Annotated in this window: 54 protein-coding genes, 1 tRNA gene, 1 pseudogene and 1 riboswitch (1 of these 57 cut by a window edge); of the genes and pseudogenes, 22 read left to right on the forward strand and 34 right to left on the reverse strand. The window is 61.9% G+C overall.

Going from position 1 to position 56,653, the window contains the following annotated elements; all coding sequences use genetic code 11:
• The 4 genes and pseudogenes from GZH79_RS19045 to GZH79_RS11620 form a co-directional block, all read left to right on the forward strand.
• Window positions 1-589, forward strand: a pseudogene (locus GZH79_RS19045) (DNA polymerase III subunit delta'); the annotation flags it as partial.
• A gap of 9 nt (window positions 590-598) precedes the next feature.
• Window positions 599-1,378, forward strand: a complete 780-nt coding sequence (locus GZH79_RS11610; protein ID WP_211643948.1) for a TatD family hydrolase — start codon at window positions 599-601, stop codon at window positions 1,376-1,378.
• Complete coding sequence (locus GZH79_RS11615) at window positions 1,375-2,166, forward strand: MBL fold metallo-hydrolase (protein ID WP_211643949.1); 792 nt, start codon at window positions 1,375-1,377, stop codon at window positions 2,164-2,166. Before GZH79_RS11610 ends, GZH79_RS11615 begins: the two co-directional genes overlap by 4 nt.
• 66 nt (window positions 2,167-2,232) lie before the next feature.
• A complete protein-coding gene (locus GZH79_RS11620; RefSeq protein ID WP_211643950.1) occupies window positions 2,233-3,162 on the forward strand; it encodes an AEC family transporter in 930 nt (309 codons plus the stop codon).
• A gap of 19 nt (window positions 3,163-3,181) precedes the next feature.
• On the opposite strand, the gene GZH79_RS11625 is transcribed toward GZH79_RS11620, so the two are convergent.
• The 6 genes from GZH79_RS11625 to GZH79_RS11650 all read right to left on the reverse strand — a co-directional run bounded on the left by GZH79_RS11625 (window position 3,182) and on the right by GZH79_RS11650 (window position 9,087).
• On the reverse strand, window positions 3,182-4,408 hold the full coding sequence (locus tag GZH79_RS11625) for an ABC transporter permease (protein ID WP_211643951.1): 1,227 nt from the start codon (window positions 4,406-4,408) through the stop codon (window positions 3,182-3,184).
• Between the two features lie 4 nt (window positions 4,409-4,412).
• The gene (locus tag GZH79_RS11630; protein WP_211643952.1) at window positions 4,413-6,104 is read right to left on the reverse strand and encodes an ABC transporter permease; all 1,692 of its coding nucleotides are present in this window, start codon (window positions 6,102-6,104) and stop codon (window positions 4,413-4,415) included.
• Window positions 6,105-6,108: 4 nt separating this feature from the next.
• Window positions 6,109-6,396: a DUF1330 domain-containing protein gene (locus GZH79_RS11635; RefSeq protein WP_211643953.1), complete on the reverse strand. Its 288-nt coding sequence runs from the start codon at window positions 6,394-6,396 to the stop codon at window positions 6,109-6,111.
• 117 nt (window positions 6,397-6,513) lie between these two features.
• Complete coding sequence (locus tag GZH79_RS11640) at window positions 6,514-7,629, reverse strand: extracellular solute-binding protein (protein WP_211643954.1); 1,116 nt, start codon at window positions 7,627-7,629, stop codon at window positions 6,514-6,516.
• 77 nt (window positions 7,630-7,706) lie between these two features.
• Complete coding sequence (locus GZH79_RS11645) at window positions 7,707-8,807, reverse strand: ABC transporter ATP-binding protein (RefSeq protein WP_211643955.1); 1,101 nt, start codon at window positions 8,805-8,807, stop codon at window positions 7,707-7,709.
• Between the two features lie 193 nt (window positions 8,808-9,000).
• A tRNA-Leu gene (locus GZH79_RS11650) sits at window positions 9,001-9,087 on the reverse strand.
• 104 nt (window positions 9,088-9,191) lie between these two features.
• On the opposite strand from GZH79_RS11650, the gene lipB reads away from it, so the two are divergent.
• Window positions 9,192-9,905 carry a lipoyl(octanoyl) transferase LipB gene (lipB, locus tag GZH79_RS11655; RefSeq protein WP_283094806.1) on the forward strand — a complete coding sequence of 238 codons (714 nt, stop codon included), beginning with the start codon at window positions 9,192-9,194 and terminating at the stop codon, window positions 9,903-9,905.
• A gap of 56 nt (window positions 9,906-9,961) precedes the next feature.
• Here lipB and GZH79_RS11660 read toward each other — a convergent pair whose 3' ends face one another.
• Window positions 9,962-10,270 carry a transcriptional regulator gene (locus GZH79_RS11660; protein ID WP_211643957.1) on the reverse strand — a complete coding sequence of 103 codons (309 nt, stop codon included), beginning with the start codon at window positions 10,268-10,270 and terminating at the stop codon, window positions 9,962-9,964.
• Window position 10,271: 1 nt separating this feature from the next.
• Window positions 10,272-11,249, reverse strand: coding sequence for a sodium-dependent bicarbonate transport family permease (locus GZH79_RS11665; protein ID WP_211643958.1), 978 nt, complete (start codon window positions 11,247-11,249; stop codon window positions 10,272-10,274).
• A 255-nt stretch (window positions 11,250-11,504) separates the two neighbouring features.
• On the opposite strand from GZH79_RS11665, the gene ctaD reads away from it, so the two are divergent.
• Window positions 11,505-13,178, forward strand: a complete 1,674-nt coding sequence (gene ctaD, locus GZH79_RS11670) for a cytochrome c oxidase subunit I (protein ID WP_211643959.1) — start codon at window positions 11,505-11,507, stop codon at window positions 13,176-13,178.
• A gap of 64 nt (window positions 13,179-13,242) precedes the next feature.
• Here ctaD and GZH79_RS11675 read toward each other — a convergent pair whose 3' ends face one another.
• A complete protein-coding gene (locus tag GZH79_RS11675) occupies window positions 13,243-13,689 on the reverse strand; it encodes a GNAT family N-acetyltransferase (RefSeq protein ID WP_211643960.1) in 447 nt (148 codons plus the stop codon).
• A 75-nt stretch (window positions 13,690-13,764) separates the two neighbouring features.
• Between GZH79_RS11675 and GZH79_RS11680 the strand changes: the two genes are divergently transcribed.
• On the forward strand, window positions 13,765-14,253 hold the full coding sequence (locus tag GZH79_RS11680) for a DUF2244 domain-containing protein (protein WP_211643961.1): 489 nt from the start codon (window positions 13,765-13,767) through the stop codon (window positions 14,251-14,253).
• Between the two features lie 78 nt (window positions 14,254-14,331).
• Here the strand turns inward: GZH79_RS11680 and GZH79_RS11685 are convergent, their stop codons facing one another.
• Complete coding sequence (locus tag GZH79_RS11685) at window positions 14,332-14,796, reverse strand: GatB/YqeY domain-containing protein (protein WP_211643962.1); 465 nt, start codon at window positions 14,794-14,796, stop codon at window positions 14,332-14,334.
• A gap of 146 nt (window positions 14,797-14,942) precedes the next feature.
• Here GZH79_RS11685 and carA point away from each other — a divergent pair, with 146 nt between their 5' ends.
• Window positions 14,943-16,100, forward strand: coding sequence for a glutamine-hydrolyzing carbamoyl-phosphate synthase small subunit (gene carA / locus GZH79_RS11690; RefSeq protein WP_211643963.1), 1,158 nt, complete (start codon window positions 14,943-14,945; stop codon window positions 16,098-16,100).
• Window positions 16,101-16,164: 64 nt separating this feature from the next.
• Window positions 16,165-18,066 (forward strand): glycosyltransferase family 2 protein, encoded by a 1,902-nt coding sequence (locus GZH79_RS11695; protein ID WP_211643964.1) that lies wholly within the window; start codon window positions 16,165-16,167, stop codon window positions 18,064-18,066.
• On the opposite strand, the gene GZH79_RS11700 is transcribed toward GZH79_RS11695, so the two are convergent.
• On the reverse strand, window positions 18,020-18,673 hold the full coding sequence (locus tag GZH79_RS11700; RefSeq protein WP_211643965.1) for a GntR family transcriptional regulator: 654 nt from the start codon (window positions 18,671-18,673) through the stop codon (window positions 18,020-18,022). The two genes, GZH79_RS11695 and GZH79_RS11700, sit on opposite strands and share 47 nt — an antisense overlap.
• A 112-nt stretch (window positions 18,674-18,785) precedes the next feature.
• Here GZH79_RS11700 and GZH79_RS11705 point away from each other — a divergent pair, with 112 nt between their 5' ends.
• A complete protein-coding gene (locus GZH79_RS11705; RefSeq protein ID WP_211644022.1) occupies window positions 18,786-19,979 on the forward strand; it encodes an FAD-dependent monooxygenase in 1,194 nt (397 codons plus the stop codon).
• Here the strand turns inward: GZH79_RS11705 and GZH79_RS11710 are convergent.
• Genes GZH79_RS11710 through GZH79_RS11720 form a run of 3 tightly spaced genes read right to left on the reverse strand, consistent with a single transcriptional unit; the run spans window position 19,976 to window position 22,069 of the window.
• Window positions 19,976-21,112 (reverse strand): aminotransferase class V-fold PLP-dependent enzyme, encoded by a 1,137-nt coding sequence (locus GZH79_RS11710; protein ID WP_211643966.1) that lies wholly within the window; start codon window positions 21,110-21,112, stop codon window positions 19,976-19,978. The genes GZH79_RS11705 and GZH79_RS11710 overlap by 4 nt on opposite strands.
• A gap of 52 nt (window positions 21,113-21,164) precedes the next feature.
• Window positions 21,165-21,617 carry an Lrp/AsnC family transcriptional regulator gene (locus GZH79_RS11715; protein WP_349291193.1) on the reverse strand — a complete coding sequence of 151 codons (453 nt, stop codon included), beginning with the start codon at window positions 21,615-21,617 and terminating at the stop codon, window positions 21,165-21,167.
• A complete protein-coding gene (locus tag GZH79_RS11720) occupies window positions 21,614-22,069 on the reverse strand; it encodes an Lrp/AsnC family transcriptional regulator (RefSeq protein WP_211643967.1) in 456 nt (151 codons plus the stop codon). The genes GZH79_RS11715 and GZH79_RS11720 overlap by 4 nt, the downstream gene beginning before the upstream one ends.
• 134 nt (window positions 22,070-22,203) lie before the next feature.
• Here GZH79_RS11720 and ilvC point away from each other — a divergent pair, with 134 nt between their 5' ends.
• Complete coding sequence (gene ilvC / locus GZH79_RS11725; protein ID WP_211643968.1) at window positions 22,204-23,226, forward strand: ketol-acid reductoisomerase; 1,023 nt, start codon at window positions 22,204-22,206, stop codon at window positions 23,224-23,226.
• A gap of 54 nt (window positions 23,227-23,280) precedes the next feature.
• Here ilvC and GZH79_RS11730 read toward each other — a convergent pair whose 3' ends face one another.
• A complete protein-coding gene (locus GZH79_RS11730) occupies window positions 23,281-23,463 on the reverse strand; it encodes a hypothetical protein (RefSeq protein WP_211643969.1) in 183 nt (60 codons plus the stop codon).
• A 163-nt stretch (window positions 23,464-23,626) separates the two neighbouring features.
• Between GZH79_RS11730 and GZH79_RS11735 the strand changes: the two genes are divergently transcribed.
• Window positions 23,627-24,550, forward strand: coding sequence for a DMT family transporter (locus GZH79_RS11735; RefSeq protein ID WP_211643970.1), 924 nt, complete (start codon window positions 23,627-23,629; stop codon window positions 24,548-24,550).
• On the opposite strand, the gene glmM is transcribed toward GZH79_RS11735, so the two are convergent.
• The 8 genes from glmM to GZH79_RS11775 all read right to left on the reverse strand — a co-directional run bounded on the left by glmM (window position 24,547) and on the right by GZH79_RS11775 (window position 34,828).
• Window positions 24,547-25,893 carry a phosphoglucosamine mutase gene (glmM, locus tag GZH79_RS11740; protein WP_211643971.1) on the reverse strand — a complete coding sequence of 449 codons (1,347 nt, stop codon included), beginning with the start codon at window positions 25,891-25,893 and terminating at the stop codon, window positions 24,547-24,549. The genes GZH79_RS11735 and glmM overlap by 4 nt on opposite strands.
• On the reverse strand, window positions 25,883-26,893 hold the full coding sequence (folP, locus tag GZH79_RS11745) for a dihydropteroate synthase (RefSeq protein WP_349291194.1): 1,011 nt from the start codon (window positions 26,891-26,893) through the stop codon (window positions 25,883-25,885). Before folP ends, glmM begins: the two co-directional genes overlap by 11 nt.
• Window positions 26,890-27,792: a dihydroneopterin aldolase gene (locus GZH79_RS11750; protein WP_211643972.1), complete on the reverse strand. Its 903-nt coding sequence runs from the start codon at window positions 27,790-27,792 to the stop codon at window positions 26,890-26,892. The genes folP and GZH79_RS11750 overlap by 4 nt, the downstream gene beginning before the upstream one ends.
• Window positions 27,793-27,855: 63 nt before the next feature.
• Complete coding sequence (locus GZH79_RS11755) at window positions 27,856-28,527, reverse strand: cell wall hydrolase (RefSeq protein ID WP_211643973.1); 672 nt, start codon at window positions 28,525-28,527, stop codon at window positions 27,856-27,858.
• Window positions 28,528-28,681: 154 nt separating this feature from the next.
• A complete protein-coding gene (locus GZH79_RS11760) occupies window positions 28,682-31,192 on the reverse strand; it encodes a putative PEP-binding protein (protein ID WP_211644025.1) in 2,511 nt (836 codons plus the stop codon).
• A gap of 143 nt (window positions 31,193-31,335) precedes the next feature.
• Window positions 31,336-33,384, reverse strand: coding sequence for a glycine--tRNA ligase subunit beta (glyS, locus tag GZH79_RS11765; protein ID WP_211643974.1), 2,049 nt, complete (start codon window positions 33,382-33,384; stop codon window positions 31,336-31,338).
• Window positions 33,384-33,911 carry a DUF6446 family protein gene (locus GZH79_RS11770; RefSeq protein ID WP_211643975.1) on the reverse strand — a complete coding sequence of 176 codons (528 nt, stop codon included), beginning with the start codon at window positions 33,909-33,911 and terminating at the stop codon, window positions 33,384-33,386. The genes glyS and GZH79_RS11770 overlap by 1 nt, the downstream gene beginning before the upstream one ends.
• On the reverse strand, window positions 33,908-34,828 hold the full coding sequence (locus tag GZH79_RS11775) for a glycine--tRNA ligase subunit alpha (RefSeq protein ID WP_211643976.1): 921 nt from the start codon (window positions 34,826-34,828) through the stop codon (window positions 33,908-33,910). The genes GZH79_RS11770 and GZH79_RS11775 overlap by 4 nt, the downstream gene beginning before the upstream one ends.
• 169 nt (window positions 34,829-34,997) lie before the next feature.
• Here GZH79_RS11775 and GZH79_RS11780 point away from each other — a divergent pair, with 169 nt between their 5' ends.
• Complete coding sequence (locus GZH79_RS11780) at window positions 34,998-36,740, forward strand: trypsin-like peptidase domain-containing protein (RefSeq protein WP_211643977.1); 1,743 nt, start codon at window positions 34,998-35,000, stop codon at window positions 36,738-36,740.
• Between the two features lie 84 nt (window positions 36,741-36,824).
• On the opposite strand, the gene folE2 is transcribed toward GZH79_RS11780, so the two are convergent.
• The 3 genes from folE2 to GZH79_RS11795 form a co-directional block, all read right to left on the reverse strand.
• Window positions 36,825-37,925: a GTP cyclohydrolase FolE2 gene (gene folE2, locus GZH79_RS11785; RefSeq protein WP_211643978.1), complete on the reverse strand. Its 1,101-nt coding sequence runs from the start codon at window positions 37,923-37,925 to the stop codon at window positions 36,825-36,827.
• Window positions 37,926-38,004: 79 nt separating this feature from the next.
• Complete coding sequence (gene metZ, locus GZH79_RS11790; RefSeq protein WP_211643979.1) at window positions 38,005-39,186, reverse strand: O-succinylhomoserine sulfhydrylase; 1,182 nt, start codon at window positions 39,184-39,186, stop codon at window positions 38,005-38,007.
• A gap of 45 nt (window positions 39,187-39,231) precedes the next feature.
• A riboswitch (SAM riboswitch) is annotated at window positions 39,232-39,309 on the reverse strand.
• Between the two features lie 40 nt (window positions 39,310-39,349).
• Window positions 39,350-39,961 carry an inner membrane-spanning protein YciB gene (locus tag GZH79_RS11795; RefSeq protein WP_211643980.1) on the reverse strand — a complete coding sequence of 204 codons (612 nt, stop codon included), beginning with the start codon at window positions 39,959-39,961 and terminating at the stop codon, window positions 39,350-39,352.
• A gap of 106 nt (window positions 39,962-40,067) precedes the next feature.
• On the opposite strand from GZH79_RS11795, the gene GZH79_RS11800 reads away from it, so the two are divergent.
• Window positions 40,068-40,541: an MgtC/SapB family protein gene (locus tag GZH79_RS11800; protein ID WP_211643981.1), complete on the forward strand. Its 474-nt coding sequence runs from the start codon at window positions 40,068-40,070 to the stop codon at window positions 40,539-40,541.
• Here GZH79_RS11800 and ftsY read toward each other — a convergent pair.
• Window positions 40,538-41,647, reverse strand: coding sequence for a signal recognition particle-docking protein FtsY (ftsY, locus tag GZH79_RS11805; RefSeq protein ID WP_211643982.1), 1,110 nt, complete (start codon window positions 41,645-41,647; stop codon window positions 40,538-40,540). The two genes, GZH79_RS11800 and ftsY, sit on opposite strands and share 4 nt — an antisense overlap.
• Window positions 41,648-41,750: 103 nt before the next feature.
• Between ftsY and GZH79_RS11810 the strand changes: the two genes are divergently transcribed.
• Window positions 41,751-42,632 (forward strand): lytic transglycosylase domain-containing protein, encoded by an 882-nt coding sequence (locus tag GZH79_RS11810; protein ID WP_211643983.1) that lies wholly within the window; start codon window positions 41,751-41,753, stop codon window positions 42,630-42,632.
• Here the strand turns inward: GZH79_RS11810 and GZH79_RS11815 are convergent.
• Window positions 42,629-44,314: an NAD(P)H-dependent oxidoreductase subunit E gene (locus GZH79_RS11815; protein WP_211643984.1), complete on the reverse strand. Its 1,686-nt coding sequence runs from the start codon at window positions 44,312-44,314 to the stop codon at window positions 42,629-42,631. The two genes, GZH79_RS11810 and GZH79_RS11815, sit on opposite strands and share 4 nt — an antisense overlap.
• Window positions 44,315-44,492: 178 nt before the next feature.
• On the opposite strand from GZH79_RS11815, the gene GZH79_RS11820 reads away from it, so the two are divergent.
• Both GZH79_RS11820 and GZH79_RS11825 read left to right on the forward strand, forming a co-directional pair.
• A complete protein-coding gene (locus GZH79_RS11820; RefSeq protein ID WP_211643985.1) occupies window positions 44,493-45,509 on the forward strand; it encodes an alkane 1-monooxygenase in 1,017 nt (338 codons plus the stop codon).
• Window positions 45,506-45,886, forward strand: coding sequence for a hypothetical protein (locus GZH79_RS11825; RefSeq protein WP_211643986.1), 381 nt, complete (start codon window positions 45,506-45,508; stop codon window positions 45,884-45,886). Before GZH79_RS11820 ends, GZH79_RS11825 begins: the two co-directional genes overlap by 4 nt.
• Here the strand turns inward: GZH79_RS11825 and xseA are convergent.
• The gene (gene xseA, locus GZH79_RS11830; protein WP_211643987.1) at window positions 45,883-47,382 is read right to left on the reverse strand and encodes an exodeoxyribonuclease VII large subunit; all 1,500 of its coding nucleotides are present in this window, start codon (window positions 47,380-47,382) and stop codon (window positions 45,883-45,885) included. The genes GZH79_RS11825 and xseA overlap by 4 nt on opposite strands.
• A 71-nt stretch (window positions 47,383-47,453) precedes the next feature.
• On the opposite strand from xseA, the gene purD reads away from it, so the two are divergent.
• The gene (gene purD, locus GZH79_RS11835) at window positions 47,454-48,716 is read left to right on the forward strand and encodes a phosphoribosylamine--glycine ligase (RefSeq protein ID WP_211643988.1); all 1,263 of its coding nucleotides are present in this window, start codon (window positions 47,454-47,456) and stop codon (window positions 48,714-48,716) included.
• A gap of 132 nt (window positions 48,717-48,848) precedes the next feature.
• Here purD and GZH79_RS11840 read toward each other — a convergent pair whose 3' ends face one another.
• The 5 genes from GZH79_RS11840 to GZH79_RS11860 form a co-directional block, all read right to left on the reverse strand.
• Complete coding sequence (locus GZH79_RS11840; RefSeq protein WP_211643989.1) at window positions 48,849-49,355, reverse strand: CarD family transcriptional regulator; 507 nt, start codon at window positions 49,353-49,355, stop codon at window positions 48,849-48,851.
• Window positions 49,356-49,548: 193 nt separating this feature from the next.
• Window positions 49,549-49,884: a ferredoxin FdxA gene (gene fdxA, locus GZH79_RS11845; RefSeq protein WP_211643990.1), complete on the reverse strand. Its 336-nt coding sequence runs from the start codon at window positions 49,882-49,884 to the stop codon at window positions 49,549-49,551.
• Window positions 49,885-49,934: 50 nt separating this feature from the next.
• Window positions 49,935-50,294 (reverse strand): RNA-binding S4 domain-containing protein, encoded by a 360-nt coding sequence (locus tag GZH79_RS11850; protein WP_211644026.1) that lies wholly within the window; start codon window positions 50,292-50,294, stop codon window positions 49,935-49,937.
• 14 nt (window positions 50,295-50,308) lie between these two features.
• The gene (locus GZH79_RS11855) at window positions 50,309-53,182 is read right to left on the reverse strand and encodes a helicase-related protein (RefSeq protein ID WP_211643991.1); all 2,874 of its coding nucleotides are present in this window, start codon (window positions 53,180-53,182) and stop codon (window positions 50,309-50,311) included.
• Window positions 53,183-53,206: 24 nt separating this feature from the next.
• Complete coding sequence (locus GZH79_RS11860) at window positions 53,207-53,755, reverse strand: tetratricopeptide repeat protein (protein WP_249219137.1); 549 nt, start codon at window positions 53,753-53,755, stop codon at window positions 53,207-53,209.
• Window positions 53,756-53,832: 77 nt separating this feature from the next.
• Here GZH79_RS11860 and GZH79_RS11865 point away from each other — a divergent pair, with 77 nt between their 5' ends.
• The 4 genes in view from GZH79_RS11865 to GZH79_RS11880 are tightly spaced (at most 53 nt apart) and all read left to right on the forward strand, a layout consistent with a single transcriptional unit that may run on beyond the window.
• Window positions 53,833-54,129 carry an SCP2 sterol-binding domain-containing protein gene (locus GZH79_RS11865; RefSeq protein ID WP_211643992.1) on the forward strand — a complete coding sequence of 99 codons (297 nt, stop codon included), beginning with the start codon at window positions 53,833-53,835 and terminating at the stop codon, window positions 54,127-54,129.
• A 4-nt stretch (window positions 54,130-54,133) separates the two neighbouring features.
• Entirely contained in the window at window positions 54,134-55,069 is a 936-nt protein-coding gene (locus GZH79_RS11870; protein ID WP_211643993.1) for an alpha/beta hydrolase, read from the forward strand.
• 53 nt (window positions 55,070-55,122) lie between these two features.
• A complete protein-coding gene (locus GZH79_RS11875) occupies window positions 55,123-56,145 on the forward strand; it encodes a ligase-associated DNA damage response exonuclease (RefSeq protein ID WP_211643994.1) in 1,023 nt (340 codons plus the stop codon).
• Window positions 56,142-56,653: the 5' portion of an ATP-dependent DNA ligase gene (locus GZH79_RS11880; protein ID WP_211643995.1), read on the forward strand. It continues 1,078 nt past the right edge of the window; only the first 512 of its 1,590 coding nucleotides appear in the window; the start codon lies at window positions 56,142-56,144; its stop codon lies off the right edge, out of view. Before GZH79_RS11875 ends, GZH79_RS11880 begins: the two co-directional genes overlap by 4 nt.

Genomic DNA, 56,653 nt, shown 5'->3' on the forward strand with positions numbered 1-56,653 from the left:
TTTGCTGATCGCGCATCAACCGTCCCGCTTGCTGCCGACCATCAGGTCGCGTTGCCGGGTGCTGCGCTGTGCGCCATTGTCGGCCGGTGATCTGGGCGCCGTGCTCGACCAGTCTGGCCTGTCGGGCGACCAGTCGCAGGCATTGCAGGCGCTGTCGGGTGGATCGGCGGGCGACGCCGTGCGCCTGCTGACGCAGGACGGTCTGACGCTTTATGCCCAGATCGTCCAGTTGCTGGACGGCCTGCCGCATATCGACCGCCCTGCCGCACTAAAACTTGCCGAAAGCTGCGCAGGCAAACCCAACGCCAACCGTTTTGCACTGGTGCTGGACCTGTTTGATTTGTTCTTGTCGCGCGCCGCCCGTGCGGGGCTGGTCGGTGAACCCGCCATACAGGGCGCACCGCACGAGGCGCGTCTTTTGACCCGCATCAGCCCGCACGACCGCGCCGCCCGCGCATGGGCCGCCCTGTCGCAATCCGCAGGTGCGCGCGCCCGTCACGGCAAGGCGGTCAACCTTGACCCCGCCGCTCTCGTGCTGGATATGATCCTAAGCATAGAACGTACGGCCCAGACCGACGCCAGCCCCTAAAGGCCACCCATGACCCACCTTGTCGATAGCCACTGCCATCTGGATTTTCCCGATTTCGACGATTGCCGTGCGGACGTGGTCCAGCGCGCCGTTGACGCAGGCGTGACGCGGATGGTCACGATCTGCACCAAACTGGCCAATGCCGACCGTGTCGCGGCCATCGCGGATGCGCATGGTCCAGTCTTTTGGGCCGCAGGCACCCACCCGATGAGCGTAGCCGACGCCCCCATGGCCAGTGTCGATGACCTGATCGCACTGGCGGCACACCCGAAATTCGTCGGCATCGGCGAAACCGGGCTGGATTATCACTACACCGCCGACAGCAAAGCGGCCCAGCAGGAATCGCTGCGCGTCCATATCGCTGCCGCCCGCGCGACAAAGCTGCCGCTGATCATTCACGCGCGCGACGCAGACGACGACATGGCCCGCATCCTGACCGAAGAACACGCCGCTGGCGCGTTCACATGCGTGATGCATTGCTTTTCATCCTCGCGCGCGCTGGCAGAGGCGGCACTGGCATTGGGTTTCTACCTGTCGATGTCGGGCATCGCGGCCTTTCCCAAATCCAAAGAGCTGCGCGCGATTTTTGCCGATGCGCCGCTGGACCGGATTCTGGTCGAAACCGACAGCCCCTATCTGGCGCCACCACCCTATCGGGGCCGGACCAACGAACCCGCCTATACCGCGCATACCGCCCGCGTCGGGGCACAGGTGTTCGGCCTGTCCGACGACGCATTCGCCGCCCGCACGTCCGCCAATTTCGACCGTCTGTTCTGGAAAGCCGCGTGAGTTTGCGTTTCACCATTCTTGGCTGCGGGTCATCCGGCGGCGTGCCGCGTCTGGGTGGGCACTGGGGCGATTGCGACCCGGACAACCCGAAAAACCGCCGCCGCCGCTGTTCGTTGCTGGTGCAACGCGACGGCCCCGACGGCACGACAACCGTGCTGATCGACACCTCGCCCGACATGCGCAGCCAGCTGCTGGACGCCGGGATCGGTCGGCTGGATGCGGTTGTCTATACTCACCCGCACGCCGATCATGTCCACGGTATCGACGATCTGCGCATGATCGTCTTCAACATGCGTAAACGACTGGATGTCTGGGCGGATGAACCAACGTCAGAGGCTTTGATTGAACGGTTCGGCTACGCATTCGAGACGCCGCCGGGGTCCGCCTATCCGCCGATCCTTGATCTGCGCCGGATCAGGGGTGATGTGCATGTCGACGGACCCGGTGGCAGGATCATCCTGACACCGTTTCAGGTCGATCACGGAATGATCCCGGCATTGGGGTTCCGGATCGCGGATGTGGCTTACCTGCCTGACGTGTCGGGCATTCCCGAACCCGTCTGGCCGGAACTGGACGGCCTGCACACGTGGATTGTCGATGCCCTGCGCCGCGACCCGCATCCCAGCCACAGCCATCTGTCCCAGACGCTGGACTGGATCGCACGCGCGCGGCCAAAGAATGCGGTCATCACCAACATGCACGTCGATCTGGATTACGCGACGCTGGATGCCGAAACACCCGACGACATCCGCCCAGCCTATGACGGGCTTAGCTTTACACGCCCCTAGTCCCCCTGACCGACCGCCTTTGCCCGCCGCTGCAAAAGCCTCTCCAAACCAGAAAGTCCGCCTGTCATGTCCGCGCTGATCGAGGTCATCCTTCCCGTTTTTCTGGTCATCGGGTTCGGATACGTCGCCGTCTGGCGCGGCGTGTTCAGCGATGCGGGCGTCGACGGGCTGATGCGGTTTACCCAGACCTTTGCCCTGCCCTGCCTGCTGTTTCGCGCCATGTCGAATCTGGACCTGTCGCAGAATTTCAGCGTCGCCCTGCTGGGCAGCTTTTATGCGGGCGCGTTCATCTGCTTTGTCGTCGGAACATTGGGCGGTCGGTTCCTGTTCAAACGCGACTGGGAAGACGCAATCGCCATCGGGTTTTGCGCGTTGTTTTCCAACACCTTGCTGCTGGGCGTGCCGATTACGGAACGCGCATACGGCACCGACGCACTGGCTGGCAATTTCGCGATCATCGCGTTGCATGCCCCGTTTGGCTATTTTCTTGGGATCACCGCGATGGAAATCGTGCGCAATCAGGGTGGGTCCCGGCGGCATTTGCCGTGGAAAGTGCTGAACGCCATGTTCCACAACGGATTGATCATCGGGATCACGCTGGGCCTGCTGCTGAACCTGACCGGCCTGTCACTGCCGCTGGTGCTGTCGGATGCAGTGGACCTGATGGTGCGCGCCGCCCTGCCTGCCGCGCTTTTCGGGCTGGGCGGGGTGCTTTACCGTTACCGGCCAGAAGGCGACATGCGCGCGATCCTGTTCGTCTGCGCCATCAGCCTTGGACTGCACCCGCTGATCGTCTGGACGCTGGGCCGGAACACTGGGCTTAATGTGGACGAATTCCGCTCTGCCGTGGTGACCGCTGCCATGGCACCGGGGGTCAATGCCTATGTTTTTGCCAATATGTACGGCCGCGCGCGCCGGGTCGCCGCATCATCCGTGCTGATTGCCACGGGTGGCAGCGTGCTGACAGTCTGGGGCTGGCTGTATCTGCTGCCCTAAGGCAGCAGATTTTTAGATATCACCCCGGCGACATACCCCGCAGGCGTTCGGACCGACGGCGCAGCAGTTCGACCGTTGTCAGCAGGCAGATCGACACGAATACAAGTACGGTCGCAACCGCCAGGATCGTCGGGCTGATCTGTTCGCGCAAGCCCGTAAACATCTGCCACGGCAGCGTCTTTTGCGCAGCAGCACCCACAAACAGGACCACGACCACTTCGTCGAATGACGTGATAAAGGCGAACAATCCGCCCGAAATCACACCGGGCAGGATCAGCGGCATCTGTACCTTAAAGAATGTCTTGGCCGGTCCAGCGCCCATGTTTGCAGCCGCCCGCGTCAACGACCGGTCAAAGCCGACAAGCGTCGCCGTGACCGTAATGATGACGAACGGAATACCCAGCGCGGCATGCGCCAGAATGACCTTGATATAGCCGGTCAGATCCTTTGACATGCCCAGATATTGCTCCATCCACAGGCCAAGTTGGCTGTAGAAAAAGAACATGCCCGTCGCGGAAATAATCAGCGGCACGATCATCGGTGAAATCAGGATGGCCATGATCCCGCGCCGGAACGGGACGTGGGATTGCGACAGGCCAATCGCAGCCAGCGTACCAAGCGACACCGAAATAATCGTCGCAATCGGCGCGATGATCAAAGAGTTCTTCAGCGGCTGCAGCCAGTTTGGATTGGTAAAGAAGTCCTGATAATGCTTCACGCTATAGGCATCGGGGTCCAGCGCCAGCATCCCGGGGGTGAACGTAAAGAAGTTTTCGGCGTTAAACGACAGTGGAATCACGATCAGGATCGGCGCGATCAGGAAAAAGAAGATGAAACCGCAGATGAACTTGAACGCGTTGTGCCACAACGTCTGGCCAGAGGTCGAATAGACCGGCACACCGCGCCGATAATCACCCGTGGTCAGCCAATAGGCAGCCCAGCCCAGCAGTGCGCCGATGATCAGGCCCACCAGACCGCCCAGCGGACCGCCCAGAATGAACCCCAGCACGCCGACCAGCCCCAGTGACACCAACCGACCGGTTTTGCGGGGCAGATGGTGTGACAGCGCATAACCCAGCAACGCCGCCAGGACGGCCCCCGTGATCATGCCCAGACCCGGTCCCATGTCCCAGGTCTGCAGCAGCGCCCCCCCCAGGATCGCGCCGAACGCGATCATCAGCGGCAGCGAAAAACTGGCAAAGGGGCGCAGCGGCTTTGCGGCAGTCGGATTGAATGCGATGGCCATGACCTTAGCCCCCCAGTTTGACGTTATCGATGCCGACGATCCGGTCGTAGCACCAGTACAGCAGCAACACGACCGCCAGCAGGATCGACCCCAGTGCGGCCGCAAGGCCCCAGTTCAGCGAGGTCGAGATGTGATAGGCGATCCGGTTGGAAATAAAGACACCCTTTGTCCCGCCCACGATTTCCGGCGTGATGTAGTAGCCGATCGACAGGATGAAAACGAGGATCGAGCCCGCACCGATGCCCGGCACCGACTGCGGGAAATAGACCCGGCGGAACGCGGTCACATTGGTGGCCCCCAGCGATTTGGCGGCCCGCAGATAGCTGGGCGGGATGGTTTTCATCACCGAATACAGCGGCAGGATCATGAACGGCAGCAGGATATGCGTCATGGCGATCACCGTGCCGGTCGCATTGTTGATCAATGCCAGCCTGTTATCGTCAGCAACGATACCGATCCAGACCGCCAGATCGTTTATGACCCCCTGGTTCTGCAAAAGTGCCTTCCACGCCGAAGTTCGCACCAGCAAGGATGTCCAGAATGGCAGCAGGACAAGGATCATCAGCAGGTTCGCCTTGGATGCAGGCAGGTTCGCCAGCAGCCATGCCACCGGGTAGCCAAGCAGGATGCAGCTGACGGTAATGATCGTCGACATGATCATCGTCCGTATGAACAGGGTCACATAGATCTGTTCGTTTTCGGGCCGCCAGTCGACACCGTCGGGCGTTTTTTGCAGATCGACCGAATTCAGGAAATAGCCGGTGGTATAGGGGGCAGAATACTGCTGGATCGTCTGCCAGACACGGGTCTCTTCCCACCCCTCGTCGACGTCGACAAACGCCGCGCGCAGGTCTGCAGTTTCAAAATCAGCGACCGCACCGCGGGCCGTGGCCAGCATTTCGGCCTGCGGCAGGCCCGCAGGGATATCTGGCTGCACGCTCAGGTCTTCGTACAGTGCCAGATAGACGGAATTCCACACATCTTCTTCGGTCGGGCTGTCTTCGTCTTCGGTTTGCACCACGCGGGCGAAATCACGGTACATGCTGGCGGTCTGCGGCAGCACCTCGCCTACCCCGTCGCGCAGCAGGAACCGCGGACGGCGGCCTTCACCGTCATAGGCGGCGTCTGCCTCGACCCAGGCCTCGTCGGCAAAGATCGACACGAATGTCAGCGGGTCTTCCCATGCGGGGTCAAGTGCGATGAACTGGTCGGTATAAACCTCGCCGAAATCATCCACGCTGCGGCCCGATTTCCGGAACAGCGACGACACGCCCGATACTTCATAGTTCAGGCGCGATCCCAGCCGGGTGTGGTTCTTTTCTTCGACCGCGACCATCATGTCCTTGGTCAGCGCGGAAAAGACGGCGTCACCGGGAACAGGGTCGTTTTCGCTTTCCCAATCGGCCAGCACGCGGACGGTGCGCGGTAACACTTCACCGACAATCTGGTTTTCCACCGACCGGAAGAGCATTTCGCCAATCGGATAGATAAAGGTCGCAAGGATAAAGATCAGCAGCGGCGCAATCAGCGCCAGCGCGCGGATTTTCTGTTTGCGCAAGGCCCGGTTCAGGGATTTCTTCAGCGGCGTCCCGTCGGCGGCTAGCATCGGGCCGGATTCGTCGGACTGCCCGATTTTCAGACCGGTATCAGGCGTCACGCCCGTCAGGTTGTCGGGTCCGGTGGTGGCGTTGCTCATGGGCTTACGTCCCTTCCACAAGAATAATTGTACTGTCCGCACAGCGGCGGCGAATGTCTGCGACCTCTTGATAATCGGGGTCGTCATAGGCGGCTTTTGCGGCCTCATAGCTGTCGAACTCGATCACGACATGACGGCCCATTTCGACCCCTTCGGGTGTTTCGGACCGTCCGCCCCGCACGATGAACCGCGCGCCATGCGCTTGCAGGATCGGTGTGTCGCGGGCGACGTATTCCGGGTATCCGTCTGGATCGGTTACCTTGATATGGCCGATGATATAACCTTTGGGCATGTCGTAAACCTTGCACGGATGGCGGGATACGTCCCGTCCTTCGGGTTTCAGGCGCAGGGCGGGACGTATCCCGCCCCACCCTGTCGGTCGGGCGGGAAATCCCGCCCGATCAATCGCTTATTGTGCCAGCCAGGCCTGGAACTTGGCGTCCAGGTCATCGCGGTAATCGGCCCACCACTCGTAGTTGTAGAGGAACGTGTTTTCCGCGTTGGCAGGATCGGTCGGCATGTGCGGCGCCATCTCGATACCCAGTTCTGCGTGGGTGCTGACCAGCGGTGCAGAAGACGCACGTGCCGGGCCATAGGCGATGTATTTCGCCTGATCGGCCAGACGCTGCGTGTCGGTTGCAAAGCGGATGAAGTCCATCGCGCGGGCTTCACGCTCTTCGCTCAGGCCGGTAGGGATGATCCAGCCATCCAGATCGAACATCTGTGCGTCCCACAGCATTTCGACCGGCTGATCCTGTTCCACGATCAGGCTGAACAGACGACCGTTGTAGGTCGAACCGATGACGACTTCACCGTCGGCCAGCAGCTGCGGCGTGTCGGCACCAGCGGACCACCAGGTCACATTGTCCTTGATGGTGTCCAGCTTGGCGAATGCCTGTGCCTGACCTTCGTCGGTTTCCAGCACGTCATAGATATCGGCCTTGGCGACACCGTCGCACAGCAGGGCCCATTCCACGTTGCCGATGGGGCGCTTTTCCAGCGAACGCTGGCCGGGGAATGTTTCCAGATCGAAAATGGCGCAGATGTCTTCGGGCGTGTTGCCGTTCCATTCCGCGACGTCCGTACGGTAGCCAACGGTGGTCGAATAAACGATCTGCGGGATAAAGCAGTCGCTGACCAGCAGGTCGCCAAAGTCTTCGGTTGCGGTTGAACCGTCATCGCCGTCGGCCAGCATTTCGTCGTGGTCGATTTCCATCGCCAGACCTTCGTCGCACAGACGGATGGCGTCGGATGCCACAACGTCAACAACATCCCAAGTGATGTTGCCGGCTTCGTTCATGGCACGCAGTTTTGCGACAGCCTCGGCAGAGGATTCGTCCCACACTGCGGACACGTCGGGGTTCATTTCAAGGTAAGGCTGAAGATAGGCATTGTCCTGGCTTGCCTGATAGGCGCCGCCCCAGCTGACAAGTGTCATGTCGTTCGCCATATGCGCTTCGGCAAAAGCGGCAGAACCGGCGACGACCAGAGCAGTCGAAGCTGCAAGAGTAGTCTTAATGGTCATGTAATTCTCCTATTGGTTGCCCGGATTGATGTTGCGAACGGTTCCGCCGGGCGCGTTACCGTTCTGGCGCGTCGAAATCAGGCGTCCAGTGCGCGACAGTCGCGCGGCAGCCACCCGATATCGATGGTCGTCCCCGGCGTCAGTTTTGTCTGATCGGGGGAATTTCGTGTCTTGATGACAAAATCCGTATTGCCTGCAACGCGCAGGCGGGTGCGGAAAATGTCACCCATGTAGACGAATTCAAGCACTTCGGCTTTCAGCGTATGGGCGTTCGGCCCCAGCTTTTTGGTGTCGACTTCGACCCGTTCAGGGCGGATCGAAACCTTGGTGCGGTCGCCGACCTTGTTGACGTTGACCGGCACGGCGTCGATGACTTCGCCGCTATCCAGCTTCACGACACAGGTGGTATCTGTGATTTCGGCAACGACGCCTTCCAGCGTGTTGTTTTCGCCGATAAATTGCGCGACGAAGCTGTTTTGCGGCTCTTCGTACAATTCGTCCGGCGCGGCAAGCTGCTGGATGCGTCCGTTTTCAAACACCGCAACCCGGTCCGACATGGTCAGCGCTTCGGTCTGGTCGTGGGTCACGTAAACAACGGTGATGCCCAGCTCGTGTGCAAGGTTCGTGATCTCGAACTGCAGCGTTTCGCGAAGCTGCTTGTCCAGTGCGCCCAGCGGTTCGTCCATCAAAACCAGTTCCGGTTCGAACACCAGTGCGCGGGCCAATGCGATCCGCTGCTGCTGTCCCCCCGAAAGCTGCGCGGGGCGCCGCCCGGCGAAATCGTTCATCTGGACCCTGCCCAGCGCGCGTTTCACCTTTTCCTCTTGCGTGTTGCGATCCATCTTGCGGACCTGCAACGGAAACGCGAGGTTTTCGGCAACTGTCATATGCGGGAACAGGGCATAGTTCTGGAACACCATGCCGATGCCGCGCTTATGTGGCGGAATGTCGTTGATCGGTTTGCCGTCCAGACGGATGTCTCCGTGGGTCGCTGTCTCAAACCCGGCCAGCATCATCAGGCACGTCGTCTTGCCGGAACCCGATGGTCCGAGCATCGTCAGGAACTCGCCTTTTGGCATCGAAAGGTTCAAATCTTTGACGACGAGCTGTTCGCCATCATAGCTTTTTTGAACGCGGTCAAATTCCACGAACGCGCTTGCGTCATTGGCCACTGGCATCTCCCTGATCCATTCGGCGGGTTGTCCCGCACTCTTGGCCGTAGACTAAAGCGACCCTGCCAAGAAGATGCAACCAGATTTACGAGAACCGGATCAAAGCCTTGTTTTTCAGGCGTAATCGCTTTTATCTTAACATTTGACGGAACAAACGCCTGCAGATTTTGCGTTTTCGGTGAAATGTCCTGAAGTCCCGTGGTGCGGTCGGGGGGACTCGAACCCCCACTCCGGTTAAAGAACAGCGACCTCAACGCTGCGCGTCTACCAATTCCGCCACGACCGCAAACACCGTGGGATGTGCGCGCCATAGCGAATGCAACATCACCCATCAAGATCAAATCGTGTCGCTGGATCGCAAAAGCACACGACTTGGCAGTGCGACGCGCAATGGTTATCTGCGACGGACGTTCCGCAAAGGAGACTCCGATGGTCGAATGGATCACCAGCGACGCGCTGGTCCCCTATCCAGAGGCGCTGGCCTTTATGGAAGCGCGCGCCGATGCCATCGCATCCGGCACTGCGGACGAATGCATCTGGCTGCTGGAACACCCGCCACTTTATACCGCCGGCACGTCCGCCAACCCCGCCGATCTGACCGACCCCGACCGGTTCGACGTGTTTCAGGCGCGCCGGGGTGGCCAGTACACCTATCACGGGCCGGGGCAGCGTGTGGCCTATGTGATGCTGGATGTGTCGCGCCGGGGCCGCGACGTCCGGGTTTTCGTGGCCGATCTAGAAGCCTGGATCATCGCCACCCTGGCCACATTCAACGTCAAAGGCGAACGGCGGCCCGGGCGTGTCGGCGTCTGGGTCCAGCGCCCGGATCAGCCGTCAGGCGCCGATGGAACCCTGGCAGAGGACAAGATCGCAGCACTTGGCATACGTCTGCGCAAATGGGTGTCGTTCCACGGCCTGTCGATCAATGTGGAACCCGATCTGTCACATTTCAGCGGAATCGTGCCCTGTGGAATCAGCGACCACGGCGTCACATCGCTGGTCGATCTGGGCCTGCCCGTCACGCTGTCAGACGTCGATGTCGCGCTGAAAGAAACGTTTGGCCAGATCTTTGCAGACATACCCGCAGCGCACGCGGGCGCGTGATGCATCCGACCGCAGCGGTGGCGTTTGCGGAAATGTCTTGTTGCCGGTGATCTGGGCTAGAACCGTTCCGCCCGCAGCACCATCGCATCGGTCACGGACACCACACCGATATGGCGTTCGACCACAGCAAACGCCGCGTCCAGCAATGTTTCCAGCCGGTCCGGCCGGATCAGGCAGACCACCATGACCATGCCCGCGCGGCCGATCTGGCCTTCGCGCGTCCATTGTCCCGACCGCCCGGACCCGCCGCGTACGGGCACGACGGTATATCCTGTCACGCCCGCGTCGGTCAGCGCCTTTGTCAGGCGGCTTTCCATCGGCTTTTCGATGACGATCTCGATCCGTTTTGCCTGATGTGTCTGCAAGTCAGCCTCCGGTCAGTCGGGTGGCCAGCGCCACATATAACGGAATGCCCAGCGTCAGGTTGAACGGAAACGTCACCCCCAGCGACAAGGTCAGATAAACGGCCGGGTTTGCCTCTGGCAAGGCGACGCGCATGGCGGCTGGCACCGCAATATAAGACGCCGACGCCGCCAGCACCATCAAAAGCACCACGCCCCCCGTCGAAAGCCCGATGACAAAACCCAGCCCCAGCCCGATCAACGACCCGACCAGCGGCATGGCGATGCCAAAGCTTACGGCACCCAGCCCCAGCACCCCGCGCGACTGCCGCAGCCCGCGTCCGGCAACCAGCCCCATGTCCAGCAGGAACAGGCACAGCACCCCCTTGAACGGCGCCACGATAAACGGAGAAATCTCTGCCAGCCCCTTTTCCCCTGTCACCATACCGATGATGAAACTGCCGACCAGCAACACGATTGATCCGTTCAACAGGATTTCACGCATCAACCCCGGTTCCATCCGGCCTGCGGTGCCGGAACGTGCCACAAGCCACAGCGCCGACAGGATGGCAGGCGCCTCCATCGCGGCGGCGACGGCCACCATATAGCCTTCGGCGTCGATGCCCCGGCCTTCCAGCACCGATGTGGCCGCCACGAATGTCACAATGGAAATGGACCCGTAATGTGCGGCGACCGCTGCCGCATCCAGTGTGGTCAGCCCCGTCATCACCCGCAACAAGGCAAAGGCGATGAACGGCAATCCGAACGACAGCACGATCCCCGCGCCCACGGCCAGAAGCAGCGTCGCGTCCACACCATGTGCCGCGACGGATGCACCGCCCTTGAACCCAATCGCGAACAAAAGATATATCGAAAGCCCTTTGGCCACCGCTTCGGGGATCGACAAATCGGATCGGGCCAATGCGGCGGCCAATCCCAGTGCAAAAGACAAGATGATCGGAGAGATCAGATTCGTCCCTGCCAGCATCAAGATTTCGTTCATCGTCACTCCCCGGGCTGCGGCGAAAATGGCAAAACCGCACCCTGACTACAAGCGGTTGCAAACAGGATCAGGAAATTGGTGCCACGCACCCCGGCTTTGATGACATCCAAAGCCGCACTGCGCCAATTTAACCCAGCCCAAGCGGCCCATTGACGATTGCCCCTTCCGGCCCAAGCCACTAGAACCAGACCAACCCGCGGAACGTGTTACGACTCGTGCTCCCCCGCGGACCTGTAGCCAATCGAGGAGAGCCACATGGCAGATGCCGCCATCCAAGGCCATGACCACGAAGACAACCGGGGATTTTTCACCCGGTGGTTCATGTCCACCAACCACAAAGATATCGGGATCTTGTATCTCTTCACGGCAGGTCTTGTCGGCTTCATTTCCGTAGCCTTCACCGTGTTCATGCGGATCGAACTGATGCAACCCGGTGTCCAGCACATGTGTATGGAAGGTGCGCGCCTGTTCGCAGACGCGGCGTCGACCTGTACGCCCAACGGACACCTGTGGAACGTTCTGATCACATACCACGGCATCCTGATGATGTTCTTCGTCGTGATCCCGGCGCTGTTCGGCGGCTTTGGCAACTACTTCATGCCGCTGCAAATCGGTGCCCCGGACATGGCATTCCCCCGGATGAACAACCTGTCCTACTGGCTGTTCGTTGCCGGTAGCGCATTGGGTGTCGCATCCATGCTGGCACCGGGCGGCAACGGCCAGCTTGGGTCCGGCGTCGGCTGGGTCATGTATCCGCCGCTGTCGACCTCCGAAGGCGGGTTCTCGATGGATCTGGCCATCTTTGCCGTGCACGTGTCTGGCGCGTCGTCGATCCTGGGCGCGATCAACATCATCACCACGTTTCTGAACATGCGCGCACCGGGCATGACCCTGCACAAGGTGCCATTGTTCGCATGGTCGATCTTTGTGACGGCATGGCTGATCCTGCTGGCACTGCCTGTTCTTGCGGGTGCGATCACGATGCTTTTGATGGACCGCAACTTCGGCACAACATTCTTCCAGCCCGGCGGTGGCGGTGATCCGGTCCTGTACCAGCACATCCTGTGGTTCTTCGGTCACCCCGAAGTGTACATCATCATCATCCCTGCGTTCGGTATCATCAGCCACATCATCTCGACCTTCTCGCGCAAGCCGATCTTTGGCTACCTCCCGATGGTCTACGCGATGGTCGCTATCGGTGTTCTGGGCTTCGTCGTCTGGGCGCACCATATGTACACGGTGGGCATGTCGCTGACGCAGCAGTCCTATTTCATGATGGCGACGATGGTCATTGCCGTGCCCACAGGGGTCAAGATCTTCTCGTGGATCGCGACCATGTGGGGTGGTTCGGTGGAATTCAAAACGCCGATGCTCTGGGCGCTGGGCTTTTTGTTCCTGTTCACCGTCGGCGGTGTCACCGGCATCGTCCTCAGCCAGGCTGGCGTGGACCGGGTTTATCACGACACCTATTACGTCGTGGCCCACTTCCACTATGTGATGTCGCTGGGCGCTGTGTTCGGTATCTTTGCGGGGATCTATTTCTACTTCCCGAAAATGTCCGGCAAGATGTATCCTGAATGGGCGGGCAAGCTGCACTTCTGGACGATGTTCATCGGTGCGAACATCACCTTCTTCCCGCAGCACTTCCTTGGACGTCAGGGTATGCCACGTCGTTACATCGACTACCCCGAAGCGTTCGCCACGTGGAACTATGTTTCATCCTGGGGTGCGTTCCTGTCCTTCGCCTCGTTCCTGTTCTTCATCGGCGTAATCTTCTATTCGCTGATCTGGGGCCGCAAATGCACCGAAGCGAACCCATGGAACGAATACGCCGACACGCTGGAATGGACACTGCCGTCCCCGCCGCCAGAGCACACGTTCGAAACGTTGCCCAAGCAAAGCGAATGGGACAAGACACCGGCCCACTAGTCCGCCGGACAGACAGATAAGACAAAGGCCCCGGATCGCTCCGGGGCCTTTTGCTTTGGTGGCGCTACAGTTTCAGATCATATGTGGCGAATCCGGTTTCCGCCGCATGCCGATCGTACACGGCGCGGGCACGGGCATTATCCATTGCCGTGATCCAACGCAGCACGGAATGACCGTCGCGCCGGGCACGGTCCGCCAGCATCAGAATCAGCGCATCCGCGATCCCCTGTCCGCGCGCAGGCGCATCGACAAACAGATCATCCATGAACAATCCTGTGGCGGCGGCCAGTGGCCGGGCAAACGGCCTGACATGCGCCAGCCCAACCAGATTGCCGTCATCTGCATGTGCGACAAACCCGTCCACGCTGTGTGCCGGGTCCATCAACCAGCCCCAAACCCGATCGCGCATCACATCCGTCTGGTTCACACCGTAAAAATCGGCATAACCGCGATAAAGCCTGTCCCAATGCGTGCGGTCACTTTGACCCAGCGGGCGGATCTCGAAATCCATTGCCATTCTCCTTTTACCTCACACGCGACCAAACCGCGCATTGGTCACCGGGACAAGTCGCTCTAGAACATCATCATGCCTTACGAATGGTCCTCTCCCCCGCCCCAGACACAGCCCGAGTGGTCGCTGTCGCTCTGGCCTTACCGGTCGCTTCTGCGGCGTGACTTCGTGCTCTTCATGGGGGGCACAGCCGCGATCATCGCGCTGCCGCTGCTTGTGGTCATCGGGTCTGCGGTGCTTTGGGGGCTGCTGCCGTTTTTTGTCATCGCCTTCACCGGGCTTTGGTACGCCTTCAGCGTGACCTACCGGCGCGGTGAAGTGCTCGAAGAACTGACCGTGGACACCACCAGCGCCCATCTGACACGCCACGACCCCAGGGCGCCGCGCCGGGACTGGCACGCCAACCGGCATTGGGTCAGCGTGCACCTGCATCCAAAGGGCGGGCCCGTCGAAAATTACATCACCCTGCGCGGCGGCGACAGAGAGGTCGAGATCGGCGCCTTTCTCGACGCCGCCGAACGGCTCGCACTTTACGATGAACTCAAACGCGCCATGCGTGGCTAGAAACTTCTTCTTGCCAAAAATATCCTGGGGTCCGGGGCAAAGCCCCGAAAAAGGGGGGGCGGGCGGGCCCGCCCGGCACTAGCCCAGTTTTGATTTCACCATGGGTCCGACCCGACCGAAATCCATCTGGCCCATGTATTTCTCTTTCAGCACGGCCATAACGCGCCCCATGTCGCGGATGCTGTCCGCACCTGTTTCGACGATGGCGGCATCAACGGCCGCCTCGGTCTCTGCCGTATTCAGCTGACGCGGCAGAAAATCCCCGATCACCTTGATCTCGGCCTGTTCCTTGGCCGCCAGTTCCAGCCGCCCGCCTTCTTCGTAGGCGCGCGCGCTTTCCTGCCGCTGCTTGACCATGCGGCCCAGAATGGCCAGCACCTCGTCGGTGCCAGCGGTGGCGCCTTCTTCGGCGCCCGTGCCGCGCAACGCGATGTCACGATCCTTGATCGCGGCATTGATCAGACGCAGCGTCGACAGACGGTCCACATCCTTTGATTTCATCGCTTCTTTCAAGGCTACCGAAAGCCGCTGCCGCACATCCATGCATTTGTCCTTCAAGACTACAAACGCGGCTCTTCTACCCCCGCCGCAACATCGGCACAAGCACGGCCCGGCCCCTTGACCCCGGCACAGCCCCCCATTAGGACACGCTGAATTTTGTCCGATCTCCCTGCCAAAGGACGTACGCCATGACCGACACCCCGACAGCTTGCCTTGTCCTTGCGGATGGCACCGTGTTTTACGGGCGCGGTTTCGGCGCGACGGGCCAGACCACCGCGGAATTGTGCTTTAACACCGCGATGACCGGCTATCAGGAAATCATGACTGACCCGTCCTATGCCGGTCAGGTCGTGACCTTTACCTTTCCCCACATCGGCAACACCGGCATCAATGACGAAGATGACGAAACCCGTGATCCGGTCGCAGCTGGCATGATCGTGAAATGGGACCCAACGGAACCGTCAAGCTGGCGCACCACCGATACGCTGGACGCATGGCTTGCGAAACGCGGTCGGATCGGAATGGGCGGTGTCGACACCCGCCGCCTGACCCGCGCCATCCGCCAGCAGGGCGCGCCGCATGTGGCCCTTGCGCATAATCCGGACGGCAAATTCGACATCGAGGCGCTACTGGCCGCTGCCCGTGGCTTTGCCGGGCTCGTCGGGCTGGATCTGGCCAAGGATGTGACCTGCGTCCAATCCTATCGCTGGAATGAAATGCGGTGGGCCTGGCCTGACGGTTATGCCCCACTGACCGCCCCCCGTCACAAGGTCGTCGCCATTGATTACGGTGCAAAACGCAACATCCTGCGCTGTCTGGCCAGTGCGGGCTGCGACGTGACCGTTTTGCCGGCCACCGCCACGGCAGAAGATATCCTGGCCCTGCAACCCGATGGCGTGTTCCTGTCCAACGGGCCGGGCGATCCTGCTGCAACAGGCGCCTATGCCGTCCCCGCGATCAAGGGCGTGCTGGAACACCGCGATATCCCCGTCTTTGGTATCTGCCTTGGCCACCAAATGCTGGCGCTGGCCCTTGGCGCGCAAACGATCAAGATGAACCACGGCCACCACGGTGCCAACCACCCGGTCAAAGACACCGAAACCGGCAAGGTTGAAATCACGTCCATGAACCACGGGTTCACGGTCGACAGCCAGACATTGCCCGACGGTGTTCAGGAAACCCACATCAGCCTGTTCGACGGGTCGAACTGCGGGATCCGACTGGCGGACCGCCCGGTGTTCAGCGTGCAATACCATCCCGAAGCCAGCCCCGGCCCGATGGACAGCTACTATCTGTTCGAACGCTTTGCCGACGCGATGGAAGCCCGCAAGGTCGCCGCCACCTGAAACAGCGCGATTAAGCATTCGTTAAGCTTGATTGACGAAACTGGGCCGCAGCTTGGGCGGACCCATGAGTATAGTTTCACACCGATTCCACGACGATCCGGTCGTCGCAGACGACCTTGATCCGCTGGCGCGCGCGCTTGTCGATGGCGCGCTGTTGCAGCCGGAACAGGCCCGTAGCGCACAACGGTTCGCACAGGCGACCGGTCTGTCGCTTTGGCATGTGCTGCACCGCTGCCACGATGTATCCCAGCAATCGCTTGTCGCCGCCGAACGATCCCTGCTGCGGGTCAGCCAGATCGACCCGACCGTCGACCGCCCCGATGTGCGGCTGGCGCGCGCGTTCGATCCCTGTGCCTGTCTTGCCGCGGGTGTCCTACCGTGGCGTCGCGTGGGCGACGCCGTGATCGTGCTGGCGCCCAACATCCAGACCTTCACCGATGCCAAATCCGCCCTGACAGCGCAGTTTGGGTTGGTGCGCATGGCACTGGCCACGCCGGACCAGATCACCGGCACATTGATCGCCGGATTCGGCCCGGCGCTGGCGCTGCGCGCCGAAAACCGTCTGCCAGCATCCCATAGCAGTCGGGACTGGAATGCCCCCCTGGCACTGCGGGTCGGGCTTTTGGTGCTGGCGGCCTGTCTGGCCTGCCTTGCGCTGATCCCCGGCAAGACGATCACGGTGCTTTGCGTGCTGGCTATTGCACTGCTTGCCATCTCTACAATCGTGAAAATGGCAGCCGCACTGGCGGGGCATGGGGTGCCGCAGCCCGGTGGCCGGGTCGCACCGGTTGATGATGCCAACCTGCCCGTCATCACGCTTTTGATCCCGCTTTACCGCGAACAGGCCATCGCGGACCACCTGATAACCCGTCTTGAATCGCTGGATTACCCGCGCGTCCTGCTCGATGTCTGCATGGTGATCGAAGACAACGACGACACCACCCGCGATGCGCTGGGATGCACACGCCTGCTGACTTGGATGCGGGCCATCACGGTGCCCAAGGGCACGTTGCGCACCAAACCCCGCGCGCTGAATTACGCGCTGACCTTTGCGCGCGGCAGCATTATCGGGGTCTACGACGCCGAAGATGCCCCCGATCCCGATCAGTTGCGGATCGTGGCCAACAGTTTTGCCAATGCAGCACCCGATGTGGCCTGCCTGCAGGGCGTGCTGGATTACTACAACAGCACTGCAAACTGGCTGACACGCTGCTTTACCATCGAATACGCCAGTTGGTTCAGGGTTGTCCTGCCGGGATACGCGCGGCTGGGGCTGGTGGTGCCTTTGGGCGGCACAACCCTGTTTTTCCGGCGTGACATTCTGGAACGACTGGGCGGCTGGGATGCCCACAACGTCACCGAAGACGCGGATCTGGGCCTGCGACTGGCACGGCAGGGATACACGACCGCCTTCATCCCTTCGGTTACCCAAGAGGAAGCGAATGGCCACGCGTGGCCTTGGGTCAAACAGCGATCCCGCTGGCTCAAGGGGTATGCGATCACCTATGCCGTCCACATGCGCAAGCCACGTCAGTTGCTGCGTGATCTGGGGCTGAAACGGTTTTTGGGTGTGCAGGTGCTGTTTCTGGGCACCCTGTCGCATTTCATGCTGGCACCCCTGCTTTGGTCGTTCTGGCTGATTCTCGCCGGTTTACCGCATCCGATGACCGCCGCACTGACGCCCCCGCAATGGACCACGCTTGTGGTCCTGTTTGTTGTCGCGGAACTGGTCAATCTGGCCATCGCCGCCATTGGACTGCACCGCGCAGGCAAGCTGCGGCTTTGGGGTTGGGCGCTGACGTTGCAGTGGTATTTCCCGCTGGGGTCGTTGGCGGTTTACAAAGGGTTGCTGGAACTGGCGTGGAAACCGTTCTGGTGGGACAAGACAGCGCATGGCGTTTTGCAGCCCACGGACCGGCTTACTCCCCCGCCTCTACCCGCGCCGCATCCAGTTTCAGACGGGTGACATAGGCGCGCGACAAATGATCGCGCAGTGCCGCATCTGCCGCTGCGCCATCACCTGCGGCAATCGCTGCAACAATGGTTTCGTGTTCACCCAGCGTATCAGGTCCCCGCCCTTCGGCGGCAATTGAGGTGGTCGCAAGCAAGGCCATCGACCGATACACAAGGTCAAGCTGCTGGACCAGAAACCGGTTATGCGACGCCAGATGGATCTGTTTATGGAATCGGCGGTTGGCGCGGGCGAGCGCTTCTGGCGCGTTGACCAGCTTGGCGTCGGCTGCCAGCATTTCGCGCAATACCTGTACTTCTTCAGGCGTCGCGTGCCGTGCGGCCAGCCGTGCGGCCAAACCTTCAAGTTCAGCGCGCACGGTATAAAGCTCTGCGACCTGATTATGATCCAGCGACGCCACGATCAGCGAGCGCCCGTCGCGGGTCAGCAGGCTTTGGGTTTCCAACCGCTGCAAGGCTTCGCGCACCGGCGTGCGGCTGACACCGAACCGTTCCGCCAACTCGCTTTCGACCAGACGATCGCCGGGACGGTAGATATGGTTGTCGATGGCTTCAAGGATCAGGCCATAGGCATCCTTTTGCGGCGTCACACGGTCTATCATCGGATCTCCTTTGACGACCAACCTATCGGGCTTGCAAGGCTGCGCCAAGATGGCAAGCATGCCGCAGCCGCAGGGGCTTTCCGCAGCCGCACCCGCGCCCTATGTCTGGGGTATGAACAATGTACAGACCGATATCCTGATTTCCGGTGGCGGTGTCGCGGGCCTGACCGCCGCCGCTGCATTCGGGACCGCTGGTTTCGACGTGACCATCGTCGATCCCGCCCCCCCCGTGACCGATGCACAATCGCAAGGCGCCGACCTGCGCACGACCGCGTTCTTGCAACCCGCGCGCGACCTGCTGGATCAGGCCGGGATCTGGGACGGGCTTGCACCGCATGCGACCCCGCTGAATATCATGCGGATCGTGGATGCCAGCGGTGTTGCCCCCGTATCCCGCGATTTTGCCGCCGCCGATATTTCCGACGCGCCTTTTGGCTGGAACCTGCCGAATTGGTTGTTGCGCCGGGAAATGGTCGCGCGGCTGGATGCGCTGCCAAACGTAACCTTTCGCGCAGGCACCGGATTTGCGGGCATGGTCGCACGACTGGACCGGGCGCTGGTCCGGCTGGATGACGGATCGCAGGTTGCGGCATCGCTGGTCGTGGCCGCCGACGGCCGCCATTCGCCCGTGCGCGATGCCGCCGGGATCGGCGTGAAAACAACGCGCTACGGGCAAAAGGCGATCACATTCGCCGTCACCCACGACGCTCCGCATAACGGCATCTCGACAGAGGTGCACGACAGCGGCGGTCCATTCACGCTGGTCCCGCTGCCCGATCATGACGGCAGGCCCTGTTCGTCTGTCGTCTGGATGGCCGACGGGCCAGAGATCATGCGCCTGCATGCGCTGGACGACGCGGCATTCGCGGACGCCGTCAACGCACGGTCGGCAGACGTCAACGGCCATCTGGTGCCTGTCGGGCCGCGCAGCGTCTGGCCGATCATCACCCAGACCGCCGACAGCCTGACCGCGCGCCGCACCGCGCTGATCGCCGAAGCAGCCCATGTGATGCCCCCCATTGGCGCGCAGGGGCTGAATACCTCGCTCAAGGATCTGGCGGCGCTACTGGCCCTTGCGACAGCCCAGCGCGACACGCTTGGCGATGACGCGATGCTGCGTGCCTATGCGCGCAACCGCCAGACCGATCTGGGGATGCGTCTTCGCGGGATCGATGCGCTGAACCGCGCGTCCATCGCGGCCAACCCGCTGTTACAGGATCTGCGCGGGCTGGGGTTGCGCGCGCTGCATGACATCGCACCGCTGCGCAAGGGACTGATGCGGCTGGGTTCCGGGATCGGCGGCTAGGCCAGAACCCGGTCCAGCACCGGCGTCAGGCGATTCAGTGTCGCCTGCACATCGTACAGTTTGTCCAACCCGAACAGACCCAGCCGGAACGTCATGAAATCCGCAGGCTCCCCCACCTGAAGCGGCACACCGGCGGCGATCTGCATGCCTTCGGCGGCAAAGGCAGCACCGGTTTTTACATCCGGATTGTCGGTATAGCTGACCACGACGCCCGGCGCCTGAAACCCCGGTGCGGCAACGGATGCGATACCCAGACCCGCCAGATGCGCACGCACCCGGTCGCCCAGTTCCCATTGCGCAGCCTTGGCCCGGTCCAGCCCGAAATCGCGGGTTTCGATCATCGCCGCATGGAAATCGACAAGCCCATCGGTGGGCATCGTGGCGTGATAGGCATGGCCCCCGTCTTCATAGGTTTTCATGATCGCGCGCCATTTCGCCAGATCATTGGCAAAGCTGTTGGACGTCGTATGGTCCAGCCGGTCCAGCGCGCGTTGCGACATCATCACCAGACCCGCACAGGGCGTCGCGGACCAGCCTTTTTGCGGGGCGGAAATCAGCACATCGACGCCGGTCGCCTGCATGTCGACCCAGATGCAGCCCGATGCGATGCAATCAAGCACGAACAACGCGCCGACCTCATGCGCGGCAGCGGCGGCGGCGGTCAGGTAATCATCGGGCAGGATCATGCCCGCGCTGGTCTCCACATGCGGGGCGAAAACCACGTCGGGCCGCGCGGTGCGGATCGCCTGCGTCAGCTCTGCGATCGGCACGGGGGCATAGGGCGCGCGGCTGTCGTTCCCGGTCCGACTGGCCATCTTCACCGTGGTTTCAGCGGCAAAATCGCCCGCATCAAAAATCTGGCTCCACCGATAGGAAAACCAGCCGTTCCGCACGATCATGCAATGCGCATCACGCCCGAACTGCCGCGCGACCGCTTCCATGCCATAGGTGCCGCCGCCGGGCACGATGGCCACGCCATCGGCGCCGTAAGTATCGCACAGCATGGCGGACAGGTCGCGCATGACGCCCTGAAAATGCCGGCTCATCGAATTCAGCGAACGGTCGGTAAAGACGACCGAAAATTCCATCAGACCACCGGGATCAACCGGTGTATGCGTGCGATTGCCGTCCATGACGCGTCCTCCATTGCGATTGCCGCCAACGTTAGCGCAGCGCGCGGCACTTTCATAGCGGGCCGGGCCGCTGCTCTTCGCTGAGCAAAACATTGGCTTCCAGATCACCGACACCGGGCAGGGTCATGATCCGGCGGCGCAAGACCCGTTCGAAATCCGCCAGATCGCGGGCGACGACGCGCAGCCGGTAATCATACAGGCCCAGCACATGCGTGACGCTTTGCACTTCGGGGATCGCGCTGACGGCACGTTCGAAATCTTCCAGACTGACGCGCCCCTTGGTCGCCAGCTTGATCCCCAAAAACACCGTAACGCCAAACCCCAGCGCCGCCGCATCCAGATCCAGCCGCCGCCCTGTCAACACCCCCGCATCGCGCAAACGCTGAATTCGCCGCCATGTGGCAGGCTGGCTCAACCCCAATTTGCGGCCCAAGGCTGCGGCAGGCAGCGTGGCGTCGCGCACCATCAGGCGCAGCAGCGCGCGGTCCAGATCATCCAGCGTCACAGCGGCAATCCTGTTTCGGACTTGACTGCCGCCACGTCCATCAACGCCTCGATATCAGCGATATGCGGCAACGACAGGATGCGGTCGCGGTAAATGGCCTGATAATGCGCCAGATCCCGCGCCACCAGGCTCAGCCGCACATCGACGCGGCCCAGAAATGTCTGGATCTCCAGCACCTCCGTCACCTCTCGGGCCGCCGCCAAGAACGCATCGAACGCCCCCGGGACAGTTTTATCCAGCGTGATCCGCAATGAAACTGACAGCGGAAACCCCAGCGCGGCCCAGTCGATCACCGCTGTCTGTCCACGGATCACGCGATCGCGGGTCATCCGGTCAATGCGCCGGGTGACCTGCGCACCCGACAGCCCGACAAGCTCTGCCAATTCCGCTGCGGTCAGTGCAGGATCATTCTGCAACCGCCGCAAGATCGTCCGGTCATGACTGTCCAGCATGATTTTTCACACTTCTTTCATTTTGACGCATGATTAGCATCATCTTGCCAAAAATACTCAAAAAATTACCCTCGCAACGCGCGCATATGTCCGTATTGTGCCCGCCATCACAACACCCAAGGGGGATTATTACCATGCGCGTATATTATGACCGCGATTGCGACGTGAACCTGATCAAGGACAAAAAAGTCGCCATTCTGGGCTACGGCTCTCAGGGGCACGCCCACGCGCTGAACCTGCGCGACAGTGGCGCAAAGAACCTTGTCGTCGCCCTGCGCGAAGGCTCGCCTTCTGCCGCCAAGGCCGAAGGCGAAGGCCTGAAAGTCATGGGCATCGCCGAAGCCGCCGCCTGGTGCGACCTGATCATGTTCACCATGCCCGACGAATTGCAGGCCGAGACGTACAAAAAATACGTCCACGACAACCTCAAAGAAGGCGCCGCCATCGCATTCGCACATGGCCTGAACGTGCATTTCGGCCTGATCGAACCCAAGGCGGGCGTCGATGTCATCATGATGGCACCAAAAGGTCCGGGCCATACCGTGCGCGGCGAATACACCAAAGGCGGCGGCGTGCCCTGCCTGGTCGCCGTGCATCAGGACGCGACGGGCAAGGCGATGGAACTGGGCCTGTCCTATTGTTCCGCCATCGGCGGTGGCCGGTCCGGCATCATCGAAACCAACTTCCGTCAGGAATGCGAAACCGACCTGTTCGGTGAACAGGCCGTGCTGTGTGGCGGTCTGGTCGAACTGATCCGCATGGGGTTCGAAACGCTGGTCGAAGCAGGGTATGAACCCGAAATGGCCTATTTCGAGTGTCTGCACGAGGTCAAGCTGATCGTCGATCTGATCTATGAAGGCGGGATCGCCAACATGAACTATTCGATCAGCAACACTGCCGAATATGGCGAATACGTCAGCGGCCCGCGCATCCTGCCCTACGATGAAACCAAAAAGCGCATGAAAGAGGTGCTGACAGACATTCAGACCGGTAAATTCGTGCGTGATTTCATGCAGGAAAACACGGTCGGCCAGCCGTTCTTCAAGGCAACACGCCGGATCAACGACGAACACCAGATCGAACAGGTCGGTGAAAAACTGCGCGCCATGATGCCGTGGATCAGCTCTGGCAAGATGGTCGACAAGGCCAAGAACTAAGCCCGTCAGGCGATGATTAACAACGGGGTGGGCTGGAAACGGCCCACCCTGCATTCATTTACGCGTCTTGTCATGGGGCGGCTCCATCGGATTGGGACCACGTCCATCCTTTGCCAGCCCTGATTTCGGCTTGCTGTCGTCGCGTGCCTCTTTACCGTTCTTGATGGTACTATAGATCGCAAGGCAAAGCACGATCCCCAAGGTGCCGAATGTCAGCAGCGGTAGTAGTAATTCCATGTCTATTCTCCTTTGCACAAAAGCATGAAGTGATACGTTTCAATGCAATGTGCGCCGGTTGCGTTCCCCCGCGCCGCAAGGTTTCATCGGTCATGATGACGCAGGCCCCTGTCATCCCTGCCGATCCGGTATAGGCAAGCGCAGCAATAATCGGACAAGTTTCATGCAGACTGCAACGCCCGCCGCCGGTCTTCCGGCCCCGACACTGACGAACTGGATCAGCATCGCCGTTCTGGGCCTGATCTGGGGCGGAACGTTCATGGTCGTATCGGTCGCGTTGCGCGGTTACGGGCCGCTGACCGTCGCCGGTGCGCGGGTGTCGCTGGGCGCGCTGACGCTGTTTGCATTGCAATATGCCCTGCGCCGCCCTTGGCCGCGATTCGATCGACGGATGATCACTTATCTGTTGCTGATCGGCGTGCTGAACACAGCCCTGCCCTTCACCCTGCTCAGCTGGGGCCAGCAATATGTGCCGTCCGCCTTTGCCGGAATCTCCATGGCGGCATTGCCGCTGTTCGTGCTGCCGCTGGCGCATGTCTTCTCGGATGAACCTTTGTTTCTGCGCCGCCTGATCGGGGTCGTCGTAGGCTTTATCGGCGCGCTGGTGCTGATCGGCCCCGGTGTGCTTCAGATCGGTGACGGGCTGGAACCACTGGGACAACTTGCCTGTCTTGCGGCGGCGATGTCCTATGCGGTGGCCAGCATCATGACACGGCGCGCGCCCCCGATCGATCCGATTGCCTTTGCAGCACTGACGCTGGGGGTCGGCACGATGGTTCTGGTCCCCGCCATGCTGCTGGTCGAAGGCGTCCCCAGCATCGACACCCGCCAGACCACCCTCGCAATTCTGTTTCTGGGCGTCTTTCCAACGGCTTGCGCTGCATTGCTGCGGATCGTTGTGATCCGCAGCGCGGGATCGGTGTTCATGACGCTGGTCAATTATCAGGTGCCGTTGTGGTCGGTGCTCTTCGGTGCATTGATTCTGAACGAGGTGCTGCCCTTGCGCTTTTTCGCGGCGCTTGCCCTTATTCTGTGCGGGCTCGCCATCAGCCAATGGGGCAGCCTAAAGCGGTTGTTTTCGCGTTAAGAGGCGCGTTCGACTTCTGACACGATGTCGCTGACGACGCTGTGCAGCAGCGTCTGATCCTCTGATTCCGCCATGACCCGCACCAGCGGTTCGGTGCCGGATTTGCGGATCAACAAACGACCATTTCCCGCCAGCCGCGTTTGCGCATCCGCGATCACGGCCAACACCTTATCCGTATTCAACGGATCGGTGCCGGTGGCATATTTTACGTTCTGCAAAAGCTGCGGCACGGTGTCGAAACTGCGTGTCAACGCGCTGGCAGGCTGGCCCGTGTCGATCATCGCGGCCAGAAACTGCAACCCCGCCAGCAACCCGTCGCCGGTGGTGGCGTAATCGGTCATCACGATATGGCCTGATTGTTCGCCGCCCAGATTATGACCGCCCCGCCGCATCGCTTCGACGACATAGCGGTCACCGACGGCGCTGCGTTCCAGCCTCAGCCCCTTATCTTCCAGATAGCGTTCCAGCCCCAGATTGCTCATGACCGTGGCGACCAGCGTGTTGTTGGCCAGTCGTTCCTCTGCCGCCCAGCGGGTGGCGAACAGCGCCATGATCTGATCGCCGTCCGCGACAGCGCCGTTTTCGTCCAAGATCATTACCCGGTCGGCGTCGCCGTCCAGACAGATGCCGACATCGGCACCAACGCTGACAATGGTTTCCGCCGCGCGCTGCGGGCTGGTCGATCCGCAACCGTCGTTGATATTGTATCCGTTAGGCGCGGTCCCGACCTCGATCACGGTGGCGCCCAGTTCCCACAGTACCTCTGGCGCGACGCGGTGTGCCGCACCGTTCGCGCAGTCAATTACGACTTTCATGCCGTTCAGACGCCGTCCGCATGGAAAGGTCGATTTCAATCGTTCCGCATAGCGGAACCGCCCATCGTCGATGCGCTTGGCACGGCCAATGTTGACCGCCTGCGCCGGTTCCACATCACCAAAGACCAGCGCCGTGATTTCGGCCTCTGCATCGTCCGACAGCTTGAACCCGTCGGGACCAAAGAATTTGATCCCGTTATCGTGGTGCGGGTTGTGGCTGGCGCTGATCATGATCCCCAGATCGGCCCGCATGGATGTGGTCAGCAATCCGACCGCAGGTGTCGGCACCGGCCCCAGCAGCAGCACGTTCATGCCCGTGCTGGTCAGCCCGGCCGTCAGCGCGCTTTCGAACATATAGCCGGACAGGCGGGTATCCTTGCCGATGACGACGCGGTGACCGTTCGACCCGTCATTGCGGAAATAGCGCCCTGCCGCCGCCCCGATCTTTAGCGCCATGTCGGCGGTCATCGGCCAGATGTTGGCTTTGCCGCGCACCCCGTCGGTGCCGAATAGGGTCTTAGTGGTCATGGCTCACTCCGTTCAGGGCACACGCCATGTCCAGCGCGCGTCGTGTCTGTGTCACATCATGCACGCGGACGATCTGCGCGCCAAGGTTCACACCATGCAGTGCTACGGCAAGCGAACCGGCAAGGCGACGGTCCGCATCATCGACGCGCGTGATCGTGCCGATGAACCGCTTGCGCGATGCCCCCAGCAGGATCGGCAGGCCCAGATCGTGAAACGTCTCCAGATCGCGCAGCAGCGTCAGATTATGGTCCTGCGTCTTGCCAAAACCTATTCCGGGATCGGTGATGATCAGGTGCCGCGCGATGCCGGCGTCGGTCGCACGCGTGATACTGTCGGCCAGATGGGCGAACACCTCTGCGGTGACGTCGTCATAGGCGGGGCCATTCTGCATCGTGGCCGGATCGCCCTTGGAATGCATCAGGCAGACCGGACAACCGGCGGCCGCCACCACATGCGCCATGTCGGGATCATAGCGCAGCGCGGTCACGTCGTTGACCATATCCGCGCCCGCCTCCAGCGCCGCCGCCGCCACGCTGGCCTTGCGCGTGTCGATGGAAATGGGGGTGGTCAGGCCCGCCGCGCGGATCGCGCGGATCACAGGCACCGTGCGCGCAATTTCTTCTGCCGCCGGGACATCGGTGGCACCGGGCCGCGTGCTTTCGCCGCCGATGTCCAGAATATCGGCATCCACCGCCATCGCCTGTGCCCGCGCCAGCGCCCCAGCGACACCATCCAGCGTCCCGCCGTCCGAAAAGCTGTCGGGCGTCACGTTCAGGATGCCCATGATGCGCGGACGGTCCAACGACAGCCCGCACAGAGCGTTGCGCGGTGACGACAGCCGGTGCAGTGTCGCTGCCCCCAGCGCGGTCAGCGGGCGGACACGGCCAGTGGCATCCTGCACCTGCCGGAAACGGACCAGCGCACTGCCGCCCAAGGGCGCATCACCGGCCCGTTTCATGCCCGGCGATAACGCCAGCGGTCGCAGCAGCGCCGTCGTCACAGTGCAATCGTCCGCACGGGCATTGTGGTATCGGGCGCCTCCGCCCCCACCACAACCAGTTCAACAGCATCCATCACCTGCGCGAACCAGACGGCCAAGGCGGTCGCGTCACCGGGGTCGGCGGCAGGGCGGTCATGCGTATCCAGCACGATCTTGGACGGCGCCCAGACGCAGATCTGCCCGTTCTTCATTGCCCAGTCCAGTTCGGTGCGTGTTCCCACGACCTGACACCGCGGATCGCGCGCGGCCAGCGTCCAGGCGTTCTGTTCAATCGCCAGCAGGTCGATCCGGCGCTGTGCCAAGGGATGGACGGCCACAGGCGCAGTCTGGTCAGGCGCGCCCACACAGACGATGACGGGTGTGCCGTCCGCGCCCGCATCGTCGATGTGCCTGGCGACGTTCATGCCCGCGATTGCCGCATTGGACAGGAATACAATCCGCGGATGCGGCACATCGGCATGATCCTGTGCGGCGGTATGTTCGCCATCGCGCCGGCGCATGATTTCAACACCCAGCGCATAGGGTCCGCGATCCAGCTTTTCGATCCGCACAAAAACCCGTTGCGCCTGCGGTTCGATCAGGATGCGTTCCGCGACCCGGGCGGCCAGCGTTTCCAGCAGGTTGATCCGGTCGACGCCCAGCTCGGCCTGAATGCCTTCGGTCACGCGGTCATAGGACAGGATGCGATCCACATCATCGTCGATCGGACCGGTCAGCGGCAGCACCTCGACCACGACGTTGAAGCGGATACGCTGCAAATGGCCGCGTTCCTGCTGAAACGCGCCGATTTCGACCTCGACCACGTAATCGCGCACAGAAATGCGGTCATAAGGAATGTCCGAACTTGCCGCTGCCCGTTCGGATGGATGGGCAAAAGCCAGTCTGATATCGTCGCTCATGGTCACGCCCCACAGTTGTCACTGCGGCATAGCCGCCATGGGCCGTGATGCCAATACTGTAGCTTAGCGCGATGCCTGACGGGTCGGCTGACGATAAAAGTGATGCGCACCAAAGCTGGCGACACGGGGAAAGCGCTGCGCCCAAGACGGATTGACCGCACGGGTGTGGTAGTGCGTCGCGCCCTGTGTCAGACGCCGCGGCAGGCCGTCGATCAGCAGCTTTGCAACCTTGCCGACACGGCTGAACGCGGTACGATTGCCGATCGCATCCGAATGGCCATCACAGGTCCACGTGAACTGACAGGCATACTTGCGCCCGGTCCCCTGATGGACGACGCCACAGATGCTGTTGGGATAGGATCCCGAATCGACCCGGTTCATGATGACTTCGCCCACGGCGAACACGCCCATGATGTCTTCGCCGCGCGCTTCGTGGTATAATGCTTCTGACAGGCACTGCCATTCCGACCCGCCCGATGGCGCGGTCATGGTGGAAATGAACGCTTCTGACACGGCGGTATCACCGTCAGGTAGCGGCGACGCATCACGGCGGGCGCTTTCGGGCAATGCCGTCAGCGCAGACAATCGTGTATCCGGAACCATGGCCAGCGCTTCGCGTTCTTCGCCCAACAGCGCCCCCAGACGCGCGGCCAGAACTTCATCGGCAGCGGCAGAGGTGGTACAGGTTATCGCAACAATGGCAGCCGTCACAGCGGTCCGGAACAAATGCGTCATGGTCTTCCTCGGCAGGATACGCGGTCGGCTCCGCGCTAGCGGGGATCAACTAGCCGAGCTTGACGCATCCGTAAACCCAGACGCCCCGACCAGCGCCTGATCGGCAGATTCACGCCCCTTTTATTTTTTACCTTTTAGAAACAAGCGCTTAAAATCAGTCCAAATGAAGGGTGGGACGCGTCACCGTGTCTTCCAGCGTCAGCTGTGCGGCAGACAGTCGCGCCGCAGGCACCCGAAATGGCGAACAGGACACATAATCGAATCCCTGCGCACGGCAAAATCCGATGGCTGCACGGGTACCACCGTGTTCACCGCAGATCGAAACCACGACGTCGGGCTTGGCCGCGCGGCCACGCGTAGCACCGATTGACAACAGTTCCCCGACGCCGTCCAGATCAAGGGTATGGAATGGATCTTCGGGGTAAACACCCTGCTGCACATAGGCCGACATGAACCGCCCCGCGTCATCGCGCGACAGGCCATAGGTCATCTGCGTCAGGTCGTTTGTGCCGAATGAAAGGAAATCGGTAAACTGCGCGATGTCACCGGCGCGCAACGCAGCGCGCGGGGTTTCGACCATGACACCCAGCTTGAAATCGAAATCCACACCCGATTCGCCGCGCACTTCAGCAGCGATCAGGTCAATGCGGGACTTGATTAACTCGACCTCTCGCTTGGCACTGATCAGCGGGATCATGATTTCCGGTTGCACCGTCAGGCCGCGCTGGGATGCACGCGCCGTCGCCTCGAATATGGCGCGCGCCTGCATTTCATAGATTTCGGGGACCACGATTCCCTGCCGCACGCCGCGCATCCCCAGCATCGGGTTATATTCGCTTAGCGCCTGCACCCGTTCGACCACCACGGACAGTGGTAAGGCCAGCTGTTCAGCCAGATCACGCTGCCCCGATTTGTCATAGGGCAGAAATTCGTGCAGCGGCATGTCGAACAGGCGGATGCATACGGGCCGCCCTTCCATGATGCCGAACAGCGCCTCGAAATCGTCGCGTTGCATCGGCAGCAACCGGTCCAGCACCGCGCGTCTGTCATCGGGCGTTTCGGCAAAGATCATTTCGCGCATGACGCCGATCCGGTCGCCTTCGAAAAACATATGTTCCGTCCGGCACAGCCCGATGCCTTCGGCGGCAAAGTTGCGGGCGGTCTGCGCGTCCTTGGGCGTGTCGGCATTGGCACGCACGCCAATATCGCGCACCGCATCGGCCCATGACAGCAGGGTCTGGAACGTATCGTCAAGCGCGGCTTCCAGCATGTCGGGTGCCCCGGCCAGCACGGTGCCGGTCGTGCCGTCCACCGTGATGATATCGCCCACGTTGAACCGCCGCCCGCCCGGCGCCTGCACCCAACCCGCCTTGCGGTCGATCAACAGATCGGACGCGCCGACGACACAGGGCACACCCAGCCCGCGTCCGATCACTGCGGCATGGCTGGTCACACCGCCCCGCATGGTCAGCACGGCCTGCGCTGCATGCATGCCGCGAATATCCTCTGGCGTGGTTTCACGGCGCACCAGCACACAGGCTTCGCCCCGCGCGGCGCTGGCCTGTGCCTCGTTAGCGCTCAGCACGATGCGACCGCTGGCAGCGCCCGGACTGGCGGCGATTCCGCGTGCGATCACGTCGCGGACAGCCGTGGGATCGACCTGACGATGCAGCAGTTCGGACAGGGCCGATGGCGGCACGCGCATGATCGCTTCTTCGCGCGGAATGATGCCGTCGGACGCAAGTGCGACCGCAATGCGCACCAGCGCGCGGCTTGATCGGGGAACGCGCACCGCATCCAGAATATGCAATTCGTTGTTTTCGATTGTAAATTCGATCTGCATCTCTTCGCGCAGACGGTGCCGGGCGATGTCACCCAGCGCCACCAACTGCGCAAAGATATCGGGTGCGATGTCCTGTAATGCAGGTCCGCGCGGGTCGGTGGTCAGATACAGCGCACCGTCATGTCGCAGCGCATCACGTCCCTGACTTTGGCTGCGATAGCGCCCCCGTACCAGCGGCAGACCGGTGTCTTCGTCGACAAAATGGATCAGCCCGGTGCCGCTTTCGCCCTTGCCGACGCTCAGCGCCAGTTCCTGCACGACCAATCCCAGCCCCGCATCAATCGGCGCGCCCTTGGCTTCGCGCAGCAGCCGTGCCGTCGTGCCGTCCCATGCCCGCGCCATCGACCGCAGGACTTCTTTCAACTGGGTGCGCACATCCTGCGGAAACGGCTCATCGGCTTCCACCTCATAGGAATCGAGTGCGGCGCGCAGCGCGTCGGCGTTGTTCAAATGTGGAAAATCGAACGCTTCCGGGTCCAGACGGGCCACGTGGACGGCATAACTTTGCACAAATCGAAGATAGAGGTGGTTTGCCTCTGCCTCTCCGATACGGTCGGCAAGGCCCGGCAGGCAAGCGTCATTCATCCCGATATTCAGGATCGCCCCCGGTCCGCCCCAGTCAGGGTCCTGACTGGACGGTCGTACCGACAGCAAAGGTGTGTCACCGAACGGCGCAAGCATGGCACCGATGTCCGGCAGCTGCCCCTTTGCCACGCGCAGCACCGCATCAAACGACAGTGCCACCGTTGTCGGCACCGGCATATCCAGCCGGATCAGGCGTTGCAGGCATTTGGCCCGCCCCCCGTGAACATCCGCAGACATCCGCGCGGTCGGCGTGATCAATGTCACATCGTCGATGGGGGCGTATTGCTGCACTGCGGCATCCTTTCGTCACTGCAGCATATGGGGTGCCTGCCCAACCTGTAAAGGCGCGCGTGGCAGTTAGCCGTCAACGACAGGCAAGATCACCCCGCAATCCGGGTCAAATCCGCCACGGACAAACAGGTTTCGCGGATACGCGACAACAGGTTCAGGCGGTTACGCCGCACCACGGTCGATTCCGCGTTCACCTGCACATCGGTAAAAAACGCATCAATCGGCGCGCGCAAATCCGCCATTGCGGACATGGCCGCGCCAAAATCCTCTGCCGTCATCGCCGGTCCGATCTTTGCATCCGCAGCATCAAGCGCGTCGAACAACGCCATTTCCGCGCCTGCTTCTGCAAACTTGCGGTCGGCACCATAGGAATATTCGACGCCGTCCTTGTCTTCGGCCTGCGTCAGAATGTTGTTCGCCCGCTTGAACCCCTGAATCAGGTTTTCCCCGTCGTCCGTGTCCAGCGTCGCCTGCAACGCCCGCGCCCGTTTGACCAAAAGCGTCAGATCATCATTCCCCGGCATCGCAATGCAGGCGTCGATGACGTCGTGCCGAATGCCTTGATCCTTGAGGTAGACCTTCAGGCGGTCGTGGAAGAAGGAAAGCAGGTTTTCCGACCAATCAGAATCCCCCAATGTCGCCGCCAGCGGCAACCGCAGCTCATTCTCCAGCACCAGCCGGATTACGCCCAATGCGGCGCGGCGCAGCGCGAACGGATCTTTGGACCCCGTTGGCTTCTCATCAATCGCCCAAAAGCCGGTCAGCGTGTCCAGCTTGTCGGCCAGCGCCACGGTCACGGATACGGGGGCGGTCGGCACGTCGTCGGACGGGCCCAGCGGTTGATAATGTTCCTGTGCGGCGGCGGCGACGGCTTCGGATTTGCCCGCCTCGGCGGCGTAATACCGACCCATCAACCCCTGCAATTCGGGGAATTCGTAAACCATTTCCGACGACAGATCGGCCTTGGCAAGCTTGGCCGCCTCTTCTGCCGCGTCCGCATCAGCGCCGACCACCGGGGCCAGTTCGCGGGCGAGTGCGGCGATCCGTTCGATCCGGTCACGCTGGCTGCCCAGCTTGTTGTGGAACGTGACATCCGACAGGCTGTCCAGCCACGGCTGCATGCCCGCCTTTGCGACCCGCAAATCATTGTCCCAAAAGAATTTTGCATCCGCCAACCGCGCCGACAGCACCTTTTGGTTGCCGGCCAAAATCGTGGCGCCGTCGTCCGCCGTTTCGATATTGGCGACCGTCACGAACCGTTCGATGCGTCCCGTTTTCGGGTTGCGTACGGAAAAGAACTTTTGATGTTCCTTCATAGAGGTTTGCAGCACCTCTGGCGGCAGATCCAGAAACTGGTCGTCGATCCGGCCCAGCAGCACAACGGGCCATTCGACCAGCCCCGCCACCTCTGCCAGCAGACTGCGGTCCTCGACCAGTTCCAGCCCATTCGCAAACGCCTGACTGGACGCGTCATTCCAAACCGTATCGGCACGTTCATCCGCCCGCATTATGACGCGCGCACGCTTTAGCTTCGCCTCGTAATCATCGAAAGACACGACAGAAAATGCATCCGGCGCCATGAACCTGTGGCCCCGCGTAGTGTTGCCAGCGGTGATGCCATCGACGTCAAACGGCACGGTCCGCGCGCCTTCTTCATCGGTCAGGATGCACAGGATCGATTGCAAGGGGCGCACCCAGCGCAGATTACCCGCCCCCCAGCGCATCGATTTGGGCCAGGGAAAGTTGCGGATCGTGGTGTCCAGAACCTCTGCCACGATGTCGTCTGCAGCGCGTCCGGGCTTTTCGATCACCGCGAAATAGACCTGCCCCTTTTTGTCGTCGCGCACTTCTAGCTGGTCCAGCGTCAACCCGGTGGACCGCAGAAATCCGTCGACGGCGGGCTGCGGTGCGCCGACCTTTGGGCCTTTGCGTTCTTCGCGCACGGCACGGCTTTCGGTGGTCAGGTCTTCGACAGACAGCGTCAGGCGGCGCGGCGTGGCAAAAGCGGCGGCCGACGCATAGGTCAGCCCCGCATCCACAAGCCCGTCGGTGACCCGTTTTTTCAGGTCCGCCGCAGCCTGCGTCTGCATCCGCGCCGGAATTTCTTCGGAGAACAGCTCTATCAATAGGTCAGACATCAGCGGGTGCTTTCTGGCGGCGGTGGGCAGTTTTCGGGGGCGGGGTTGCCGTCAAACACGACCTCGCCGCAGGCGTTGATCTGGTGCCAGGCAAAGGCACGGCCATCGTCATAGACCGCAACAATGCGGTCGATGCCGTAAACGACATCTTTCTGGCCCATGAACCCCAAGGCTGTGCCAGATTCAAGATCGGCCCCGATCTGGCGGGCGTCGAAACAATCGAACCAGTCCGGCGCGACGCGCGGTTCCGCGTCATCCACGATCTGGTAGGTTTCGGTCATCATCGCCAGCGAGGTCGGCATGTCAAAGCACGCCCGATACCGCAGCGGGCTGGATTCGCTATCGATGCCTTTGAAGTTTTCGAACATCAGCGGTTCCGCTTCACCCGAAACAAGCGAGACAAATTGCACATTTCCAGCATCCGGCGGCACCTCTTCGTAATAGGCATAGACCTGAAGGTAATACAGGGCGATGCCTGCGATCAGCGCGATGAACACCATAACTCCTATCAGTATGCGGGCGATCATGTGGCAGCACCACCAGCGGCGGTCTGGACAAAGGCATCAGCGCAGGCTTTTGCCAGCGTCCGCACGCGCCCGATATAGGCCTGACGTTCGGTCACCGATATCACGCCCCGCGCGTCCAGCAGGTTGAACAGATGGCTGGCCTTGATCGCCTGATCATAGGCGGGATGGGCCATGACGATATGCTTGCCGGTCTTTGGGTCAACCGCGGGTTCGGCCAGAATACGGCCGCATTCAGCTTCGGCGTCCTTGAAATGCTGCAACAGCGTATCGGTATGGGCCACGTCGAAATTCCAGCGCGCATATTCCTGTTCGGTCTGCAGGAACACATCGCCATAGGTCAGCGCAATCGCGGCATCGGGATCGTTGAATGGCATGTCCATCACGTGATCGACGCCCAGCACATACATCGCCAGCCGTTCCAGACCGTATGTCAGCTCCCCCGATACAGGGCGGCAATCGTGGCCGCCGACCTGCTGGAAATAGGTGAACTGGCTGACTTCCATGCCATCGCACCACACTTCCCAGCCCAGACCCCATGCGCCAAGCGTCGGGCTTTCCCAGTCGTCTTCGACGAACCGGATATCGTGCAACGACGCATCGACCCCAATCGCCGCAAGCGACCCCAGATACAGGTCCTGCAGGTTGGGCGGGCTGGGTTTGATCAACACCTGATACTGGTAATAATGCTGTAGCCGGTTGGGGTTTTCGCCGTAACGCCCATCTGTCGGACGGCGCGACGGCTGCACATAGGCCGCAGCCCAGGCGTTCGGCCCCAGCGCGCGCAGCGTCGTTGCCGGGTGAAAGGTCCCGGCGCCCACTTCCATGTCGTAGGGTTGCATGATCGCGCAGCCCTGCCCCGCCCAATACGTCTGAAGCCGCAAGATGATGTCCTGAAAACTGCGCGGTGTATCGGCCATGGTGCCCTCTTGACTAGCTGCGTCGGTGAATAGGCGGCTGGGGCCAAAGGGTCAATCAGGTCACAGCCGACCAGAGCGATGGCAGACACGTCGAATTGTGCTGCATCTATCGTTGCGTCTGCTAGAAGCCCACAGCAGCGTTTTCAGACAAGATCATAAGGGCCCGCCGATGTTCAGATGTAGTGTTACCGCCGTATTCGGGGCTGCGCTGGCAACCACCGCCCTGCCCGCCTTGGCGCAAGACGCTCTTTGGATCCAGTTGGAAGCACAGCCCAGCATCGATGCCGCCATGACACGGGCGCAACGCTACGATGCCGGGCAGGATAACGTCGCCGCATTCAATCTGGGTGGGCGTTGGAACGCCGTGGTGATCGGCCCCTTTGACAGCCGCACGCAGGCCAACGACGTGCTGCGCGACCTGCGCCGGTCGGGGATCGCCCCGACCGATGCTTTTTTGACCGATGGCGCGCGTTTTGCCAGCCAGTTCTATCCCGAACCGGGGGCGACGGCCGCAGTACCTGCCCCACAGGATGCGCCCAGTGACGCAGCCCCCGCAGCCGTGGTGATCGACACGCCGGCAATCCAGCCCGACGAAACCGTGCAGGAAGCACGCGTTTCCGAACAATCGCTGTCCCAGTCGGACAAGGAAGCGTTGCAAATCGCGCTGAACTGGGCCGGTTTTTATGACGCAGCCATCGACGGCGCATTCGGGCGCGGCACACGCAGCGCTATGGAAGCATGGCAGTTGGCGAACGGATATGCGCCCACGGGTGTCCTGACGACAGCCCAGCGCAGCGCCCTGATCGGCGCATACAATGCGGTGCTGGACGGCATGAATCTGCAACTGGTGCGCGACAATGCCGCAGGGATCGAAATGAAAATCCCGACCGGCGTGGTATCATTTGTCGAATACGAACCGCCCTTTGCCCGGTACGGCCCGAAATCCGATGATTTGAACGCGCAGGTTCTGATGATTTCGCAACAAGGCGACCAGAACCGCCTGTTCGGGCTGTACGAGATCCTTCAGACCCTTGCGATCGTCCCGATGGACGGCGAACGCCAGCGCGGTGATACCAGCTTTGAAATCAATGCCACCGGTGCCAAGGTCGAAACCTATGTCACGGCACGGCTGGACGACGGTCAGATCAAAGGATTTGCACTGGTCTGGCCTGCAGACGACACGGCCCGGTTTACCCGCATCCGCGATGAAATGCGCGACAGCTTTACCGCCGTGGATGGTGTGCTGGACCCCGCGTTGGCCCGGACAGAAGATCAGGCCATTGATCTGGTCGCGGGGCTTGCCGTGCGCAAACCCAGCCAATCGCAGGCAGGGTTTTACATCACCAACGACGGAACCGTGCTGACCGCAGCAGCCGCCTTGGACAATTGTGAAGAAATCACGCTGAACGGGGCCGAACCTGCCACGATGCTGACCCGCGATGCCGATCTGAATCTGGCCGTGCTACAACCCACCAAAAACCTGTCACCGCAATCAGTGGCCCAGTTCCAGACGCAGGTGCCACGCCTGCAATCGGAAATTGCCGTCGCGGGCTATCCGTTCGGGGGTGTGCTGTCCGCCCCGACGCTGACCTTTGGCCGGCTGTCCGATATTCGCGGGCTGAACGGCGAAGAAGACATCAAACGCCTGACCATCACCACCCGCCCCGGCGACACGGGCGGCCCGGTTTTCGACAACAGCGGGGCGGTGCTGGGCATGTTGCTGCCGCGCGCGACGGGTACCGGACAGGTCTTGCCGGCGGATGTCAGCTTTCTGGTCGATGCCGAAACGATCAAGGTGTTTCTGGACCGCGCCGGGATCACCGCCCAGACCACGGACACACTGACGTTCATGGCACCCGAAACCCTGACGTCGCTGGCGGCCGAAAACACAGTTCTGGTCAGTTGCTGGTAATCAGACCCGCCAAAAGCGCGCGCTGATATCGCCACGCCCGCCCGGTCGAAACGGGGCGGGCATTACCGACGAGGTTTGCAGGTATCAGCCGACGTGGAACAGCGACGCGAACAGCCGTGGATCAAGCGATGTCGCGTCAAAGGTCGGACCACGGGTCAGGACCGATACGGCATCGTGGCTGTGCAGGCTTTCCTGATGGCTGGCGACGACACGGAAATCCCCGATCCGCTGATCTGCATCCAGCGCCTGCGTGAACAGCCGTGCGGCGTCTTCGACGAAAATCGGGTTTGCGGCGTTCAGTTCGGCAAACGCCTGTTCGTCTTCGCGTTTCACCATCACCTGCGTTTCCGTCGGCACGACACTGCGGGCCATCTCAACCAGATCCTCAAACCACAACACGGGGCTATCGGGGTCGATTACCGCCGACAGCCGCGCCACGGACCGCTGCGAATGCGGCGTGGCAAGCTGGCCGCGGAACTGGCGGGCGTGTTCGGACAGTTCCAGCGAACACGGGCAGGTGCTGGAATAGATGTAATCCAGATGGATGATATTGGACCTGACGCCGTCCCGTTCCACAACTTCCAGCGCCATGTCGTAATACTGATACCCGGTCAGCCCGGACCGCAGGCTTTCGACCTTCATCGGAAAGGAAAACCGCATCTGCAGCCGCGCGTCAAAGCTGTCCAGATCGTCGATGTAGGAATCCAGCGCCCGCGTCATCACATCAAAGCTGAAGGTTTCTTCGGCATACCGATAAAACGTCCGCATGATGCGGCTCATGTTGATGCCTTTTTTGTCCGCCTCCAGCGATACCGTCCCGGTGACGCTGGTTTCCAGCGTCAGCGTGCCGCCTTCACGGGTGCGGAACCGGATCGGCAACCGAAAGTTGCTGATCCCGACATGCTGGATTTCGCTGTGCGCACCCCGGATCAGGCTGGACGGACCATTCTGCAAATCCGGCATTGTCGCACGATAGACAGCGTCTGCCGCAAAGTCGTCGGGATAGGCGCGCGACAGGTGCGGATAGTTGGACACCTCGCCGGTTGGCGTCAGGCGGTGCAGCAACGGATCGACCGCTGCGACATCCTCTGGCGCGGCGGTTTCGGTCCAGCTGCGGAGCAGTTGCAAGGCCGCTTTGGCGTCTTCCATGCTTGGTGGAACAACGTCGCGTGTATGTTTGTTCATATCGGGCCCTTCCTTGGGACGACATCGGCAGGCTACAAATGGTGCGCCCTGCCCGTTCGCCAAGAACCTTAATGCATTTTTATGCCTGCGCTACGTCCAAAGCCTGCGTCAAATCGGCCAAAAGATCACCAGCATCTTCCAGACCGACCGACAGCCGGATCAGACCGGGCGTGATACCCAGATGCGCCTTTTGTGCGTCGGGCAACCGCTGATGTGTGGTCGATGCAGGCGGCGTGGCGATGGATTTTGCATCGCCCAAATTGTTCGAAATCAACCAGATTTCCAATGCATTCAATAGCTTGAAGCTGGTTTCTTGCGACCCTGTGTCGATGGCCAGCATGGTCCCGCCGCATCCCATCTGGTCCATGCAAAGCGCGTGTTGCGGATGACTTTGCAGACCCGGATAGATCACGCGGGTAAGATTGGGGTGATTTTCAAGCCCTGCGGCAATCTGCGCCGCGCTGTCTGTCTGTGCGCGTACGCGCAGGTCCATGTGCTCCAGGCTTTTGACCAAAGTCCAGGCCGTGAACGGCGACATCGACCCGCCCGTGTGCTTCATATAGGTTTCAATCGGCCCGCGAATATAATCGCGCTTGCCCAGAATCACGCCACCCAGCGACCGGCCCTGCCCGTCGATATGTTTGGTCGCGGAATAGATCACGACGTCGGCCCCCAGTTCCAGCGCCCGGCTATAGACTGGCGTGGCGAACACGTTGTCGACCATCACCAACGCACCCTTGGCGTGACCAATTTCTGCCACGGCCTGAATATCGACCGCTTCCAGCACGGGGTTCGACAGGGATTCGAAAAACACGACCGCCGTGTCGTCACGCACCGCAGCACGCCACTGGTCCAGATCGGCGCCGTCCACGAACGTCACTTCGACCCCGTAGCGGGTCATCACCTCTTCCAGCACATACAGGCACGATCCGAACAACGCGCGCGACGATACCACGTGGTCGCCCGCCTTCAGCGTCGCCATCAGCGCACCCGACACCGCAGCCATGCCCGACGCGCAGGCAAACGCATCTTCGGCGCCTTCGATGGCGGCGATCCGGTCTTCGAACATCGCGGTCGTGGGGTTGCCATAGCGGGCATAGATGAATTCATCGTCACCGGTGTTCTGGAACCGCGCCTGTGCGGCTTCTGCCGTGGGATAGACAAACCCTTGGGTCAGGAAAATCGCCTCTGACACCTCGCCCCACTGGCTGCGACGTGTACCTGCGTGTACCGCTTTGGTCCGTTTGTTCCATTCCGACATATCAGGCCCTTTCAAGGCAAAGAAAAACCCCGACACCACAGGTATCGGGGCACACCCCTTACCCTTTTAGCGGAATGTTTAACGTGGCCCGCAATCCGGCATCAAATCACCACGGCATGCGCTTACGCCCCTGCACCGGATGCGTCAAGCGGACCGTGCGCCGCTACTCTGCCTCGTCGCGGTCGGACTGGATCATGTAAGGTTCCAGCGCGGTGATCTGCCAGACCAGAAACACCATCATCATGGCCGGAAAGCCAAAGGTTTCGACCTTGACCCAGATATCCGTCGATTGCGTCCGCCACAGGATTTCGTTGAACACCGCAAGAAACACGAAAAAGCCGGTGATCCGGCGGGTCAGCTGCATCCAGCCTGCGTGCTTCATGGCAATCAGTTCCCCCATGACCCATTCCAGATAGGACCGGCCCCGCCACAGCCCGAACCCAAGGATCGCCGCAAGAAAGGTATAAACGATGGTGGTTTTCATCTTGAAAAACCGCTCATCGTTGAACCAGCCGGTCAGCCCGCCGAAAAAGATCACCATAGCGGCCGTGAACACCTGCATCCGGCTCAGCTTGCCGGTCAGCGCCCACAGGATCGCCATTGCCACCAGCATGATCGGCACAAACAACAGCGTCGCCACGATGAACCCTGAATAGGCGGTGCCCGCGATGTCGAACGTGCGTTCGTCCAACCGCTGGTAGATCACGAAAAAGGCCAGCGTCGGGCCCAGTTCCAGCACCTGCTTGAGCACGGGGTTGATCTTGCGTTCGGCCATCATGGTCTCCTTCGGGGGTCTGATTGCCCGGGTTTGCCCCGGCGTGCAAGCTTCCGTGGTGGAACAATCCCGTGCTCTGACACTTTGATCAGGCAGGAGGCATGTTATGGGGAACATCTTGCAATCGACCCTGTCGGGCAGTTTCGAAGCGGTGCCAGCCAGTCTGGCGATTGTCCGGCTTGTGTCAGCCATGGTGCTGGGCGGACTGGTCGGGCTGGAACGCGAATTCAAGGAAAAGCCCGCGGGCCTGCGCACCCATATCCTTGTGGCCATCGCGGCCTGTCTGTTCACCATCGTCGGTCAGGAACTGGTGCAACTGCAATTCGAAAGCGATGACGCGAAACGGATCGACCCCCTGCGCCTGATCGAGGCGGTGACCGCCGGCGTCGCCTTTTTGGCCGCAGGCGTGATTTTCACCAGTGGCGGATCGGTCAAAAACATCACGACAGGCGCATCTATGTGGCTGGCCGGCGCAATCGGGCTGGCCTGCGGTGCGGGTGAAATACCCCTCGCCGCCATCGCGGCAGCGCTGGTCGTTGCCGTGCTTTATGTGCTGGAACGGTTGAAACCGTCGGACTAGACCCGGTCCAGCCCGACCAGTGCCGCGGCAAAATCCTCTGGGTCGAACGGGGCCAGATCATCGATCTGTTCGCCCACCCCGATGGCATGGATCGGCAGGCCGAATTTATCGGCCAGCGCCACCAGCACGCCGCCCTTGGCCGTGCCATCCAGTTTGGTCATCACCAGACCGGATACATCGGCCAGTTCCTGAAACACCTTGACCTGCTGCAATGCATTCTGACCCGTCGTCGCATCCAGCACCAACAAGGTGTTGTGCGGCGCATCAGGGTCTTTCTTGCGGATCACACGCACGATCTTTGACAGCTCTTCCATCAGGTCGGCGCGGTTCTGCAAGCGGCCTGCGGTGTCGATCATCAGCAGATCGGCCCCATCGGCCTGCGCCTTTGTCATCGCGTCAAACGCCAGCGATGCGGGGTCGGACCCTTCGGGCGCGGTCAGCACGGGCACGCCCGCGCGGTCGCCCCAGATTTGCAACTGTTCAACCGCCGCCGCGCGGAACGTATCGCCCGCCGCGATCACGACCGTTTTGCCCGCCGCCTTGAACTGGCTGGCCAGCTTGCCGATGGTCGTGGTTTTGCCCGACCCGTTCACACCGACGACCAACACCACCTGCGGCCGGTGCTGATACAGCGGCATCGGGCGCGCGACCGGTTCCATGATGCGCGTCACTTCGTCAGCCAGAAGCTGCTTGATTTCCGTCACCGACAATTTCCGGCCCAACCGGCCCTCGGCCATGTTGGCCGTCACCCGCAGCGCGGTATCCACCCCCATATCGGCGGCAATCAGCAATTCTTCCAATTGCTCGATCATGTCGTCGTCCAGCGTGCGCCGCACCACCGGGGCGGCGTCGCGCGGTTTGAACAGCCCGCCCAGAATGCCTGCGGGTTTTTCGGACGCAGACGCGGGCGGTTCCGGGTCGGGATCGGCCAGTACGGGTGCGGGCGGCGTTTCGGGCGCAGGCCGGACATGCGGTTCTGCAGGGGCATCAGCGACCGGTTGGTCGGGTGCTTCATCGCCACCGTCCGACACGATGGCATCCAGTCCCGCGTCCAGTTGCGAGGACGACCGGAACATCCGGTCTTTCAGTTTCTTGAAGAATGCCATCGGGTCCGCCCTGATCTATCTGCCCCCTAGCTAGTGCCATCCGCCTTCAAAGAAAAGAGAGCGCCGGTTGACCGCTGCCCCGACCCCGAGTCTAAGATCGGTCATGATCAGGCTTGTTCTTATGTTGATGATGCTCGCGTCCCCTGCTGCGGCGCAATCCGAACAGGGAACCCTGTGCAGCAGCGGCAAATGGGGGCCGGTGCAGTGTATCCGCCCGTCGCATTTCGCCTATGACACCTGTCAGGCGATCCAGCATTTTGCAGCACGCAACGATCTGCCGCCGGGGTTCTTTGCCCGCCTGTTGTGGCAAGAAAGCCGGTTCGACCCCAACGCCCTGTCGCACGCCGATGCGCGCGGCATCGCGCAGTTCATCGACAGCACCGCCCAGTTGCGCGGCCTGCGCGACAGCCTGAACCCGGCACAGGCGCTGGAACATTCCGCCCACTACCTTGCTGAAATGACACGCAAATACGGAAACGTCGGTTTGGCAGCCATAGGCTACAACGGTGGCGAATCCCGCGCCCAAGGCCTGATCGACGGCAGCGGATTCCTGATGCCCGAAACCATCGACTATGTGCAGATCATCACCGGGCATACCGCACAGAATTGGCGCGACACGCCCCCGCCCGACCCCGATTTCAGACTGCAGGGCGACATGCCGTTCATGGCCGCCTGTCTGGATCTGGCCCAGAACCGCCGCTTCAGCGCCTATCCGGCGCCCGAACCGCAGGTGTCGCCATGGGGTGCGCAACTGGCCTTTGGCCGCACCGCCGCACAGGCGCGCGAATCCTATGACCGGCGCACGCGGCAATGCGGGTTTTCACGTGGCGACCGGACGCTTGATCTGGTGTTCGTGCGCAACCGCGCATCCGGAAAACAAGGTTACGTCATGGCCCGTGTCGGCGCTGACAGTGCGGCAGATGCGACGCGGGTCTGCACACAGGCACGCGCCACGGGCTGCGGCTGCGCGGTCTTTGCGAACTAAACCTCGTCCGGGAAATGTTTTATCGTCAGGCGGATCGGGTTGGGTGCAGCCTGTCCCAGACCGCAAATGGATGCATCCACCATCACCTGCGACAGGTCTTCCAGCAGGTCACGGTCCCAGTGATCCGCCTGCATCAGTTTGACCGCCTTTTCGCAGCCGACCCGGCAGGGCGTGCATTGCCCGCACGATTCGTCGGCAAAGAATTCCAGCATGTTCAGGGCGGCGGCGCGCGCACTGTCACGATCAGACAGCACCACCACCGCCGCCGACCCGATAAAGCTGCCATGCGGCTGCAACGTGTCGAAATCCAGCGGCACATCGTCCAGCGACGCAGGCAACAGTCCGGACGACGGCCCCCCCGGCTGATACGCCTTGAACACATGCCCGTCCGCCATGCCCCCCGCCGCGGCGATCACGTCGCGGATCGTGGACCCCGCAGGCAACAGATAGACACCCAGACGCGCGACACGGCCCGACACGGAATAATTCCGCAACCCCTGACGCCCGTTGCGTTCCACCGACGACAGAATTTCTGGACCTTCGCGCAGCACGCGGGTGACCCAGATCAGCGTTTCGACGTTATGCACCAGCGTCGGTCGTCCAAAGACGCCAACCTGTGCGACATAGGGCGGACGATGGCGCGGGATGCCGCGCTTGCCCTCGATCGATTCGATCATCGCGGATTCTTCGCCGCAGATATACGCCCCCGCACCGCGCCGCAGATCGATGAAACCGTCAGCGACGATGCCCGCATCGACCAGCCGCGCGATTTCGTCGCGCAGAATGCGGATCACGGCGGGATATTCGTCGCGCATGTAGATAAACACGCGGTCCGCCGCCACGGCCCAGGCGGCAATCAGCATGCCTTCCAGGAACAGATGCGGCGTGCGTTCCAGATACCAGCGGTCCTTGAACGTGCCCGGCTCGCCTTCGTCCCCGTTGACAGCCAGATAGCGCGGCCCCGCTTCGGCGCGGACAAAGCCCCATTTCTTGCCCGACGGGAACCCGGCCCCGCCCAGACCGCGCAGGCCCGATGCGGCGACCTGCGCCTGCACCGCTTCCCAGTCGCCCCCGTCGCGGCAGCCCAGCAGCGCGTCATAGCCGCCCTGCGCGCGGTAGGCGTCAAAGGTTTCGTAATCAGGGATATCGGCGTGGGTATGGCCTGCGGCGATGGCCGATCTGACCTTGTCCACGGTCGCATGGTCGATGGAATGATGCCCCAGATGCAGCGCCGGCGCGGTATCACACCGCCCCATGCAGGGCGCGCGCACCACACGCACCTGATCGGCGGGCAGATCATCCAGCAGCGCCTGTTTCAGCGCCTGCGCGCCCGCCAATTCGCACGACAGCGATTCGCAAATGCGGATCGTCAGCGCGGGCGGCGGCGTCTCGTCTTCCTTGACCACGTCGAAATGCGCGTAGAACGTGGCGACTTCATATACTTCCGTCTGGGACAGGCGCATTTCTTCGGCCAAGGCCCGCAGATGGGCCGCCGACAGATGCCCGTGGGCATCCTGAATCAGATGCAGATATTCGATCAGCAAATCAGCGCGGCGCGGACGGTCCCCCAACAGGGCGCGTACGTCGTCCCACGCCTGATCGTCCAACTGGCGTCCCTTGGGCGTCTTGCGGCCCTTGCCCTTGCCCGATTTCCAGACACCCTTGTCGTGATCCAGCGCCATGATCGCGTCCTTTTTCCCCGTCTTGCCGTTGTGTAAGGGAAACACGGCACAGGGCACCATGCAAATGCGACTGATTTTAACTTTGTAACGCTGCAACCCTGCGTCGTGCGTCAATCTGGGCCGGGACAAATCCCCCACCGCAGTGCTAAAAGACCCAATCCCCTGGACCTGTGATGATATGCGCCCCATTGCCATTTTTACCATTGCGACCCTGATACCGATCCCGCTTTTGACGCTTGCGGCGCTGTTCGGCGGCGTCTGGGTTGTGGTCGCGTGGATCTACATGACCGTGTTCACCTATCTGCTGGACCAGTTGGTCGCCGTCGTCCCCCTGCCCGTCGAAGGAGAGGAATTTCCCGCAGGCGATCTGCTGTCAGTGGTGCTGGCCGTCGCGCATTTCGGTCTGCTGGGGGTGTCGATCCACGCCATCGGCACCGCACAAATCGGCCTGTGGTCATCGGTTGGTCTGATCATAGCGCTTGGTTTGTATTTTGGTCAGGTCAGCAATTCGAACGCGCACGAGCTGATCCACAAGGGACGCCGCAGCCTGAACCTGCTGGGACGCTGGGTCTATATTTCGATGCTGTATGGCCACCATGTGTCGGCCCATGTGCTGATCCACCACCGTCTGGTGGCAACGCCAGACGACCCCGCCACCGCGCGACTGGGCGAAGGCTATTGGTCCTACGTGCCGCGCGCTTGGGCTGGGTCGTTCCGCATGGGATACACGGCCGAACAGGCCCGGCTGGACCGCGTCGGACGCGGCCATATGCACAACCCCTATGTGGTCTATATCTTGGGCGGGCTGGGGTTTTGTGTGGCGGCGGTCGCCATTGGCGGCCTGCGTGGCCTTGCCGCCTATCTGCTGCTTGCGGCCTACGCGCAGGTGCAATTGCTGTTGTCCGACTACGTGCAGCACTATGGGCTGACCCGCAGCACCATCGACGGCAAACCTGAACCCGTCGGCCCGCGTCACAGCTGGAACGCGCCGCAATGGTTTTCAGGCGCATTGATGCTAAACGCCCCGCGCCATTCCGACCACCACGCCCATCCCGCGCGCCCGTTCCCCGCACTGCGGCTGGACAGCGACGCGCCGATCCTTCCCCGCAGCCTGCCCGCGATGGCAAGCCTTGCACTGGTCCCGCCCCTGTGGCGCCGCGTCATGGATCGCCGCGTGCAACGGGTCATGGCATGAGGATCGCCGCAGTTGTGTTGCTGTTGGCCTCACCCGCTGCCGCCGCCGATCTGCTGACCGCCGACGGCTTTGAATCCTACGTCACGGGCAAGACGCTGGCGTTTACCGGCACCGACGGCACGATCTTTGGCATAGAACAATATCTGCCGGACCGGCGTGTCATCTGGTCCGGCGCACCGGGCGATTGCATCGCGGGACGCTGGTTCGATTCGGACAACCAGATCTGTTTTGCCTACGACGGCGACCCTTTGCCAAAATGCTGGTCGGTATCGCTGACAAACACCGGGCTACGCGCGGAATCGTCACTTTATCAAACCCTGCTGATCGAGGCGCAGGAAACCACGCTGACCTGCGCCGGTCCCGATCTTTTGTCCTAGAACAGCTTGCCCTGCGGATCGCCATTCACGGTGATGCGGCCATCGGCGAATTCGATTTCGATGCTGCGCGCCGTGGTCACGCCGTCCGTGCGTGTCACGACCGCACCGTCACCGCGCACGACGGCATAGCCGCGCCGCAGCGTTTCCTTGTATCCCACCGATTCGCGGACCCGGTCCATCGCATCCAGACGGGCGCGACGGCGTTCGATATCGCGCGTTGCCCGGTCGGACAGCCGTTGCAGCACCACGGCCAGCCGGTCCTTGGCCCGGTTTGTATCCGGTGCGACCAACCGCTGACGCGCCACGGTCTGCCGCGCATCGGCCACCCTGCGTTGCAATGCAGGGTCCAACCGCGCGGCCAGCACCACCAGCCTGCGCCGCTGTTCACCAATCGCCCGCGTCAGCAGGGCGGGCCGCAGCGCTGCATCGGCCAGTTGCACCCGCTTGCGGCCCGCCGCCGATTTCAGCGCACCGGGCAGTCGCTCGCCCAGATAATCCAGACGCTGGCGCGGCCCCTGCAACAACGACTCCGCCTGCGGCAGGGCGCGGCCCAGATCCCGCAACCGCTGATCCCGTTGCGCAAGTCCCGTGGTCAGCGCCCGACTGATCCGCGCGCCCATCTGGTCCAGCCCCGCCTTCAGTTCCAACCGCACGGGCACGGCCATTTCAGCGGCTGCCGTCGGTGTCGGTGCACGCCGGTCGGATACGAAATCGATCAGGGTCGTGTCGGTTTCGTGCCCCACGGCGGAAATCAGCGGGATCGCGCTGTCGGCAGCAGCCCGCGCCACGATTTCTTCGTTGAAACCCCACAGATCCTCGATCGATCCGCCACCGCGCGCCACGATCAGCAGATCGGGTCGCGGCAGCGCCCCGCCCGGTGTCATCGCGTTAAAGCCACGGATCGCCGCCACCACGTCTGGCGCACACCGCGCGCCCTGCACCGCCACGGGCCAGACCAGCACCTTGCGCGGAAAACGGTCACGCAGCCGGTGCAGGATGTCCCGGATCACCGCGCCACTGGGCGATGTGACGACGCCGATCACCTCTGGCAGGAACGGCAGGGGCCGCTTGCGGGCTGCATCGAACAGACCTTCGGCCTGCAAAGCCGCCTTGCGTTTTTCCAGCATCGCCATCAGCGCACCGGCCCCGGCAGGCGCGATATCTTCGATGATCATCTGGTATTTCGACTGCCCCGGAAAGGTTGTCAGCTTGCCGGTCGCAATGACCTCCATCCCCTCTTCGGGCTGTTGGGCCAGCGTCGCGGCGCGGCCTTTCCAGATGATCCCCGACAGCACGGACCGGTCGTCTTTCAGGTCCAGATACAGGTGCCCCGACCGGGGCCGCGACACGCGACCGACCTCGCCACGCACGCGGACGCGGCCAAATTCGCCCTCGATCGTCTTTTTGATCGCACCCGACAGGTCGGACACGGAAAACGCCGGGGTGTTGTCGCCCGGACCAGATGTATCGTCTGTGTCGTCTTCGAACAGGTCCATGTATCCGCCTTGTGATCGCGTTGCGCGCATCCTAAAACGCGCAGCGACAAAGGCCAAGCAGGGGACAGCGCATGAACATTCTTATCCTTGGCAGCGGTGGACGCGAACACAGCCTTGCATGGGCGGTCCTGCAAAACCCGAAATGCGACCGCCTGATCGTCGCCCCCGGCAACGCAGGCATCGCCCAACTGGCCGAATGCGCCCAGATCGACATTCTGGACGGACAGGCCGTTGCGACCTTTGCCGCAGACGAATCAATCGACTTCGTCATCATCGGACCAGAGGCACCCCTTGCTGTCGGCGTGGCCGACGATCTGCGCGCCGCCGGGTTTGCAGTTTTCGGACCATCCGCCGCCGCCGCGCGACTGGAATCGTCGAAATCTTTCACAAAAACGATCTGCGATGCCTGTAACGCCCCGACTGCCGCCTATGCACATTTCACCCACGCCGAAGATGCACGCGCCTACGTCCGCACCCGGCCCCTGCCCATCGTGGTCAAGGCCGACGGGCTGGCCGCAGGCAAGGGCGTCGTGGTGGCCGAAACCCTGAAAGATGCGCTTGATGCCGTCGATGACATGATGGGCGGCCAGTTCGGTGACGCCGGTGCCGAAGTCGTGGTCGAGGATTTCCTGACCGGCGAAGAAGCGTCTTTCTTCGTTCTGGTCGACGGCACCACGGTTTTGCCAATCGGCACGGCACAGGATCACAAACGCGCTTTTGACGGCGACACCGGCCCCAACACCGGTGGCATGGGCGCGTATTCTCCGGCCCCCGTGATGACCGACGCGGTCACGCAAAAGGCGCTGGATGAAATCGTCAAACCCACAATGCGCGAAATGGCCCAGCGCGGAACGCCGTTCAACGGGGTGCTGTTCGTCGGCCTGATGATCGACGCGGGCCAGCCCAGCCTTGTGGAATTCAACGTGCGTTTTGGCGATCCGGAATGTCAGGGCCTGATGATGCGGCTTGGCGGTCAGGTGCTGGACCTGCTGCAAGCCTGCGCCGAAGCGCGACTGGACAGCCAGACAGTGCATTGGGCCGATGACCACGCGCTAAGCGTCGTCATGGCCGCCGACGGATACCCCGGCGATTATGTCAAAGGCAGCGAAATCAAAGGGCTCGACGCCCTGCCAAAGGACAGTTTTCACATGGCGTTCCACGCGGGCACCAGCACGCAGGATGGCAAAACGATTGCCACCGGTGGGCGTGTGCTGGCGTTGACGGCGCGGGGCGACACCCTGCAACAGGCCCATGATCGCGCCTATGCGATGGTCGACGCCATTGACTGGCCTGCTGGTTTTTGCCGCCGCGACATCGGCTGGCGCGCGCTGTAAGAAATCGGCGCAGATCGGCTGACCGCGCGCGGGGCAAAGTGCCGTGTTCGCAGAAAATCGCTTTTCCAACAGAAAAGGCCGCGTCCTCCCAAACGCGGCCTTTCCCCCTCCCCTAGTGTGACGGGCCTGTTGTCAGGCCGCGCGTCCCACCAGAACCGAACCGATCTCTTCCGCGGCAGCTTTTTCGTCGTTGCCAGCCACCACGGCAATCTCGCGCGTCAGGCGTTCCAACGCGGCTTCGTATAGCTGCCGTTCGGAATAGCTTTGCTCGCGCTGATCATCCGCACGATGCAGATCACGCACCACTTCGGCAATAGCGATCAGATCACCAGAGTTGATTTTTTGTTCGTATTCCTGCGCGCGACGCGACCACATCGCTTTTTTGACTTTTGCCTTGCCGCGCAGGGTCTTCATTGCGTGGCTGACCACTTCGGGGGACGCCAGCGGGCGCATGCCCACTTCGGTCGCCTTGTGGGTCGGCACGCGCAGCGTCATCTTGTCCTTTTCAAAGGCGATGACGAACAGCTCCAGCTCGAATCCGGCAACTTCCTGCGTTTCGACAGACACGATCTTGCCCACGCCGTGCGCCGGATAGACGACGAAATCGTTGGGTTGAAAATCTTTTTTCTTCTTGCTCATGGCTTTCCTTTCCATGACCCGACGCAATCAACCCCGCAGAACGAATTCCACGGGGGGTCAAAGCGATAAAATGTCGGATCAAATCAGCGTCATCGCAAACACCATAACACAAAAAAGGCCCCCGCGAAAGCAGGAGCCTTTTTGGCTGTAAATCCAACGATATCAACAGGCTTTCCCGCGAATCCTCTGCGAATCACCCGCCTTCGCCGGGGGCTTCGGAAAACAGGTCCATCTTGCCTTCCTTGCCGTCCATCGCCTCGGCGTCGGGCAGCGGGTCTTTCTTGGTGATGATGACCGGCCAGATTTCGGAATACTTGCGGTTGAATTCCACCCACTTTTCCATGTCCGGCTCTGTATCCGGGCGGATCGCGTCGGCGGGGCATTCAGGTTCGCACACACCGCAGTCGATGCATTCGTCCGGATGGATGACCAGCATGTTCTCGCCTTCGTAAAAGCAATCCACGGGGCATACTTCGACGCAGTCGGTGTATTTGCAGGCAATGCAGTTGTCGTTGACGATGTAGGTCATGCGGGATCACTCAGGCTTTGGTTGCGGTCTGACTAGGATAACCGTTTGCGTCATTCAAGCGCGAATGGACCTTTGGTCGCCATGTCGCGGCGGTCCTTGCCGCTGGGGCGGCCTTTCCCGTCGTATTTCGGGGCTGCTGGCTGATGTGGCGCTGGCACCGGCGACATATCATCGTAAAGCCCCTGCGCTTCGGGGGCCGGACCGCGACGGGTGCCGCAGTCCAGTATTTTCACAACCCGAACGGCATCGCCCTGGGTAAATGTCAGGACATCGCCCGGTCCGACATTGCGGGCGGGCTTGCTGACAGGCGTGCCATCCACCCGGACCTTCCCGCCCGAAACGACCCCAGCGGCGAGGCTGCGCGATTTGAAAAACCGCGCATGCCACAGCCATTTATCCAGCCGGATCATATCGCGGGCGGCGTTCACTCAGGCTTGAACCCGGACAGCGCCGCAGCAAACGGGTTATCGGGGTCGATCTTCTTTTCCGGCCGCTTGGGTTTGGCGGCAAAGCTTTGCGGCTTTTCTCCACCGGGTTTGCCCTTGCCACGCGCAGGCGGTTTGCCACGCCCCTTGGCAGCCGGTTTATCGCCACGGGGACGACCGCCCGCCGGTTTGCCTTGCGCGCGTGCGGCCCGTCCACCCCAGGTAAAGGTGTAGAACGTCTCGATCTCCGCCGCTGTCGCCGCTTCAGACGTGGGTGCCGCGTCAGGATCACCGACTTCGACGATACCGGTGGCGGAATCCCCGATGGCATCGCCTTGCACGACGGGATCGGACGCGACGGGGTCGGACGCGACCGGATCAGCGGGCGGCACATCCTTTGGCGCATCGCCGGGAACGTCGGTCGGTTTTTCGGGTACCGGTGCATCGGTCGGTTCGTCAGGTTTCTGCGGGATCGGTTTGTCGTCGGGTTTCGCCGCTTTGACCTTGGGCCGCTGGCCCTGTTCGGCCTTGTAGCCCAGACCACCCATCAGACCCGCGAATTGTTCCAGCGTCATCCCTGTAATCGACAGCATGTCGGGCGTCGCTTCGAAACCACCGCGCGAATCCTTGTCGCGCAGCATGTCGGCCAGCCGTTCCAGCATGTCGATGCGGATCGCGCGGTCACCCGCCGCCCGGTAGCCCGCCATCGTGTAATAACCCTGCGGCACGTCCTGTGCGGCTGGCACCGTCACCAGACCGGGGGGCGGGCTTTCGGGGAATTCTTCCAGATCCTTGTCCAGCGACCACAGCACCAGCCGCAGCCGGGTCGGCGCAGGCTTCAGCAAGAGCGGCAGAAAGATCGTGAACTGGCCGAACCGGATACCGTGCTTGCGCAGCGCCCCGCGCGCGTCCTGATCCAGCGCCTTGACCTCGTCCGCGACTTCACCCCGTGTGATGACGCCAAAATGTTCGACCAGACGAAACGCGAAACCCTTGGCCGATCCGGTCAACGCCTCGTCGTTTTTCAGCGCCAGCAGCGGTTCCATCGCCGCGGCGATCTTGCGGTCGATGAAATGCTGTAACCGGCGCTGCACCTTGGCCGCGACGTCGGGACCGGCGGCATCATCGACGAATACAGCGACCGACGGCTTCAGCGGATCGCTGCCCTTTGTCAGTTTGCCGACCGCCTGATCGCCCCAGATCAACCCACCCTGTTCGGTAAAATCGATCTCTGTATCCGGCGCATTATAGAATCGGTCCGCGCGCAAATGGAAATGCGGCAGCAGCGCCGCTACGCTTGCCTGTCGCAGCGTCTTGGCCTCGTCGGGGCTGCCAGCCTTGTCCATGCGAAACCGAAAGCCTTCCAGCTTGCCGATGAATTCGCCTTCTACGGTCACTTCGCCCTGGTCGTTCACGTCAGCCACAAGGCTCTCCTTCTGTTTGAGCCGGCGCAGCAACACACTGGTGCGCCGGTCCACAAATCGTTGGGTCAGCGCGCCATGCAGCGCGTCCGACAGGCGGTCTTCTACAGCGCGGGTGGCATCGCGCCAATGGTTTTCGTCCCGCAGCCATCCCTTGCGCTGCGCGACATAGGTCCATGTGCGGATATAGGCCAGTCGTTTGGACAGGGTGTCGATATCCCCGTCGTCCCGGTCAATCCGCGCAACCTGCAGGGCGAACCAGTTTTCGTCCACATGCCCCGTCTGGTGCAGGTCGGTATATATACGCGTCAACAGGGCTGCATGTTCCCCCCGACTGATGCCACGAAAATCAGGCACCCTGCAGACATCCCACAAAAGCCGCACAGATGGCCCGTCGTGGGCGCGTGCCACGATGACCGGATCGTCTGCCAGATTGCGCAATGCGGCCAGATCGTCGCTTTCGCGCACACGGGTCAGCCAGTCGTTGTCGGTGCGGCTTTCCAGCGTTTGCAACAGGCGTTTGACCGACCCGAATTGCAGATCGGAATTTCGCCACATCAACCGTTTGACCGGCTGGAACCGGTGGCTTGTGATCTGTTCGACGGTGCCATCGTCCAGTTCAGACACTTCTCCGGTGACGCCGAATGTGCCGCTGGCGGTATGCCGCCCGGCCCGGCCCGCAATCTGGGCCAGTTCCTCTGGCCGCAATTCGCGCATCCGCGTGCCGTCGAATTTCGTGGTCGCGGAAAACGCGACGTGCTTGATGTCCAGGTTCAGGCCCATCCCGATGGCATCGGTGGCAACCAGATAATCGACGTCGCCGTTTTGATACATCTCGACCTGCGCGTTGCGCGTCCGTGGGGACAGCGCCCCCATCACCACCGCAGCACCGCCCTTTTGACGGCGCAGCAGTTCCGCGATCGCATAGACATTTTCAACCGAAAACCCGACGATCGCCGACCGGGCGGGCATCCGGCTTAGCTTTTTCGAACCTGTGTAGGTCAGCGTGCTGAACCGTTCGCGGTGAATGAATTCGACGCCGGGCACCAACGCGTTGATCGCGCCCCGGATCGTTTCCGCGCCCATGAACAGCGTTTCCTTCAGCCCGCGCGCATGCAGCAGCCGGTCGGTAAAGATATGGCCCCGTTCGGGATCGGCACACAGCTGGATTTCATCGACCGCCAGAAAATCGCAGCCCATGCCCGTCGGCATCGCCTCGACCGTGCAGACCCAATAGGCGGCACGCGGCGGGACGATCCGTTCTTCTCCCGTGACCAGCGCCACGACGCCCGGACCACGGGCCCGCACCAGCCTGTCATAGACCTCGCGCGCAAGCAGGCGCAGCGGCAGCCCGATCACACCGGTGCGGTGCCCCAGCATCCGGTCAATCGCAAGATGCGTCTTGCCGGTGTTCGTCGGGCCCAGAACGGCCGTGATCCGAGAGGGTTGCATGATCGTCCCCGCAGGGGCGGCGCGTCACAACGACGTGCCATCCAGTTCGACTGACAGACGGTCAATGGCCGTGTCGACCCCGTCGATATGGGGCGCAATGTCTCGGATTCGCGCATAGACCTCAAGCGCATCCTGCGGACGGTCCAGTTGTTCGAATATGATCGCCAGCCCGCGCATCGCGTTAAAGTGACGCGGGTTCAGCGTCAGCGTCGTGCGCAGATCGTCCAGCGCCAGCCCTATCCGTTCTTGCGCATAAAACGCCGTGGCCCGTGCGCTGTAGGCTTCGGCAAAGTCTGGCGCGTGGTCGATCAGCGCGCTCAAATGATCGACGGCAAGCCGTGGATCGCCGTCCTGCAAGGCGTCTTCGCCCCTGCGCAGCAACAGATCCATCGCCGCCGACCCGCTGCGCGACCATTCTTCCTGAATTTGCCCCGCAATGCCCGCCGCTTGCGCTGGGTCCGCCTGCGCAAGCCGGTCGAACAGGGAATCCAGCGTGCTGGTCTGCGCCAGCGCCATCTGCGACGACAAGAGTGTCGCAACGACAGAGTTGATGATCACGCGATGTATCGACATATCCTGACAGTAGTTTAAATCCCGCTGGATACCAGTGGAACCTCAGGGCACGGCCCCCAAAACAAGGACACAATCCCATGAGCGATATCCTCAATGCCGCCGTCACGCAGTTGAACGCCAAAATGGCGGGCGAATCCTTTGACGGCAGCGCGAAATTCATCATCGAAGACGAAGGCGCGCTGATGATCAGCGGCACCGACGTCAGCACCTGCGACGTCGACGCCGACGCCGATGTCACCCTGACCGCCAGCCGCGACACATTCGAAGGCATCCTGTCCGGCGACGAAAATCCCACCGCCGCCTTCATGACCGGCAAGCTGGCCATCGATGGTGACATGGGCAAGGCGATGGCGCTTGCTGGCGTGATTTCCTGATCACATGAGATATGCGCCGCTTCATTCCGATCTGGCCGATGGTCCCGATTCCGGGGCGGCGCATTGGCTCAAGACGACCGACAACCGCCAGATCCGCGTCGGTCATTGGGTGTCGGATACGGATCGCGGCACGGTGCTGCTGTTTCCCGGTCGCACCGAATACATCGAAAAATATGGCCGCGCCGCCGCATCCCTGCGCGCGCGCGGCTACGCGACCATCACGCTGGACTGGCGTGGTCAGGGGCTGGCCGAACGGCTGCTGCCCTTCCGCGCGACGGGCCATGTCCACAGCTTTCGCGACTACCAGAAAGATGTGGCCGCCATGCTGACGCATGCGCGCGATCTGGGCCTGCCCAAACCGTTCTATCTGATCGCCCATTCCATGGGCGGTGCCATCGGCCTGCGGGCCCTGATCGAAGGCCTTCCCGTGCGTGCCGCCATGTTCAGCGCGCCCATGTGGGGCATTCAGATGAACGCGTCATTGCGCCCGTTCGCCTGGGCGCTGTCCGTCGCCGCCCGCCGGGTCGGAATGGATACAGGCATGGCCCCCGGACAAAAGGTTGAAAACTACGTCAACCGCATCACGCTGGACATGAACGAACTGACCTCTGACCCGGATATGTTCGATTACATGATCCACCAGTTGACCGAACAGCCGGATCTGGGGCTGGGCGGTCCGTCTTTGCGCTGGCTGTACGAGGCGTTGAACGAAACCCGCAATCTGGCGCGCCTGACCTCTCCGCGCACGCCCTGCCTGACGTTTCTTGGCAGCGCCGAAACCATCGTTGATGCGCCCCGCATCCGGACCCGGATGGACAAATGGCCGGGCGGCACACTTGATGTGATCGATGGCGCCAAGCACGAGGTCATGATGGAAACACCCGATGTCCGCGAACGTGTGTTCGACGCGACCTGCGCGCTGTTCGACGCCCATCCCTGACGATGACGTGGCAGGCCATCGTCAGCCGATGGCACCGCCCTATATGACCGCGCATGGCTGACGTTCTGACCTTTACCGACCGGGGCATCTATTGTCCGGCGGGTGATTTCTACATTGACCCGTGGCGCCCTGTGGACCGGGCATTGATCACCCACGGCCACGCGGATCATTCGCGCTGGGGGATGCGCCGCTATCTGGCGACGGAATCGGCAGCCCCCGTGATCCGCCACCGGCTGGGCGACATTGCGCTGGATACCATCCGCTACGGCGAAACCCGCCGGATCGGCGGTGCCATCGTATCGTTTCATCCCGCGGGCCACGTTCCCGGATCAGCCCAGATCAGGGTCGAGGTCGCCGGACAAGTCTGGGTCGCATCGGGCGATTACAAGACGACCGCCGATGGCCTGTCCGAACCGTTCGAACCCGTGCGCTGCCATGCGTTCATCACCGAATGCACATTCGGCCTGCCGGTCTTCAAATGGACGGAAGAAGCAACGCTGAAACGCCAGATGAACGACTGGTGGGCCGCCAACGCCGCCGCAGGGCGCACATCGATCCTGGGGGCATACGCCTTGGGCAAGGCGCAGCGCCTGCTGACATCCGTGGATGCGTCGATCGGTCCGATCCTGACGCATGGTGCCGTCGAAAATACCAACGCCGTGTTGCGTGCTCAGAGGATCGCGCTGCCCGACACGATCCGCGTGACGCCCGACACGAAAATCGCGGACCACCCCGGCGCGCTGGTGCTGGCCACGCCCAGCGCATTGGGCGGCACGTGGGCGCGACGGTTCGGCGCGTCATCGTCTGCCTTTGCGTCCGGCTGGATGGCCCTGCGCGGGGTCCGCCGCCGCCGCGCGGGCGACCGGGGATTCGTGGTATCCGACCATGCCGACTGGGACGGGCTGAACGACGCGATCAAACAAACCGGCGCGACCCGCATTTTCACCACCCACGGCTACACCAACGCCTTTCAGAAATGGCTCTCGTCCGAAGGATATGACGCGCACGTCGTCAGCACCGAATACGAAGGCGAACAGTTGGACGACAGCGACGATACGCTGGTGGACGACGCATGAAAGACTTTGCCGCCCTGTTCACCCGCGTCGACGAAACCACAAAAACCACGGTCAAGGTCGCGGCACTGGCGGATTATCTCCGCACCGCCCCCGACGATGACAAACTGTGGACCGTGGCGCTGTTTTCAGGGCGTCGTCCCAAACGCCTGATCACCGCTGCCCGGCTGCGCGAATGGGCCGCCGAACGCGCGGCCCTGCCCCTGTGGCTGTTCGAAGAATCCTACGGCATCGTTGGTGATCTGGCGGAAACCATCGCGCTGATCCTGCCCGACCCGTCCACCACATCGGACCACAGCCTGTCATACTGGATTGCGGAACTGGCCCGCCTGTCCACGCTGGACGACGATGCCCGCAAGGCCGGTATTCTGGCCGCATGGGACAGCCTGCCCACCACGCAGCGGTTTTTGTTCACCAAGCTTTTGACCGGCGGTTTCCGGATCGGCGTCAGCCAGAAACTGATGACACGCGCGCTGGCACAGGCCACCGGTCAGGACGAGGCGGAACTGAC

The sequence above is a fragment of the Loktanella sp. SALINAS62 genome, from assembly GCF_018263905.1.
Classification (GTDB): domain Bacteria; phylum Pseudomonadota; class Alphaproteobacteria; order Rhodobacterales; family Rhodobacteraceae; genus Loktanella.

Coding starts and splice junctions, on each gene's coding strand:
- GZH79_RS11610 (WP_211643948.1), top strand. CDS start 599: ATGACCCACCTTGTCGATAGCCACTGCCATCTGGATTTTCCCGATTTC.
- GZH79_RS11620 (WP_211643950.1), top strand. CDS start 2,233: ATGTCCGCGCTGATCGAGGTCATCCTTCCCGTTTTTCTGGTCATCGGG.
- GZH79_RS11625 (WP_211643951.1), bottom strand. CDS start 4,408: ATGGCCATCGCATTCAATCCGACTGCCGCAAAGCCGCTGCGCCCCTTT.
- GZH79_RS11630 (WP_211643952.1), bottom strand. CDS start 6,104: ATGAGCAACGCCACCACCGGACCCGACAACCTGACGGGCGTGACGCCT.
- GZH79_RS11635 (WP_211643953.1), bottom strand. CDS start 6,396: ATGCCCAAAGGTTATATCATCGGCCATATCAAGGTAACCGATCCAGAC.
- GZH79_RS11640 (WP_211643954.1), bottom strand. CDS start 7,629: ATGACCATTAAGACTACTCTTGCAGCTTCGACTGCTCTGGTCGTCGCC.
- GZH79_RS11645 (WP_211643955.1), bottom strand. CDS start 8,807: ATGCCAGTGGCCAATGACGCAAGCGCGTTCGTGGAATTTGACCGCGTT.
- lipB (WP_283094806.1), top strand. CDS start 9,192: ATGGTTATCTGCGACGGACGTTCCGCAAAGGAGACTCCGATGGTCGAA.
- GZH79_RS11665 (WP_211643958.1), bottom strand. CDS start 11,249: ATGAACGAAATCTTGATGCTGGCAGGGACGAATCTGATCTCTCCGATC.
- ctaD (WP_211643959.1), top strand. CDS start 11,505: ATGGCAGATGCCGCCATCCAAGGCCATGACCACGAAGACAACCGGGGA.
- GZH79_RS11675 (WP_211643960.1), bottom strand. CDS start 13,689: ATGGATTTCGAGATCCGCCCGCTGGGTCAAAGTGACCGCACGCATTGG.
- GZH79_RS11680 (WP_211643961.1), top strand. CDS start 13,765: ATGCCTTACGAATGGTCCTCTCCCCCGCCCCAGACACAGCCCGAGTGG.
- GZH79_RS11685 (WP_211643962.1), bottom strand. CDS start 14,796: ATGGATGTGCGGCAGCGGCTTTCGGTAGCCTTGAAAGAAGCGATGAAA.
- carA (WP_211643963.1), top strand. CDS start 14,943: ATGACCGACACCCCGACAGCTTGCCTTGTCCTTGCGGATGGCACCGTG.
- GZH79_RS11695 (WP_211643964.1), top strand. CDS start 16,165: ATGAGTATAGTTTCACACCGATTCCACGACGATCCGGTCGTCGCAGAC.
- GZH79_RS11700 (WP_211643965.1), bottom strand. CDS start 18,673: ATGATAGACCGTGTGACGCCGCAAAAGGATGCCTATGGCCTGATCCTT.
- GZH79_RS11705 (WP_211644022.1), top strand. CDS start 18,786: ATGAACAATGTACAGACCGATATCCTGATTTCCGGTGGCGGTGTCGCG.
- GZH79_RS11710 (WP_211643966.1), bottom strand. CDS start 21,112: ATGGACGGCAATCGCACGCATACACCGGTTGATCCCGGTGGTCTGATG.
- GZH79_RS11720 (WP_211643967.1), bottom strand. CDS start 22,069: ATGCTGGACAGTCATGACCGGACGATCTTGCGGCGGTTGCAGAATGAT.
- ilvC (WP_211643968.1), top strand. CDS start 22,204: ATGCGCGTATATTATGACCGCGATTGCGACGTGAACCTGATCAAGGAC.
- GZH79_RS11730 (WP_211643969.1), bottom strand. CDS start 23,463: ATGGAATTACTACTACCGCTGCTGACATTCGGCACCTTGGGGATCGTG.
- GZH79_RS11735 (WP_211643970.1), top strand. CDS start 23,627: ATGCAGACTGCAACGCCCGCCGCCGGTCTTCCGGCCCCGACACTGACG.
- glmM (WP_211643971.1), bottom strand. CDS start 25,893: ATGACCACTAAGACCCTATTCGGCACCGACGGGGTGCGCGGCAAAGCC.
- GZH79_RS11750 (WP_211643972.1), bottom strand. CDS start 27,792: ATGAGCGACGATATCAGACTGGCTTTTGCCCATCCATCCGAACGGGCA.
- GZH79_RS11755 (WP_211643973.1), bottom strand. CDS start 28,527: ATGACGCATTTGTTCCGGACCGCTGTGACGGCTGCCATTGTTGCGATA.
- GZH79_RS11760 (WP_211644025.1), bottom strand. CDS start 31,192: ATGTCTGCGGATGTTCACGGGGGGCGGGCCAAATGCCTGCAACGCCTG.
- glyS (WP_211643974.1), bottom strand. CDS start 33,384: ATGTCTGACCTATTGATAGAGCTGTTCTCCGAAGAAATTCCGGCGCGG.
- GZH79_RS11770 (WP_211643975.1), bottom strand. CDS start 33,911: ATGATCGCCCGCATACTGATAGGAGTTATGGTGTTCATCGCGCTGATC.
- GZH79_RS11775 (WP_211643976.1), bottom strand. CDS start 34,828: ATGGCCGATACACCGCGCAGTTTTCAGGACATCATCTTGCGGCTTCAG.
- GZH79_RS11780 (WP_211643977.1), top strand. CDS start 34,998: ATGTTCAGATGTAGTGTTACCGCCGTATTCGGGGCTGCGCTGGCAACC.
- folE2 (WP_211643978.1), bottom strand. CDS start 37,925: ATGAACAAACATACACGCGACGTTGTTCCACCAAGCATGGAAGACGCC.
- metZ (WP_211643979.1), bottom strand. CDS start 39,186: ATGTCGGAATGGAACAAACGGACCAAAGCGGTACACGCAGGTACACGT.
- GZH79_RS11795 (WP_211643980.1), bottom strand. CDS start 39,961: ATGGCCGAACGCAAGATCAACCCCGTGCTCAAGCAGGTGCTGGAACTG.
- GZH79_RS11800 (WP_211643981.1), top strand. CDS start 40,068: ATGGGGAACATCTTGCAATCGACCCTGTCGGGCAGTTTCGAAGCGGTG.
- ftsY (WP_211643982.1), bottom strand. CDS start 41,647: ATGGCATTCTTCAAGAAACTGAAAGACCGGATGTTCCGGTCGTCCTCG.
- GZH79_RS11810 (WP_211643983.1), top strand. CDS start 41,751: ATGATCAGGCTTGTTCTTATGTTGATGATGCTCGCGTCCCCTGCTGCG.
- GZH79_RS11815 (WP_211643984.1), bottom strand. CDS start 44,314: ATGGCGCTGGATCACGACAAGGGTGTCTGGAAATCGGGCAAGGGCAAG.
- GZH79_RS11820 (WP_211643985.1), top strand. CDS start 44,493: ATGCGCCCCATTGCCATTTTTACCATTGCGACCCTGATACCGATCCCG.
- GZH79_RS11825 (WP_211643986.1), top strand. CDS start 45,506: ATGAGGATCGCCGCAGTTGTGTTGCTGTTGGCCTCACCCGCTGCCGCC.
- xseA (WP_211643987.1), bottom strand. CDS start 47,382: ATGGACCTGTTCGAAGACGACACAGACGATACATCTGGTCCGGGCGAC.
- purD (WP_211643988.1), top strand. CDS start 47,454: ATGAACATTCTTATCCTTGGCAGCGGTGGACGCGAACACAGCCTTGCA.
- GZH79_RS11840 (WP_211643989.1), bottom strand. CDS start 49,355: ATGAGCAAGAAGAAAAAAGATTTTCAACCCAACGATTTCGTCGTCTAT.
- fdxA (WP_211643990.1), bottom strand. CDS start 49,884: ATGACCTACATCGTCAACGACAACTGCATTGCCTGCAAATACACCGAC.
- GZH79_RS11850 (WP_211644026.1), bottom strand. CDS start 50,294: ATGATCCGGCTGGATAAATGGCTGTGGCATGCGCGGTTTTTCAAATCG.
- GZH79_RS11855 (WP_211643991.1), bottom strand. CDS start 53,182: ATGCAACCCTCTCGGATCACGGCCGTTCTGGGCCCGACGAACACCGGC.
- GZH79_RS11860 (WP_249219137.1), bottom strand. CDS start 53,755: ATGTCGATACATCGCGTGATCATCAACTCTGTCGTTGCGACACTCTTG.
- GZH79_RS11865 (WP_211643992.1), top strand. CDS start 53,833: ATGAGCGATATCCTCAATGCCGCCGTCACGCAGTTGAACGCCAAAATG.
- GZH79_RS11870 (WP_211643993.1), top strand. CDS start 54,134: ATGAGATATGCGCCGCTTCATTCCGATCTGGCCGATGGTCCCGATTCC.
- GZH79_RS11875 (WP_211643994.1), top strand. CDS start 55,123: ATGGCTGACGTTCTGACCTTTACCGACCGGGGCATCTATTGTCCGGCG.